This is a genomic window from Roseomonas sp. CCTCC AB2023176 (genome assembly GCF_042259275.1).
GTDB lineage: Bacteria > Pseudomonadota > Alphaproteobacteria > Acetobacterales > Acetobacteraceae > Roseomonas.
The window spans coordinates 3483851-3538535 of the sequence record NZ_CP170086.1 but is presented as its reverse complement, the minus strand read 5'-3'; the positions used below and the strand labels follow the sequence as shown (position 1 = coordinate 3538535).

Below are 54685 nucleotides of genomic sequence, written 5' to 3'. Positions count from 1 at the left end.
CCCGGGGCTCCCCAAGAAGGCCGAGGTCCCGCCCCTCCGTGTGGGTCGAGAGCAGGTCGCGGACGCGCGCTTCCGGCAGGTTCCGCGCCGCGGCGACGCGCGCGACCTGCCGCGCGGCGTTGGCTGGAGAGACGTGCGGATCGAGCCCGGAGCCGGACGCGGTCGCGGCATCGGCCGGGACGTTCCGCGCCTCGCCGATCCGCCCCTTCACCGCCTCGAGTAGCGCCGCGCTCGTCGGGCCGAGCTGTGACGCGGCGGAGGCGGCGGCATTGTAGGGCCGGTCCCGCGTCTTGCCCTCGTTGCCTGGGTCGGGCTCCGAGGTGGCGGAGGGGCGGCCGTGGAAGTACCGGTCCGAGGTGAAGTTCTGCCCAATGAGGGCGGAGCCGATCACGCGCCCGTCGCGCTCCACCAGCGACCCGCCGGCCTGGCGCGGCAAGGCCACGCCCGCCGCGCCGGTGAAGGCGAGCGGCACCGCAACGCCGAGGAGGAGAGTGAACAGGCCGACGACCGCGAAGGCCGGGCGGAGGAAGGCGAGCATCTCAGGCGATCCAGAGGAAGCTGAGGAGGACGTCGATGATCTTGATCCCGACGAAGGGTGCGACGATGCCGCCCAGGCCGTAGATCAGGAGGTTGCGCCGCAACAGCGCCGCCGCGCCGACCGGCACGTAGCGGACGCCACGCAGCGCGAGCGGCACGAGCGCCGCGATGATCAGCGCGTTGAAGATGACGGCCGAGAGGATCGCGCTTTGCGGCGAAGCGAGGCGCATGACGTTGAGCACATTGAGTTCCGGATAGGTCGCGACGAAGATCGCCGGCAGGATCGCGAAGTACTTCGCAACGTCGTTCGCGATGGAGAAGGTCGTCAGCGCCCCGCGGGTGATGAGGAGCTGCTTGCCGATCTCCACCACCTCGATGAGCTTCGTCGGGTCGCTGTCGAGGTCCACCATGTTGCCAGCCTCACGCGCAGCCTGCGTCCCGGTCTGCATCGCCAGCCCCACATCGGCCTGCGCGAGGGCCGGCGCGTCGTTCGTGCCGTCGCCGGCCATGGCAACGAGGCGCCCCTCGGCCTGGGCGGCACGGATGTAGGCCAGCTTGTCCTCCGGCGTGGCCTCGGCGAGGAAGTCGTCGACCCCGGCCTCGGCAGCGATGGCGGCCGCGGTCAGCCGGTTGTCGCCGGTCACCATGACGGTGCGGATGCCCATGCGACGGAGTTCGAGGAACCGCTCGCGGATGCCGGGCTTGACGATGTCCTTCAGTTCGATGGCACCGAGCAGGCGGCCGTCCTTCGCGACGGCGAGCGGCGTCGCACCGGCGCGCGCGATGCGGTCGATGCTCTCAGCCAGCGCGGGCGGGACGGGCACGCCCATGCCCCTGGCAAGGCTGTCCACCGCGCCCTTGCGATAGCGGCCCGAGGGCAAGTCGAGGCCGGAGATCCGGGTCTGCGCCGTGAAGGGAATCACCGTCGCGCCCTCCGGCAACAGCGGGACCGTGATGCCCTGGCGATCGCGCGCGAAGGTGAGGATGGACCGGCCCTCCGGCGTCTCGTCGGCCAGCGAAGCGAGGACGGCGGCCTCCGCCAGTTCCGCCTCCGACACGCCGGGCGCCGGGACGAAGCCGGCGGCCTGGCGGTTGCCGAAGGTGATCGTCCCCGTCTTGTCGAGCAGCAGCACGTCGACGTCGCCCGCCGCCTCCACGGCGCGGCCCGAGGTCGCGAGCACGTTGAAGCGGACGAGCCGGTCCATGCCGGCGATGCCGATCGCCGAGAGCAGCCCACCGATCGTCGTCGGGATGAGCGTGACGAGAAGGGCGGCGAGGACCGGCACGGTCGGCGGCTCCCCCGAGTAGGACGCGAGGCCGACGAGGGTCGCGACGGCGACGAGGAAGATGATCGTCATGCCAGCGAGGAGGATGTCGAGCGCGATCTCGTTCGGCGTCTTCTGCCGCGCCGCACCCTCGACGAGGGCGATCATGCGGTCGAGGAAGGTGGACCCCGGCGCCGCCGTGATCCGTACGACGAGCCAGTCCGAGACGACCGTCGTGCCGCCCGTGACGGCGGATCGATCGCCGCCGCTCTCCCGGATCACGGGGGCGGACTCACCGGTGATCGCGGCCTCGTTCACAGAGGCGATGCCCTGCACGATCTCGCCGTCGGAGGGCACGAGATCCCCCGCCTCGACCAGGACGTGGTCGCCGACGCGGAGTTCGGCGGCGAAACGGATGGCGTAGTCGGCGCGGTCCGTCGGCCGCGCCAAGACCTTCGCCGTCGCGGTGCCGCGCGTCGCGCGGAGGCTCGCCGCCTGCGCGCGACCGCGGCCTTCCGCCACCGCCTCCGCGAAGGTCGCGAAGAGGACCGTGAGCCAGAGCCAGCCGGCGATCCCGGCCTGGAAGGCCCAGGGTTGCCCCGCAAGCGCCGCGCGGACCGCGAGCACCGTGACGAGGATGGAGACGATCTCCGTCACGAAGATCACGGGGTTCCGGACCAGGTGGACCGGGTTGAGCTTGCGGATCGCATCGCCCGCCGCTCGCGAGAGGATCGCCGGATCCGCGTGCGTCGCGGCACGCGCGGCACGCTTCGCCGGCACCGGCGCGGTCATCATGTTCATGGCGATGCGCCTCAGAATGTCTTGCCGGTGAGGAGGACGACGTGCTCGGCGATCGGCCCGAGCGCGAGGGAGGGGAGGAACTGCAACCCGCCGAGGATGAGGATCACGCCCGCCAGCAGCCCGGCGAAGAGGGGTCCGTGGGTCGGGAAGGTGCCCGCGCCCTCAGGCGCCTTCACCTTCGCCGCGATCGACCCGGCGATCGCCATGACCGGCACGATGTAGGCGAAGCGTCCCAGCAGCATCGCGATGCCGAGGGTGACGTTCATCCACGGCGTATCGGCGGTAAGCCCGCCGAAAGCCGAGCCGTTGTTCCCCGCGGCCGAGGTGTAGGCGTAGAGCATCTCCGTCAGCCCGTGCGGACCGCCATCCTGGATGGAGGCAGCCGCGACGGGCAGCACGACCGCCACCGACGCGAAGCCGAGGATCGCGACGGGCAGGACGAGGACGGCGAGCATCGCCAGTTTCACCTCCCGCGGTCCGACCTTCTTGCCGAGGTATTCCGGGGTACGGCCGACCATCAGCCCTGCCACGAACACCGCGAGCAGCGCGAAGACGAGGATGCCGTAGAGTCCGGAGCCGACGCCGCCCGGCAGGACCTCGCCCAACTGGATCAGGAAGAGCGGGACGAGGCCGCCGAGCGGGGTGAAGCTGTCGAACATCGCGTTCACCGCACCGCAGGAGGCACCGGTGGTCGTCGCGGTGAACAGCGCGACGAGTGCCTGGCCGAATCGGACGTCCTTGCCCTCCATGTTGCCGAGCGCGGGATCGAGTCCGGCCGCGAGGTGGAGCGGGTTGCCCCCGGCCTCCGCCGCATAGACCGCCGCCGTCGCGAAGACGACGAAGCCGACCATCACGGCCAGCAGCGCGCGCCCCTGCCGAGGATCGCGCACGAGATGTCCGAAGACCAGCGCGAGGGCGAAGGGAATGACCTGGTGCGCCCAGATCTGGAGCGAGGTGACGAGCGCCGACGGCCCCTCGAACGGATGCAGCGAGTTCACGCCGAAGAAGCCGCCGCCATTGGTACCGAGGTGCTTGATCGCGACCTGGAAGGCGACCGGGCCGAGGGGGATGGTCTGCTCCGCGCCCTCCAGCGTCGTCGCCGTGACGTACGGCGACAGCGTCTGCGGCATTCCGAGCGCCAGGAAGGCAACGCCGACGAGGAGCGCGAGCGGAAGCAGGATGTAGAGCGTGACGCGGACGAAGTCGGCCCAGAAGTTGCCAAGGTCCTTCAGCCCGCCTGCCGCGAAGGCGCGCGAGACCGCAAGGGCCAGCGCGATGCCGGTGCTGGCGGAGAGGAAGTTCTGCACCGTCAGCCCCGCCATCTGCGAGAAGTAGGACAGCGCGCTCTCCCCGCTATAGGCCTGCCAGTTCGTGTTCGTGACGAAGGACACGGCGGTGTTGAAGGCGAGCCAGGGCGACATCCCGCCAAAGCCCTGCGGGTTCATCGGCAGCACGCCCTGCAGCCGCAGGATCGCGAAGAGCAGGAGGAAGCCGGCCGCGTTCGTCGCGAGCATCGACAGGGTGTAGGGCTTCCAGCCCTGCCCCCGCTGCGGATCCACGCCGCCCGCGGCGTAGAGCAGCCGTTCCACCGGTGCGAGGAAGGTCACGCGGCCCGCCGCCACCGCGACGATGGCGCGGGCGATCGGGAAGGCCGCGGCGACTGCGCAGCCAAGCACGGCCGCGATCTGCAGCCAGCCGAGAAGGGTCATGTCACAGGCTCTCCGGCCGCAGCAGGGCCCAGACGAGGTAGAGCAGCAGGCCGAACGCGACCGCGCCGCCGAGGAGCAGTTCGAGCATCGCAGTCAGACCCGGTCGCAGGCGGCGACGTAGGCGGAGAGCAGCAGGAAGCTGCCGAGGCCGATGAGGAGGACGAGGACGTCGAGCACGCGGTGGCGCTCCCTTCAGGGTGTTCCGGACCGTGGAGGGTTAGGCGCCCCGCGCGTAAAGGAGCGATGCCGAAGGCGGCCGCGTCGCGTAAAGGTTGCGCAAAGACCTTGCCCGGAGGCGCCGTGCTGCGCCGGTCCTGCCGCGCCTGGCATCGGGTCCGGGCCCCTGGCGCCGGCCCGCCGGGCGACGAAAGCAGGGCTTGGCGCCCGTGGATCGAGGAGACAGGATCGGGCGACCCAGCCGGAGCCGCCCATGCGAACCCTCCTCCTCGCCTTCCTGTCGGTCCTGGCGGCGGGGGCGGCCCGCGCACAGCAGGCTCCGGTCACGCTCCTGTCCTACGCCGGCATCTTCCGCGACAACTACACGGACGTCGTGCTGCGTCCCTTCTCCGCCACGGGCGGACCGGTCCAGTACGCGGAGGGCGGGACCTCCGCGCAGATGCTCGGCACGCTCCGCGCGCAGCGGGCGGACCCGCAGACGGACGTCGTCATCATGGACGTGACGACGGCCGCCCTCGCCTGCGCGGAAGGGCTGGTGGAACGGATGGACCCCGCGCAGTTCCCGGTCCTCGCCGAGCTGGACCCTATGGCGCGGGAAGCGGGCGGCGGCTGCGGCCCGGCCGTGACCTACGACCACCTCGTCATGGTCTACGACACGCGGGCAGTGCCGCAGCGCCCGGCCGGCTTCGCGGCGATGTGGGATCCGGCGCAGCGCGGACGCGTCTCCGTCTCGGCGCCACCGAACATCCAGGGGCTCGCCCTGACGGCGATCCTCGCGCACTCCATGGCCGGGGACTGGCGCAGCATCGGCCCGGCCATCGCGCGCCTGCGGGACCTGGCGCCGTCGGTGCAGACCTTCGACCCGCAGCCGGACGGCTACACCCTCATCCTGAATGACCAGGTCCGCTTCGCGACGGGCTGGAACGCGCGGGCGCAGCTCTACGCGGACCAGTCGGGCGGCCGCATCGGCGTCGTGCTGCCCAACGAGGGGACGGTGTTCCAGATCAACACGATCAACATCGTGGCGGGATCGAAGAACCGGGCGCGGGCGGCTGCGCTGTTCAACCACGCGCTCTCGCCCGCGGCCCAGGCCGCCTTCACCGAACGGATGTTCTACGGCCCCACCAACCCGCGCGCGTCCGTCACCCCGGCGGCGCTGGCGCGGACGGCGCTCGCCCCGGATTTCCGGCAGCGGGTGATCCCGCTGGACTGGAACGAGATGCTGCGCCTGCGCGACGGCTGGAATCAGCGCTGGCGGCGCGAGGTGATCGCGGCGTCGTCGCGTTGAGCGACGCCTTGGCGAACGTCGCGTTGACCGACGCCTTCGCGAACGTCGCGTTGAGCGACGCCTTGGAGAATGTCGCGCTGGGCGGCACCATGGACGACGTTGCGGCTGGCGACTCCTGGAGGGTCGTCGCGTCGGGCGGCATCGGACATGGCACTGCGTGGCGCGACGACCGCGGGCCGGAAGCGCGTTGAGCGGCGCCGGGCACCTCTTGGCGTCCGGCACGGCCCCGGTGTCCGCAAGTGCAGCCAGAGGGCACCTCTCGCTCGAAGGCCTCACGCGGCGCTTCGGACCCGGCCCCGCGGCGGTGGATGCGCTGTCGCTCGCCGTGCCGCGGGGCGTGCTGCTGGCGCTGCTCGGACCGTCGGGCTGCGGCAAGACGACCACGTTGCGTCTGATCGCCGGCCTGGAACGCGCCGATGCGGGGTGCGTCCTCGTGGCCGGGCGCAACGTCACGGCGCTGCCGCCGGAGGCGCGCAACATGGGCGTCGTGTTCCAGTCCTACGCCCTTTTCCCCCACCTGACCGCGGCGGGGAACGTCGCCTTCGGTCTCGAGGCCCGCCGGCTGCCGCGGGCGGAGCGAGACCGGCGCGTGGCCGAGTCGCTCGCCCTCGTCGGGCTGGCCGACCTCGCCGGCCGAAAGCCGCGTGCGCTGTCGGGCGGGCAGCAGCAGCGCGTCGCCCTCGCCCGCGCGCTGGCCATCCGCCCCGACGTCCTGCTGCTGGACGAACCGCTATCGGCCCTCGACGCACAGCTTCGGGACGAGGTGCGGGAGGAAATCCGCGCCCTGCAGAAGCGTCTGTCCATGACTGCGGTCTTCGTGACGCACGATCAGGCCGAAGCCCTGGCGATGGCCGACCTCGTCGCCGTCATGCATCGCGGCCGACTGGAACAGATCGGGCCGCCGGACGCCCTCTTCGAGCGGCCCGAGACCCCCTTCGTCGCGGGCTTCGTCGGTCGCTCCTCGCGCCTCGTCGGTGTTGTCACGGCCCCGGGCCAGGTCCGGGTGGCCGGGGAGATCCTGCGTGCGGCGGAGACGCCGGCCGGTGGAGCCGCGCAGGTCTTCGTGCGACCCCACCGCGTGCTCGTCGGCGAGGCGGGCGACCTGCCCGCGCGCGTGACGACGCGGACCTATGAAGGTGCGACGGCGCTCCTGACGCTCGAGACGCCGGTCGGCCCGCTGCTGGCCGAGGTCCCGGCCGGCGCCCGATTCGCGGCAGGCGATGCGGTGCGGGCGACGCTGCCCCCGGACGCGTTGCGGATCTTCGCGGCGTGAGGCAGTACCGGCGCCGGCCCGCCACGCGCGGGGCGACGGCATGACCGGATGGCTGCTGGCCGCGCCCGCCATGGCGGTCATTGCGCTGGGCTTCCTCTGGCCCCTGGCTATCCTGTTCCGCATCTCGCTCAACCGCACGGATGACATGGGCGCGATGCAGGCCGGCCTGGGCCTGGAGAGCTATACTAAGATCCTCGGCGACGACCTGACCGTCGGCCTGGCCTGGGACACGCTGGTCCTGTCGGGCGGCTGCGCTGCCGCCGCGGTCGCGCTCGCCCTCCCCGTCGCCCTCGCCGTCCGCGCGGCGCCACCGCGCTGGCGGGGGCCGCTCGCGCTCGTCGCCGTCGCGCCGCTGCTCGTCTCCGGCACGGCGCGGGTGATCGGCTGGATGGCGATCCTCGGCGATGCCGGGACGATGAACGCGCTGCTCGGCCTCCTCGGGCTCGGGCCGTTCAGGCTCATCAACAACTGGACGGGCGTGCGCATCGGGCTGACGGAGAGCCTCATGCCCTACGCCGTGCTCGTGCTGCTGGCAGGGCTCGGGCGCCTCGACCCGCGGCTGGAGGAAGCGGCGGCGACGCTCGGCGCGGGACGGGCGCGCACCTTCCTGCGCGTGACCCTGCCGCTCGCGGCGCCGGCCCTGGCGGCCGCCTTCGTGCTGACGCTCGTCCTGGGGGCCTCGGCCTTCATCACGCCGCGGCTGATGGGCGGTGGGCGGGTCTTCGTGGTGGCGACGGAGATCTACGACCTCGCCTTGCAGACGGTGGACTGGCCGGGTGCGGCGGCGATGGCGATGCTCCTCCTCGGCGCCATCCTGGCCCTCGCCGCGCTGCGCGCCGCGATCGGGAGGCGGCCGGCATGAGCCGCGCGGGGCCGCGGCGCGCAGGGCCCGTGCTCCGGGCGGCGGCTGCCTGCGGCTTCCTGCTGCTGCTCGCGCCGCTGGTGGTCGTGGTCGTCGTTTCCTTCTCGGCGGGGGCCTTCCTCGCCTTCCCGCCACCAGGACTATCGCTGCGCTGGTATGCGGCGCTGCTGGCGAACGGGGACATGCTCGCGGCGCTCGGGACCTCGGCGGTGCTCGCCGCAATGGTGGCGGCGCTGTCGCTCGCACTCGGCTTCCCCGCGGCCTACGCCATCGTGCGGCTGAACTTCCCCGGGCGCCGGCTCCTCGCCGGGCTGCTCGTCGCGCCGCTGCTGCTGCCGACGCTCGTCCTCGGGCTGGCGGTGCTGCTCGCGTTGCAGCCGCTGGGCCTCACGGCGACCTGGCCGGGCCTGCTGATCGCGCACCTGACGCTCGCCGTGCCCTTCGCGGTCCGGATCCTCGCGACGGCGATCGGGGCCGTGCCGGCGGAACTGGAGGCGGCGGCACGGACGCTCGGCGCCTCGCCGCTGCGGGTTGCACTGCGGATCACGGTGCCGCTGGCCGCGCCGGGCGCGCTGGCCGCGGCGGCGCTGGCCTTCCTCGTGTCCTTCGACGAGACGGTGCTTTCACTGTTCCTCGTCGGCCCGCGGCTGACGACGCTGCCGGTGGAACTCTTCCGCTACGCCGAGCGGCGGACGGACCCCCTCGTGGCCGCGCTGTCCGTCTTGCTCGTGCTGATCGCCCTCGCCGTCGTACTCCTCGTCGAGCGTGCGGCTGGCCTGACGAAGACGCTGTCAAGGGAGTGAACGCGTGTCGAAGTATGTCGTGGCGGCGATGCCGCCCAGGATCAGCGGCGAGGTGGTCGCGCTGCTCGAACAGGCAGAGACCGCCACGATCGGCCACTGGCGCCACTGGGGCTTCGTGGACCGGGGCGTGCACGCCCTGCTGCGCGGCCGGCGGGTGGCGGGCACGGCGGTGACGGTGCAGATCCCCGGGCCCGACTCCACGCTCCTGCACCACGCGCTGGGCCTGCTGCGCCCCGGCGACGTCCTCGTCGTGGACCGGCTGGGCGATGTGCGGCACGCCTGCTGGGGCGGCGGCGTCACCGTGGCGGCCAAGGCGGCAGGCGCCCGGGCCGGTGTCGTGGACGGCCCCTGCACGGACCTGGAGGAGGTGGAGGCCTCGGAGTTCCCGCTCTGGGGCCGCGGCCTCGCGCCCATCACCACGCGGATCTACGACCTCGGCGGGCGGATGAACGTCCCGGTCTCGATCGGCGGTGCGGTGGTGATGCCCGGCGACGCCGTCCTCTGCGACGAATCCGGCGTCCTGATCCTGCCGCCGGCCGAGGCCGAGGCCGAGGCACGCGCGGCGATCGCCCGGCAGGAGAGGGGCCTGGCGACGCAGGCCCGCTGCGCGGCGGGCGAGAAGCTCGGCGCGATCAGCGGCGCCACCGCCAAGGTGGAGGCGGGGCTGTGACGGTGCAGCGGATCGCGATGCTGCAGCCCGTCGGGGAGGAACAGCTGGGCATCATCCGGTCGCTCCTGCCGGACGGCTTCGTGGTCCATGCCGTCGCCGGCCGGTCGCAGGCCGACCTCGAGGCGGCGGCGACAGAGGCGGACTACGCCGTCTGGTGGGACCTGCCCGTGCCAGAGGCGGTCATGGCGGCGGGACCGCGCCTGAGGCTGCTCCACAAATGGGGCGTCGGCATCGACAACGTCGACCTCGAGGCCGCGCGGCGCCGGGGCATCCTCGTCGCGCGCACGACGGGCAGCAACGCCATCCCGGTCGCGGAATTCACCGTCGGCGCCCTGATCGCGCTGGCCCGTCGCATCCCGTGGGCCCATGCCTCCACCGCTAACGGCGGCTGGGAGAAGAACGCGGTCTGGCGACGGAGCATCATGGTCTCCGGCAAGACCGTCGGCATCGTCGGCATGGGCAGCATCGGGAAGGGCGTCGCGAAGCGGCTGGCGGCCTTCGACTGCCGCATCCTCTACCACAACCGAAGCCGCCTGCCGGCGGCCGAGGAGAGCGCGCTCGGGGCGGAATACGGCACGCTCGATGACCTGCTGCGCGAGAGCGACGTCGTCTCGCTGCACTGTCCGCTGACGCCGGAGACACGGGGCATGCTGGACGCGCGCGCCTTCGGGCTGATGAAGCCCGGCGCGCTCCTCGTCAACGTCGCGCGGGGCGGGGTGGTGGTGGAGGATGCGCTCGTGGACGCGTTGCGCTCGGGGCACTTGGCCGGGGCCGCGGTGGACGTGTTCGAGGCGGAGCCGCCCCCGCCGGACCACCCCCTCCTGCGGATGGACAACGTTCTGGTCACGCCGCACATCGCGTCCACCGCCTACGAGAACTCGCGCCGCAGCATCGGCCACTGGCTCGGCAACATCCTCCGTGTCTCGCGCGGGGAGCCGATCCCCGAGGCGGACCGGGTCGCGTAGCCCCCAGCTGGCTGTTCCTGCGATCGCCGGCGCCGTCCGGTTTCCGCCGGGCGCCGTGGCAGGCTGCGGGCGGGCGGACGAGCGAAGCGGACGCCCTCGGCACCGCGCCGACCGCCTCCGGCAGGGTGGTGCCCCGGCTACCGGTGCCAGGAGCCGTGCGTCGCCGGCCGGCGCGCCTGGACGAGCCACGCGCTCCTCGCCGCCGGACGGAACGACGACAGGCTTACCTCCAGGGCTTCGAAGGCATCCGAACGTCTCCCGCGCTGACGCGGATCCGTGACCGGGTCACCTCGCCGCGCGGGGTTCGAAGCCCTGCCGCCCCCGCGAGGTACGGGCGGGCATCGTCAGGCCATCACCCCCGGAACCGTGCGGCTTCTGTCACGAGCGGCCCCGTGGCCATCGCGCCGCGGAAATCGAAGCCGTAGTCGAAATCGGCACGGCGCGCCCAGACCTGGCGGGTTTCGATCAACGGCACGGCGCAGTCCGCGGCCACGATCCGGCGCTGCGCCTCCGCCCACAGATCCATCTGGCGTTCCGCGTCGGGCTCGCCCCGCGCCGCGTCGATCGCCGCATCGGCCACGTCGCAATGGGAGAAGTTGGTGACAGCGCCCGGACGGCCCGTGGCGCTGCGCGAGTGAAAGAACTGAGTCAGCATCGCGTCGGCGGTCGGGAAGCGCGCCGCGGCGTAGTGGACCATGGGGCTGAGATCCTGCCGGATCATCTGGTGATAGGTCAGGTGGTCCACGACCTCCACCTCCAGCACGATCCCGGCGCGGCGGAGCTGGGCCTGGACCACCTGGATCGCCCCGAGCATCGCCGGGTTCTGCGTGTGGATCGTCCGCAGCCTGATCCCGCCGGGGTAGCCCGCCGCGGCCAGCAGCCGCCTCGCTCCGTCCGGATCGGGGCCGGGGAGCGACAGGTCCGGCGCGAAGCCGCGGTAGGACGCGGGGATGACGCTGCGGCCGGCCCGGGCGAGGTCGGCGCCGCGCCAGGCGACCAGGTCCGGGCGGTTCACGGCCAGCGCGACGGCCCGGCGCACGCGGGGATCGTCGAGCGGCCGCTGCGTCACGTTCAGGTGCAGCCAGGACAGTTCCGCGGGATCCACCACGTCCACCACGGCCCCGTTGCGGCGCTGGCGCGCGATCCATGCCTAGTCCTGAGGACCTTCGACGACGTCCGCCTCGCCGGCCTGGAACGCCAGATCCGCCGTCGGAAGCGAGGCGACGAAGCGGTAGTCGATGCCGCGAAGGGCCGGGCTGCCGCGGAAGTACGCATCATGGGCCGCGAAGCGCGCGGACTGGCCCGGGACACCGCCATCCAGACGAAAGGGGCCCGCGCCGATCGCCGAGGCGGGCGTCCCCGCCGGCGGCGCGTCATGCGCCCGGCGGGACAGGACGAAGCCGCCGGCGTAGTTGGCCAGCAGGCCGAGGAGCGCGGGCGCAGGGTCGCGCAGCGCCAGCCGCACGGTCCACTGGTCGAGCGCCCGTACGGCCTCGAGGCCGGCATAGTCGGCGGCATAGCCGGACGTCCTCGGGTCCGCCGCCTTGCCGAGGCTGAAGACGACGTCCTCCGCCGATACCTCTCCGAACCCGCCGTGGAACACGACGCCGCGCCGGAGCCGGAAGGTCCAGACGCGCCGGTCGGGCGAGGCGTCCCAGTCCTCCGCCAGGTCCGGCTCGATGCCCGCCGGGTCGATGGAGCCTGGCCGAAAGCGCACGAGCGCGGCGTGTATCCAGGACACGGCCATGCGGTCGTGATGCGCGGTCGCCATGTGCGGATCGAGTGTGCCGATCCCGCGCGGCGCGAGGACGACGATCCGAACCACGTCACGGGCCTGGGCGCGGGCTGACCGGGGCCGCGAGGCGAGAAGGGCAGCGCCGCCGAGAAGGAGCCCGCGGCGCCCCGGCCGCACGCCGTCGGCGACGCCGCGCATCAAGGCTTCGCGGCGGTCATCGGCGGCAGGCCGCCGGAGCGCAGGATGAAGTCGGCGATCTCGGCAACCCCCCGGTTCTCCTTCAGGTTGGTGAAGAGGAATTGGCGCGCGCCGCGCATCTTCCGTGCGTCGCGGTCCATGACGCCGAGGTCCGCCCCGACCAGCGGCGCGAGATCAATCTTGTTGATGACGAGGAGGTCGGACCGGGTGATGCCCGGGCCACCCTTGCGCGGGATCTTGTCGCCCGCCGACACGTCGATCACGTAGATCGTGAGGTCCGCGAGCTCCGGCGAGAAAGTCGCCGCGAGGTTGTCGCCGCCGCTCTCGATGAAGAGGACCTCGAGGTCCGGGAAGCGCGCGACCATGTCGGCGGCGGCCGCGAGGTTGATCGAGGCGTCCTCCCGGATCGCCGTATGGGGACAGCCGCCCGTCTCCACGCCCACGATCCGGTCGGGTGTCAGCGCCCCGGAGCGGGTGAGGAACTCCGCATCCTCCCGCGTATAGATGTCGTTCGTGATGACCGCGAGGCGGTGCGTGTCGCGCAGGTGCTTGCAGAGGCGGTCGGTGAGCGCCGTCTTGCCAGAGCCGACGGGTCCGCCGATGCCGACCCGGAGCGGCCCGTTCGGCGTGGCCCGACGCTCCGCCGCGGGCCCGACGGCTTCGGTGCTGGTCATGAGCGGAATAGCCTCGTGTACTGCGTCTCGTGACGCATCGAGAGAAGGTCGAGGACGGGAACGGCGGTTCCGAGCGAATCGAGGTCGGACAGAAGCGCGGTGTCGGCGGCGGCGCTGACATGGGGGAGGAGGGCGGCAATCGCGATCTGGCCATCGGTCTGGCCGAGCGGCACCAACCTCACGCCGGCGGAGACGAGGTTGGCGGCAAACGCCGAGAGGAAGCCGACGAGCGTGGGACGCAGCAGGATGCCGCCGAAGCCCGCGGCGGCGCCGACGGCCGCCGCATGCGGGAGGGCGCGGCCGTGGCGGCGGGCATAGGCGGCGAAGCCCGGATCAGGCCACGCGGCGTCCGTGACGGCGGCGAACGCCGCGCCCTGAGCCGTGGATTCCAACGCGGTCTCCGCCGTGCCACGAAAGGCCAGCGCCAACTCCGTCGCGGCGTCCAGAGCGGTGTCGTCACTGGCCGCAGCCGCGCGATGGCAGGCCGCGAGCACCGCGCCGTCCACGGTGCCGGCTCCCTGAGCCAGCGCTGCCGCAGCATAGCCGACGAGGTCATCGCGGGTGCGGACGAGCCCCTCCTCCACCGCCGTCTCCAGGCCGTGGGAGTAGGTGTAGGCGCCCACCGGATAGGCCGGCGACAGCCAGGCCAGGAGGCGGAGGAGATCGCCGTCAGCCGTGATGGTGGTCATGGCCGTGCGCGTGGTGATGGCCATCATCGTAGGGATGCGGGTGGGCGTGCCGGTGATGCGGGTCGCGGTTGTGCTCGCCGTAGGCCCCGCCTTCCGGGTCGAAGGGCGCATCCACGCGCCGCACCGTCGCGCCAAGGCCTTCGAGCATGTGGACGATCACGTGGTCGTAACGAATCAGGATGCGGTCCGCCGCGATCTGTGCGGGCAGGTGACGGTTGCCCAGATGCCAGGCGAGGCGGAGAAGGTCGTGACCGCTGGCGGCCCGTACCTCCACGAGCGGTTCCGGCGCGGCGCGGACTGCGACGATACCACCGTCCTCGAGCGCGAGGCCGTCGCCGTCCCGCAGGACGGCCGCTTCCGGCAGGTCGAGCAGGAAGTCGAGGCCGCCGATGCCCGTATACCGCCGGCGCCGGCGATGCCGGTCGTCGAAATCCACGGTCACCGCGTCCGTCGCGCGGGCCGCATCCCAGGATCCCGAGGGCAGGACGCGCGTGGCGCGCGGAGGGGTTGTGCTGGTCATGTGGCCGATCCTACTCGTCTCATGGCCATGTCCTCTCAGAACAGGAAGTAGCGCTGCGCCATCGGCAGCGCCTTCGCGGGTTCGCAGACCAGGAGTTCGCCATCGGCGCGCACCTCGTAGGTTTCCGGGTCCACCTCCATGACGGGCAATGCGTCGTTCAGCACCATGTCCCGCTTGGTGATCCCGCCGCGGGTATTGCGCACGGCCACGAGGGGGCGCGTGAGGCCGAGGCGCCCCGCAATCCCATCCGCAACCGCCGCGGCGCTGGTGAAGGTGACGGCCGAATGGACCCGTGCCCCGGCGAAGGCGCCAAACATCGGGCGGTAATGCACGGGCTGCGGGGTCGGAATGGAGGCGTTGGGATCGCCCATCGGCGCCATGGCGATGGTCCCGCATTTCAGGATCATGTCAGGCTTCACGCCGAAGAATGCTGGCGACCAGAGGACGAGGTCGGCGAGCTTGCCGACCTCCACGCTGCCCACGTGCTCCGCGACACCCTGCGCGATCGCGGGGTTGATCGTGTACTTCGCGACGTAGCGCCGGGCGCGGAGGTTGTCGTTCTCGCCCGTCTCCCCAGGAAGCTGGCCGCGCTGCACCTTCATCTTGTGGGCGGTCTGCCAGGTCCGGATGATCACCTCCCCGACCCGGCCCATCGCCTGGCTGTCGGAGGACATCATGCTGATCGCGCCGATGTCGTGCAGGATATCCTCCGCCGCGATCGTCTCCCGGCGGATGCGGCTCTCGGCGAAGGCCACGTCCTCCGCGATGCGGGGGTCGAGGTGGTGGCAGACCATCAGCATGTCGAGATGCTCGTCCACCGTGTTCACGGTGTAGGGCATCGTCGGGTTGGTCGAGGAGGGCAGGACGTTCGGCAGCCCGACGACGCGCAGGATGTCCGGCGCGTGGCCGCCGCCGGCGCCTTCGGTGTGGAAGGCCTGGATGGTACGGCCACCGATCGCGGCGATCGTGCTCTCGACGAAGCCGCTCTCGTTCAGCGTGTCGGTATGGATGGCGACCTGCACGTCCATCGCGTCGGCGACGCGGAGGCAAGTGTCGATGGCCTTCGGGGTCGTGCCCCAGTCCTCATGCAGCTTCATGCCGCAGGCGCCCGCGCGGATCATCTCCTCCAGCGCCCCGGGCAGCGCGGCATTGCCCTTGCCGAGTAAGCCGAGGTTCATCGGGAAGCCCTCGGCGGCCTGCAGCATGCGGGCGAGGTGGAAGGCACCGGGCGTCGCGGTCGTGGCGAGCGTGCCATGCGCCGGCCCCGTGCCCCCGCCGAACATGGTGGTGATGCCGGAGGCCAGCGCCTCCTCGATCTGCTGCGGGCAGATGAAGTGGATGTGCGGGTCGATGCCGCCGGCGGTGAGGATCCTCCCCTCCCCCGCGATGATCTCCGTGCCCGGGCCGATCAGGACGGTGACGGCCGGCTGCGTGTCGGGGTTGCCGGCCTTGCCGATCGCGGCGATCTGGCCGTCCCGCAGCCCGACATCGGCCTTGTAGATCCCGGTGTGGTCGAGGATCAGCGCATTGGTGATGACGGTGTCCATCGCGCCGTCCGCGCGCGTGGCCTGGGACTGCCCCATTCCGTCGCGGATCACCTTGCCGCCGCCGAACTTCACCTCCTCGCCATAGACCGTCTCGTCGCGCTCGACCTCGATGAACAACTCGGTGTCGGCAAGGCGGACGCGATCCCCGGTGGTCGGGCCGTACATGCCTGCATAGGCGGCGCGGGAGAGGCGCGCGGGCATCAGGCCGGTCCCTCCACCTCGCCGCGGAAACCGTGCACGGTCCGCGCCCCGCTGAAGGGGATCAGGCGGACGGTGCGGGTCTGCCCCGGCTCGAACCGCACGGCGGTGCCGGCCGCGACGTCGAGGCGCATCCCGCGCGCGACGGCACGGTCGAATCGCAGGGCCGGGTTCGTCTCGGCGAAGTGGTAGTGGCTGCCGACCTGCACCGGGCGGTCGCCGGTGTTCGCAACCTCCATCTCCGTCGCCTCGCGGCCCGCGTTGATCTCGATCTCGCCGGGGGCGAGCAGGAATTCGCCAGGGATCATCGGGCGCTCCTCAGCGGATCGGTTCGTGGACGGTGACGAGCTTCGTGCCGTCGGGGAAGGTGGCCTCGACCTGGATGTCGTGGATCATCTCCGGCACGCCTTCCATCACCTGGTCGCGCGACAGTACGGCCGCCCCGTCGCGCATGAGGTCGGCGACGCTGCGGCCATCGCGTGCGCCCTCCACCACGAAGTCGGTAATGAGGGCGACGGCCTCGGGGTGGTTGAGACGTACCCCGCGCTCGAGGCGACGGCGCGCGACATGGGCGGCCATCGCGACGAGCAGCTTGTCCTTCTCGCGAGGGGTCAGGTTCATGCGGTCATCCCCGTCCCGATGGGTTCACGTCGCCCACAGCCGCGGCAGGCGGGGCGGAAGGCCGAGCGCCGCGGAACGCAGGCAGAGCAGGCCCGCCGCGAGCGAACGACGGACTGCGGTCGCGCCGCCCAGGAAGCGGGCAAGGAGCAGCCCGGGGCGCGGCACGGTGGTCCCCCCGGCGCGCCGTCGAGCGCGGCGCGGAGCGCCGGCAGGTGCACTTCGGCACCGGGAGCGGCGAGGAGGAGTGTGGCGTAGGCCTCGGCACCGGCGAAGCCGAACCGGCCGCGGAGCGGCGCGAGGTCGCCATCGAGACGCAGCCCGTCGGCCCAGAGCAAACGCCCACCGCGGCGAAGGCGCCAGGCATCACCGACACTGCCCGAGGCGAAGCGCTCGCCCATGGCGGCCCGCCCGAGGACAAGGCTGTCCGTGAGTACAAGCCTCGCGTCGGGCGCGAGCGATATGTCGGCGCGGCGGCGAAGCCGGGCCCCGCTGAACAGGATGGTCTCCTGCGGAATCCATTCGAGAACGGCACCCGGGCCGACATCGAGCCGCAGCGCGATCTCCGCTGATGCGTCGAGGGCGCGATACACCTTCTCCGCCGCCGGCGTGCTGACGGTGACGCAGGCCCCGGGCTGCAGACGCAGATCCACCGAAAGCCTGTCGCCGCCGGCTACCCCGCCTGCCGTGTTGACGACCGCGACGACGGGGTTCTCCCCGGGCTCCGGCGTGGGAAACAGGGCGCGAAGCGGCGAGACCTGGCGCAGGTCCCGCAGCGCAGCGCCGCGCGGCCCGGGTCCGAATGACAGCGCCAGGCTGCCATCGGCCCGCTGGTGCCTGGTCCGGAGCGTAGCACCGCCGTCCAACCCCATCACGCCCCGCCGAGCGCCCGGACCGCGAGCGCGGTCGCAGAGGCGCGGTCCTCGATTCCGAGCTTCACGGAGATGCCCTCCATGTGCCTGTTCACTGTGCGCGGGGAGAGGACGAGGATACCGGCAATGTCGCGGTTCGCCTTGCCGCGCGGGAGCCAGAGCAGGACCTTCGCGTCCCGTACCGTCAGGCCGAGGCGGTCGGGCAGCAGCGTCTCCCCACCGGCCAGGTCGGACAGGCTGACGCGAAGCAGGATCTCGTCCGGCCCGATGCCGCCGACCTGCCGGAACTCGGTGACGCGCCCGTCAGTCATCACGACGGGCGGGGCGCCCGGCTCGGCGGGACCGCCGATCCGGCACGCGCAACCCGTCTTCCTCCGCGGGCATGGCAGCGCGCAGAAGCGCGGTGGCGCAGATCATTCGGAACCGCCTCCAGTCCGGCATCCGATCCTCGACGAAGTCGTAGGCCCGGGCGTGGTTCGCCCGCTCCAGGCGCAGCGTTACCCAGGGGCTGTTGACGAGCGACAACCTGCCGCGTTTCGGCTGCCGCCGCGGCACCTTCAGCCCCTCGCTGCGCCAGATTCGCTCCACCTTCCTGCGGTTCACCGTTCAGCCCGCATCCCGCAGCAACGCCGTGATACCGCGGTGGCCGTGGCGTCCATACTGCCGTGCCGGCCCGACGATGTCAGCCTTCAGCCCGGCCGCTTAAGGAGCCCCTGCGGGTCGAGGGCTGGACGGCCGCCCATGCCGACGCCTTCCCGTCCCTGGAACTGGCCGGGATGGCCTCGCGCAAGCGCCTGCAGCGCCCGGCGACCCTCTGGTGCGCACCCAACATCGCGGAATGGCCGCGGGCCGGCTCCTTCGGCCGGATGCTCGCCGACAACGACGCTGCGCGGTTCTACCTGCGCGACGCGCTCGCCGCCTCCGGCGCGCCACCCTTGCGGGAGTGACGGCGCGGCTGAACCGCCCGCCGGCCGGAGCCGGGACGGACGGCGCTTATCGGCCGCCCCGGCCGCGACCCGCACGCCGTCCCGACGCTCGCGCGCTATGCTGCCCGTCGGCGCCCCGACCGGCTCGCGCGGTCGTACCGGAACCGTCCCGGCCCGCCTTGTCAGCAACCGCCCGAAGGCGTCATGTCACTTGCCATTGAGGGGGAGGGGCCCGGCGCGATGACGCTGCCCGAGGAACTGCGCAGTCTCCGGCGGAGCATCGACAACATCGATGCCGCCCTGGTGCACGTGCTCGCCGAGCGGTTCCGCGTCACGCGCGAGGTCGGCGTCCTGAAAGCCCGGCACGGCCTTCCCGCCATGGACCCCGCGCGTGAGGAAGCCCAGGTGACCCGGCTGCGCCGCCTCGCATCGGAAGCCGGGCTCGACCCCGACTTCGCCGAGACCTTCGTGCGCGGTGTGATGGCCGAAGTCGTGCTGCAGCACGAACGCATCGCCCAGGACCACCGCGCCGAAACCTGACGCACCCATCACCAGTGTCGTAACCGGGCCGGATCCCTGACGGCACCTGGATTGACGCCGCTACGTGAATGCCTGGAATCGGTTGCCGTTCGTCCCGTGGATGGGACCATGGCCGAGGCGCACGTCATTCCGGGCGGCTTCGGTGTAGCCATTGCGTCGCCGGAACGGCAGGCCGACCCCGAGCGTCACCGCCTCTCTCGTCAGCTGATCCCTGCCAGCCGCAGCAGTAGACGAAGTGCAGATCTTCAAGGTCAAGCTGTGAGGTCGCGTCGTGGAGATGGTCTTGTTCGAGGCGACGGAGGCACGATGCAGACCCGTTCCCGGCGGGCACGGGCTTCAGCGATCGCAAGCAGCCGCCCATTCAGACGTGGAATGACTCCCCGCAGCCGCAACGCCCCTTTTCGTTCGGGTTGGTGAAGGTGAAGCCAGCCGACATCGCCTTCCGCTCGTAGTCCATCACCGTCCCGATGAGGAACAGCGTGGCCTTACGGTCCACCAGCACCGTCACGCCCTTGTCCGTCACGACCTCGTCGCCAGGCCCGCGCTCGTCCACCCAGTCCAGCTTGTAGGACATGCCGGAACAGCCCTTGGTCGAGACGGAGACGCGCAACAACCGCCCCTCCTGCGCCTTCGCGTAGAGGTCCCGAAGCCGCTCCGCCGCGCCCTCGGACAGCAACATCAGCGGCGGCAGCGCCCGGCGGGGCTTCGCGGGGGCATCGGTGGTTGTGCTCATGGCCTCACTCATCTCGTCACGCGCCAGTTCTCGTTCAATCAGTACATGTTCAACGCGAGCTTCGCGTCCTCGCTCATCCGCGAGGGATCCCAGGGCGGGTCCCACACGATCTCGACCTTCGCCTCCGTCACGTTCGCGACCCCGCGGACCGCCTCCTCCACCGCGCTCGGCAGCTCCTGTGCCGAGGGGCAGGACGGCGTCGTCAACGTCATCTCGACCTTCACCGCCCCGTCATCTCCGATCTCCACCGCATAGACGAGACCGAGTTCGTAGATATCCACGGGGATCTCCGGATCGTAGACCGTCTTGATGGCATCCAGCACCGCCGCCTCGTCCACCCGGGGCGGCGGAGCCACGGGCCCCTCCGGCGTCCAGCTCTCATGACGGGGGGCGTCGTGCGTCACCGGCGTCTCACTCACTCGAAGCCTCCTCCGCCCCGTCCAGCGCCGCGTTCAGCGTGTGCCACGCCAAGGTCGCGCACTTCACGCGGGATGGGAACTCGTGCACGCCCGACAGCGCCTGCAACCGCTCCAGGTCTTCATCCCCCTCGCAATCCGGGCACGCTCCGGTCATCGCCAGGTCGCGGAAGCGAACGCCCAACGTCCGCGCCTGCTCCACCGTCTTGCCCTTGACCGTCTCGGTCATCAGCGATGCCGAGGCCATTGAGATGGCGCAGCCCTTTCCCTGGAAGCCGACGTCGGCGATCCGTCCGGCATCGTCCAGGTCCAGCCACAACTGCATCCGGTCCCCGCACATCGGGTTGTCGCCGCGGGCCTCACGATCCGCGTCCTCCAACCGCCGGAAGTTCCGGGGCTTCCGCCCGTGGTCCAGGATGACCTCCTGATAGAGGTCGCGCAGGTCGTCGAACATCAAGAACTCCTGGACGCGCGATTCACGCGTCCGGATATCGCGGCACCCTGGCGCGCCCCGCGACGGCGCGTCATGCGAAGAACTTCCGTGCATGCCCCAGCGCGTCCGCGAGGAAGTCAACTTCCTCCCGGGTCGTGTACATCCCGAAGGACGCGCGGCAGGTGCTGTCCATCTTGAGGAAGACGTGCAGCGGCTCCGCGCAATGCCGCCCCGACCGCACCGCGATCCCCGCCCGGTCCAGCAGCGTCGCCAGGTCGTGCGAATGCGCGTTGTCCAGCGCGAAGGAGAAGACGCCGCCCCGGTCCTGCGCCCGCCCCAGCACCGTCAGCCCCTCGACCGCCGACAGCCGCGCCATCGCGTGGTCCACCAGCCCGCGCTCATGCGCCTCGATCGCGTCCATTCCGACCGCGGTGACATAATCCACCGCCGCATGCAGACCGATCGCCTCGATGATCGGCGGCGTCCCCGCCTCGAACTTCGCCGGCACCGGCGCGGGCAGATACCCGTCCCGCGTCACCTCCGCGATCATGTCCCCGCCGCCGAGGAAGGGCGGCATCCGCTCAAGCAACTCCCGCTTGGCGTAGAGAACCCCGATCCCCGTTGGCCCATAGAGCTTGTGCCCGGTGAAAAGGTAGAAGTCGGCGTCCAGCGCCTGCACGTCCACGCGCCGGTGCACCGCGGCCTGCGAGCCGTCGAACAGGACCTTCGCCCCGGCCTCGTGCGCCATCCGCGCGATCGCCGCCGCCGGCGTCACCGTGCCCAGCACGTTCGACATGTGGGTCACCGCGACGAGCCCGACCTTGCCGTCCGCCAGCAGCTCCGACAGGTGCTGCAGGTCCAGCTCACCCGCCTCGGTAATCCGGCAGATGCGCAGGTCGATCCCATTTGCGTCCCGCAGCATCTGCCAGGGCACAAAGTTCGCGTGATGCTCCATCTCCGACACCACGACGGCCTGCCCCGGCTCCATCACCCCGCGCCCGTAGGAATGCGCGACGAGGTTGATGCCGTGCGTCGTGGACCAGGTGAAGACGATTTCCCGCTCATCGCCCGCGTTCAGGAAGCGCGCCATCGCCGCCCGCGCCGCCTCGTACGCCGCCGTGGAGGCCTCGGAGAGGTGGTAGGCCCCCCGATGCACGTTGGCGTAGGAAGTCTCCATCATCCGCACCATCGCGTCGATCACCGGCCGCGGCTTCTGGGCGGAGGCGCCGGAATCGAGGAACACGAGCGGCTTTCCGCGCACCGTCTGGGACAGGATCGGGAAGTCCTGCCGGATGCGCTGGACGTCGAGCGCCGGGCGAAAGGAACCGTCCATCAGGCACGCCCTCCGTTGACGTCCCACCAGCCCGCGACGGCCTCTTCCAGCACCTCGCGCGCGACCTCGTCAGTGACGACTTCCACCGCCTCCTGCAGGAAGGCGCGAACGAGCATCGCCCGCGCCGCATCCACCGGAATGCCACGGGAGCGGAGATAGAACAGCCCCTCTTCCTCCAGCGCGCCGACGGTCGCACCGTGCGAGCACTTCACGTCGTCCGCGTAGATCTCCAGCTGTGGCTTGCTGTCCATCTCCGCATCCGGGGACAACAGCAGCGCCTGGTTCATCTGGTAGCCATCGGTCTTCTGCGCCTCGCGTCGGACCAGGATCTTGCCCTGGAATACGCCGCGCGACTTGCCGGCCAGAACGGTCTTCACCGTCTGCCGCGACGGGCAGTTCGGCGCCGCGTGGTCCAGCGACGTGGTCGTATCGGCCAGCCCGCCATCGGCCACCAGCTGCGCGCCGTTCAGGTGCGCCTCGGCCCGCGGCCCGTCGAGCAGCACATGCGTCTCCGACCGCGCGATCCGTCCGCCCGCGTTCAGCACGAACCCGTCATAGGCCCCGCCCGCCGCCACGCGTACACCGAGATGCGCCAGGTGGAAGGCATGCGCCGCCTCCCGCTGCACACGGACATGCGCAAGCCGCGCGTCCTCCGCGACCTCGATCTCGAAGACCGGGTTGTGCAGGTGCGCCGCCTCGTCCTCGCCGACCGAGGTCTCGATGAGCGTCAACCGCGCCCCACGCGCCAGCCGGATCAGGTGCCGCGGGTGGAAGGACGTCGCCGCCTCGCCGGACGCGACCGACAGCAGTTCGACCCGCCCCGCATCGGCGCCTTCCGGCACGTCGAGAACCAGCCCGTCCTCGAACAGCAGCGTGTTCAGCGTGACCATCGGCTGCGACGCAGACGCAACCTTGTTCAGCCGCTCCGCCGCGTCCGGCAGCGCCGAGGCCAGCGGCCGCGCGTCCAGCCCATCCAGACTCGACAGATCGGCACGGAACCGCCCATCGAGGAACACGGCCCGCCGCTCCGCCCGCGGCGTGGGAAGGTCGGGCGTGTCCCCCGACGCCGTCGTCAACGCCTCCCGGAATTCCGCCCGTAGGACCGGTGCGAGATCGGTGTAGCGCCAGGCCTCCACGCGCCGGGACGGCAGCCCGCCCGCGCGCAGCGTCTCCGCCGCGGCCTCGCGCAGCGCCGCGACGTGCGGCAGCGCATGCCCGGCCAGCCGCCCGCGCAGCCCCGCATAGCGGTGCAGGAACGGTGCCGCGTTGCCAAGCGACCCAGATGCGATCGCGTTCACGCCGCCTCCCCCAGCACGCCGGCATAGCCCTCGGCCTCCAGCCGATGCGCCAGCTCAGGTCCGCCCGAGGTCACGATGCGCCCCTGCGCCAGCACGTGCACCCGGTTCGGCACGATATGGTTCAGCAGCCGCTGGTAGTGCGTGATTACCAACGCCGAAAAGTTCGGTCCGCGCTGCGCGTTCACGCCATCCGCCACGATCTTCAGCGCGTCGATGTCGAGCCCGCTGTCCGTCTCATCCAGGATCGCGATCTTCGGCTGCAGCAGCGCCATCTGCAGCACCTCGTTCCGCTTCTTCTCACCGCCGGAGAAGCCGACATTCACGCCGCGCTTCAGCATGTCCTCCGGCATGGACAGCGCTCGCATCCGCTCCCGCGCCATGCGCAGGAACTGCATAGCGTCCAGTTCCGGTTCGCCGCGCGTGCGCCGCACCGCGTTCAGCGCGGTGCGCAGGAAGTTCGCATTGCCCACGCCCGGGATCTCGACCGGATACTGGAAGGCCAGGAACAGCCCGGCCGCCGCCCGCTCCTCCGGCTCCATTGCCAGCAGGTCCACGCCGTCGAAGGTCACGGAGCCCTCCGTGATCTCGTACCCCTCGCGCCCCGCGATCGCGTAGGACAGCGTAGACTTGCCGGACCCGTTCGGCCCCATCACCGCGTGCACCTCGCCCGAGGGCACCTCCAGCGAGATGCCCTTCAGGATCGGCTTGCCGTCGACCTCGGCGTGCAGGTTCTCAATGCGCAACATGACTAGCCGACCGATCCTTCGAGCGAGATTTGCAACAACTTCTGTGCCTCCACCGCGAACTCCATCGGCAGTTCCTTCAGGACCTCGCGGCAGAAGCCGTTGACGATCAGCCCCACCGCGTCCTCCTGGGATAGCCCGCGCTGGCGGCAGTAGAACAGCTGGTCCTCGGCGATCCGCGACGTCGTCGCCTCGTGCTCGACCTTGGCCGACTGGCAGCGGTTCTCGATGTAGGGCACGGTATGCGCGCCGCAGCGGTCGCCGATCAGCAGGCTGTCGCACTGCGTGAAGTTGCGCGCACCCTTGGCCTTCGGGTTGATCCGCACCAGCCCGCGATAGGTGTTCTGCCCCTTCCCCGCCGAGATCCCCTTCGACACGATCGTGGACCGCGTCCCCGGCGCTAGGTGGATCATCTTCGTGCCGGTATCGGCCTGCTGGTGGTTGTTCGTGATCGCGACGGAGTAGAACTCGCCCACGGAATCCTCGCCCTGCAGGATGCAGGACGGGTACTTCCAGGTGATCGCCGAACCTGTCTCCACCTGCGTCCAGGATACCTTGGACCGCTTGCCGCGACAGGCCGCGCGCTTCGTCACGAAGTTGTAGATGCCGCCCTTCCCGTTCTCGTCACCCGGGTACCAGTTCTGCACCGTGCTGTACTTGATGGAAGCGTCGTCCAGAGCGACCAGCTCCACCACCGCCGCGTGCAGCTGGTTCTCATCCCGCTGCGGCGCCGTGCAGCCCTCGAGGTACGAAACGGTGGAGCCCTCATCCGCGATGATGAGCGTTCGCTCGAACTGCCCCGTGCTCTTCGCGTTGATGCGGAAGTAGGTGGACAGCTCCATCGGGCAGCGAACGCCCTTCGGAATGTAGACGAAAGACCCGTCCGTGAAGACTGCCGAGTTCAGCGCCGCGAAGAAGTTGTCGCCCTGAGGCACGACCGTACCGAGGTACTTTCGCACCAGCTCCGGATGCTCCTGCACCGCCTCGGAGATGGCGCAGAAGATGATCCCTTCCTTCGCCAGCCGCTCCTTGTAGGACGTCGCGACGGAAACGCTGTCGAACACCGCGTCCACCGCGATCGGCATGCGCCCGCCATCCGCCGGGGTGTCGCCCGCGCCATCGACGCCTGCGAGGATCGCCTGCTCCTTCAGCGGGATGCCCAGCTTGGCGTAGGTGCGCAGCAGTTCCGGGTCCACCTCGTCGAGCGACTTCGGCTTCACCTTGTTCACGGGCGCCGCGTAGTAATACGCGTCCTGGTAGTCGATCGGCGGGTAGGTCACCGCGGGCCAGCGCGGCTCCTCCATCGTCTTCCAAAGCGCGAAGGCCTGCAGGCGCCATTCCAGCAGCCAGGCCGGCTCATTCTTCTTCGCAGAGATGAAGCGAACGATGTCCTCGTTCAGCCCCTTCGGCGCGAACTCCATCTCGATGTCAGTCTCGAACCCCCACTTGTAGCCGCCCTCGGTGGCGGCCTGTACGGTGTCGAGCGTCTCGGCAACGGCAGGCATCAGGCTGTCCTATTCGGCCGCGACGTACGCGGCAGGGGCTACGACGTGGGCGCGGTGGACCGCGCAGGAGGGGCGGGCGAGGTCGGCGATCGTGACGGCCGACAGCGCCGCGCGAACCGCCGCGTTGACCGGATCCCAGCGACCGCGGACGGGGCAGGAGCCCTCGGCTTCGCAGCCGCCGGTCGCGCCATCCACGCAGGCGGTCAGCGCGATTGGGCCATCCACCGCAACGACGACTTCCGCGAGGTTGATCGCGGCCATAGACCGGGTCAGGCGGTGTCCGCCGCGGGCGCCGCGCTGCGCCTCGACCAGCCCCGCCTGGGAGAGAATGCGGAGCACCTTCGCCACCGTCGGCTCCGCGACGCCCGTGGCGGCGGAGAGGGCGGGAGCGGTATGCAGCCCGTCCTCCTGTCCCATGCGGACGAGGAGGGCGACGGCATAGTCCGCGAGTTTCGACAGTCGGAGCACGGGGCCGTTCCGATCACCATTCCGGACCCCTGCGGTCCGGTATGCGGGAGATGCGGTCCCCACCGCCTCGCGTCAAGGCGAGCCGGCCTGGAAAACAACGCCTTGCACGGGCCCCGCTTCCAATCCGTGGTGGAGGGATCCGCGCCACCTCCGCTACCGTAAGGGCGGGGGGCGCCGGGCCCCGACAGGAGACGGATCCGCATGACGCGACGCCGCATGATGGGATTGCTGGCCGGGGCCCTCGCCGCCCTGGCGGCAACCCCCGCCCTCGCCGAACCCAGCCCCGACCAGGTGGTCGATGCTTTCGAAGCGGTGCTGGGCCCGCTCCGCGCCCGCCCGAGCCACACCAAGGGCACCTGTGCTGCCGGATATTTCGTCGCGACGCCGGAGGGCGCGCGGTACTCGGTTTCCCCGGTCTTCAACGGGCAGCGGGTGAATACGCTGATCCGCTTCGGCGTCGGCGTTACCTCCCCGACCGGCCCGGACACTGGCCGCACCACCCGCGGCCTGTCCATCCGGTTCGAGACCTCGGGCGGCGACATCTGGGAGATGGCGAACATCTCCGCCCCGATCTTCGGCTCGCCCACGCCGCAGGTCCTGGTGGACGGGCTGCTGGCGCGCCGTCCGGACCCCGCCACGGGGCAGCCGAACCCGCAGGCCGTCGCGGCCTTTGTCGCGGCCAATCCCGCCACGACGAACCAGGGCCGCTGGCTCGCCGCGAACAACCCGCCGGCGAGCTGGGCGACGACGCCGTACTGGGGCGTGAACGCCTTCCGTTTCCGCGGCGCCGACGGCGAGGTCCGACACGCCCGCTGGGTCTTCGAGCCGCGCGCCGGCGTGCTGCGCCTGACCGAGGAGCAGATGCGCACGACGCCTGCCGACTTCCTGGCCGACGAGCTGCGGCGCCGCGTTGCGTCGGGGCCGGTCGAGTTCGACATGGTCCTGCAGTTTGCTGCAGCCGGCGACGACGTGACGAACCCGACCGTCGCCTGGCCGGATGACCGTCCCCGCGCGACGGTCGGACGCCTGACCGTGACGGAAGTCTCGGCGGGGCCGGGCGGGCCTTGTGACCCGATTTCCTTCATGATCCTCGACCAGGCGCCGGGGGTCGAGATGAGCGACGACCCGACGCTCCAGGCGCGCGCGGCCGCCTACGCCGTTTCGCTGACCCGGCGGTCGCAGCCGCGCTGAGGGTCCGCGCTCGGCCCGCGCGACGTTGTTCCGCGCGGGCGTTGCATCCCGGACCGCACGTCGCGATGCGGCGTGATCGCCGCCCGTATCTGCTGGCGGCGGAGATGGCGTGCCTCGGCGTGTTCTGTTCATTCGACCGTGTCGGGGCGGCCACGGAGCGGGGCCTACGGCGCCGGCAGGGCGGGGGTCGGCCTGCCGTAGCGCGCTCTCCGTGGCCATGCTGGCGCCTCCCCTTCCACGCCGGTGGCCGGTCCCCCTACAAGGGCAGCCGTCACGGGGGCGAGGCAGGGCGGGCGCATGATGCTGGAGGGGAAGGTCGCGATCGTGACCGGGGCCGGCGGCGGCATCGGGCGAGAGATCGCGGTGGCGATGGCGCTCGCGGGTGCCAGGGTCGTCGTGAACGACATCGGGGCGTCGCTCACCGGGATCGGCGAGACCTCGGCGACGCCGGGGCAGCAGACCGTCGCGATCATCGAGCAGCGCGGCGGGACGGCGGTTGCGGACACGAATTCGGTGGCAGACTGGGACAGCGCGCGGCGGATCGTCGCGACGGCGATGGCAGCCTTCGGGCGGCTCGACATCGTCGTGAACAACGCGGGCATCCTGCGGGACCAGATCTTCCACAAGATGTCGGCGGAGGAATGGCGCGCCGTCGTCGACGTGCACCTGAACGGCAGCTTCTTCGTGTCCCGGGCCGCGGCGGAGCCGTTCCGGGCTCAGGGGTCCGGGGCATATGTCCACATGACCTCGACCTCCGGGCTCATCGGCAACACGGGGCAGTCGAACTATTCCGCGGCGAAGCTGGGCATCGTGGGGCTGAGCAAGTCCATCGCGCTGGACATGCAGCGCTTCGGGGTACGGTCGAACTGCATCGCGCCCTTCGCGTGGAGCCGGATGACGTCGTCCATTCCCGCCGAGACGCCGGAGCAGAAGGCGCGGGTGGCGAAGCTGCAGGCAATGGGGCCGGAGAAGAACGCGCCGCTCGCGGTGTTCCTGGCGAGCGATGCGGCGGGGGACGTGAACGGGCAAGTGTTCTCGCCGCGGATGAACGAGATCTTCCTGTTCTCGCAGCACCGGCCCGTGCGGTCGGTGCATCGGTCCGAGGGGTGGACGCCGGAGCTGATCGCGGAGCACGCGCTGCCGGCGCTGCGGGCGGGGTTCGTGGCGCTGGATCGCTCGCCCGACGTCTTCGCCTGGGATCCGGTCTGACGTGGGCGACGACCGGCCGATCCGGCAGACCGACTTCACCGCGGACGGGGAGCCGCGGCCGGAGACGACGGCGCGGCCGCGGGACGCGGCGACAATCATCCTCTGGCGCGAGGGGGACCGCGGAATCGAGGTGCTGATGGGGGTGCGCTCCGCGCGGCACCGGTTCATGCCGCAGCGGCTCGTGTTCCCCGGCGGGCGGGTGGACCCGATGGACCGGCGGTTGCCGATCGCCTCGGAGCTGGAGGACGGGACGCGGCGGGCGCTGGAACTGCGGGCCAACCCGAAGCTGGCGCAGGGCCTGGCAGTCGCCGCGGTGCGGGAGCTGCACGAGGAGACCGGGCTGATCATGGGGCGATACGAGAAGGGGCGGCTGCTGCCGGACCTCGCGCCGCTGCGGTATCTCTGCCGGGCGCTGACGCCGCCGCAGAGCCCGGTCCGGTTCAACGCGCGGTTCCTGATGGCGCCGGCGCGGGCGGCGGTGGGGAGCCTCGGCGGCAGCGGGGAGTTGGAGCACCTCGGGTGGTACCCGATCGGGGAGACGCCGCCCCATGAGCTCGCGCTGATCACGGCGCGGGTGCTGGAAGAGTTTCGCGCCGTCCTGGCCATGCCTGAGGCGGAGCGGGAGCGGCGGCCGCTCGTGTGGTTTCAGGGGCGGGACACGCGGAAGCTGGAGCGCACGTCGCCGCGGGAGGCGTGATGCTGGCCTTCCGTCGGCTCGTTCGCGTGGTCCGTCACAGCCATCCCGCGCGGCGGAAGCGCCAGTAGAGGGTGGCGCATATCGCGACGATGGCGGCGAGGACGGCGAAGTAGGCGCCGTCCCATTTCAGTTCGGGCATGTATTCGAAGTTCATGCCGTAGATCCCGGCGATGGCGGTGGGGACGGCGAGGATGGCGGCCCAGGCGGCGAGGCGGCGGGAGACTTCGGTCTGCTGCGACTGGCCGGTGAGGAGGCTGGCTTCGAAGGCGAAGGCGAGGACTTCGCGGAGCGTTTCGATTTCCTCCTGGCACTGGCGGACGTGGTCGTCCACGTCGCGGAGGAAGGGGAGCATCGCGGGGTCGCGGCTGAAGATCGGGGCGTGTTCGAGGCGGCGGACGACGGCGCCCAAGGGACCGACGGCGTTCTTGAGGCGGAGGAGGTCGCGGCGGAGGGTGTAGAGGCGCTCGACGTCGGTCTGCGTGAGGCTGCCGGCGAGGACGCGGTCCTCGATCGCTTCCGCTTCCTCGGCAATGGATTCGAGGACGGGGGTGTAGTTGTCCACGATGAAGTCGAGGATGGCGTAGAGGATGTAGTCCTGGCCGTGGCTGAGCGTCGCGGGGCAGGACTCGCAGCGCGCGCGGACCGCGGCGTAGGACGACGAGGGGCCATGGCGGACCGTCACGACGTAGCCGTCGCCGACGAAGAGGTGGGTCTCGCCGAAGGCGATCTTGCCGCCCATCATCTGCGCGGTGCGGGCGACGATGAAGAGGCTGTCGCCGTAGGTTTCCACCTTGGGGCGCTGGTGGGGTTTGGCCGCGTCCTCGACGGCGAGGTCGTGGAGGTTGAACTGGTGCTGGACCTCGGCGAGCAAGGGCCCGGCGGGTTCGAAGAGGCCGACCCAGACCATGTGGTCGGGGCGTCGGGACCAGTCGCCGGCCTGCTCGATCGGGATCTGGGCGACGGCGCGGCCGTGGGAATAGGCCTGGCAGGCGATGACGCCGCGGTGCGAGGCGGCGTCGTGCGCCTCGGCGCCCGGGGGCTTCCCGGGGGAATGGGGTGGTCCATGGGTCGCTCCGCCGGTTGCGGGCGAGGGTAGCGGGGGCGCGGGGCGCGAGGGGAGTCGCTTCGCGGGGTGCGGGCGGGTTTCGGACAAAAGGCTCACGCGGGTGACCGCCGTGGGCACGGCCGGCGTGCCGAGGTGGTGGGCGTCGTCGTGCCGGCCCGGGGGCGTCAGGTGGCGAGCCGCATTCTTCGGTTTCTGGACGCGAGGTGCAGCGTGCACGGGCGCCGCGGTGGGGCAAGGCCGGGTGCTACGCGCCGAGGGGATCGGCCTCGGGCATCTCGAGCGCGCGTTCGAGGGTGCGGGCGCCGCGGAGGGCGAGGTCGTCGCGGCCCTGCGCGGCGACGACCTGGACGGCGCGGGGCATGCGGTCCTCGTCCAGGCCGACGGTGAGGGCGATGGCGGGCTGGCGGGAGAGGTTCTGGGCGAAGGTCCAGGGGGCCCAGTCGCGCCAGAGGGCTTCGGTGGGCTTGATGGTCGGGGCGTCGGCGGCGAAGGCAGCGGTGGGGGTGGCGGCGGTCAGGATCAGGTCGTAGCGCTGGTGGAAGAGCGACATGCGATGCGCGGTTTCGACGCGCATCGCATCGGCGCCGAGGAAGTCGGTGGCGAGCATGGAGCCCTCGTGCCGCGCGACGTCGAGGAGGCCGGGGTCGAGGTCCCCGCGGCGGTCTTCCGGCGTGCTGGCGACGAGGCGGGCGAGGGCGACGCCCCAGACGCGGCCGAAGATGGCGCGGGTGTCCGGGAGGTCGGGGTCCACGTCTTCCACGCTGGCGCCTTCGGCGCGGAGGGCGTCGGCGGCACGTTGCAGGGCGGTTTCGCCGTCCTCGTCGAGGGGCGGCGAGAAGCCCCAGCGGCGGACGAGGGCGATGCGCATGCCCTGGACGCCGGACTCGATGCCCTGGCGCCAGTCGCGGGGGTCGTCGGGCAGGCAGAGCGGGTCGCGCGCATCGGCGCGGGCCATGGCGGAGAACATCAGCGCGGCGTCGCGGACGGTGCGCGTCATGGGGCCGGCGACGGCGACCGCCGCGCTGAACGCGCCGTGGGGCCATTGGGGGATGCGGCCGTAGGTCGGCTTGAAGCCGACGATGCCGCAATACGCAGCGGGAATGCGGATGGAGCCGCCGGCGTCGGTGCCAACGTGCAGGGGGCCGAAGCCGGCCGATGCCGCTGCGGCGGCGCCGGAGGAGGAGCCGCCCGGCGTGCGTTGTGTGTTCCAGGGGTTGCGGGTGATGCCGTGCAGCGGGCAGTCGCCGGGAGTCTTCCAGCCGAACTCGGTCGTCGTGGTCTTGCCGAGGATGACGGCGCCGGCGGCCTTCAGGCCGAGGACGGCTGGGGCGTCTTCCTTCTGCGGGGCGGGGTCGGTGGTGCGGCTGCCGCGGCGGGTGGGGAAGCCCGACAGGTTCAGCAGGTCCTTCACCGTGCAGGGGATGCCGTCGAGCGGGCCGAGGGCCGGCCGGCGGCCCAGCGTTGCGCCGACTCGCCGGCAGCTTGCAGGGCGCGAGGGTTCATGACGGCGAAGGCGTTGATGGCGGGGTTGTGGCGGGCGATGCGCTCGAGGATGGCCTGCAGGGCCTCGACGGGGGAGAGGGCGCGGCGGGCGTAGAGGGCGAGCAGCGTTTCCGCGGACATGCGCGCGGGGTCGGTTTCGGTCATCTCGGGTCCGCGGTGAGGGCCGGCGCAGGATGGCGCGGGGTGGGCGGGGGCGGAAGTCAGCGCGGGGGTGCCTCCGCGCGGGCGAAGGTGGCGCGGAGATGGGTGATCATCGCGCGGACCTTCTCCGGCAGGTAGGCGCGGGACGGGTAGACCAGCCAGGCCGCGGTGGAGAAGGTCGTCGCGGTGACGTCGTGCTCGGGGAAGACGTCGAGGAGCGTGCCCTCGGCGAGCGGCGCGTCCACGAGCCAGTCGGCGAGCAGGGCGGGGCCGAGGCCGGCGATGGCGGCGTCGCGCAGGGCCATCGCGGACGAGATGGTGATGTCCCCTTCGACGGGGATTCCCTCGGTGCGGCCCGTCGCGTCGCGGAAGGTCCAGCGGGTGCGGAACTCGCGGATGGGGAAGAGCAGGCAGCGGTGGGCGGCGAGGTCGTGCGGAGTCGCGGGCTTGCCCTGGCGGTGCAGGTAGGCCGCGCTGGCGACGACGCGGTAGCGGGTGTCCGCGAGTTTCGCGGCGACGTGGTCGCCTTCGACGGCAGGGGCGAGGCGGATGGCGAGGTCCACGCGCTCGGCGACGAGGTCGAGGTTGGCGTCGGTGAGCAGGAGGTCCAGGCGCAGGTCGGGGTAGCGGGCACGGAAGGCCGGGAGCGTCGGGAGGATGCGGACCTGGCCGAAGGAGACGGAGGACGTCAGGCGCAGCGTGCCGGTGGGACCGGCCGTGGCGGTGCGGGCCTCGGCGTTGGCGCGGTCGAGTTCCTCGACGAGGGGTTCGATGCGACGGAGGTAGCGGTCGCCGGCCTCCGTGGGCGCCATGCGGCGCGTCGTGCGCTGGAAGAGACGGAGGCCGAGCTCGGCTTCCAGGGCGGCGACGGCGCGGGAGACGGAAGACGGGTCAGTGCCGCGGTCCTTCGCGACGGCGGCGAAGGAGCCGCGGCGGGCGACGTCGAAGAGGAGACGGAGGGAGGGCAGGTCCATTCGTGCGAGTTTCGCACGGGACTGCGGTCCGGTTCCGCGTTTTTTTGGACCCGGCAGCACGGATAGGGGTTCGGCAGCGCCGATCGGTGGCGTGGCATGAGGGAGAGCAGGGCGATGGCGCAGGTCGGATTCCTGGGGCTGGGGGCGATGGGGGCGCGCATGGCGGCGCGGCTCGTCTCGGCGGGGCATGACGTGGCGGTGTGGAACCGCGACGCGGGGAAGGCGGAGGCGCTGGGGCAGGCGGGGGCGCGGATCGCGGGGACGCCACGGGCCGCCGCCGCGGGCGCCGGGGTGGTGATCGCGATGGTGCGCGACGATCCGGCATCGCGGCGGGTGTGGCTGGATGCCGCGGACGGGGCGCTGGCGGGCATGACGCCGGGGGCGGTCGCGGTGGAATGCTCCACGCTGACGGTGGCGGCGGTGCGCGCGCTGGCGGCGGAAGCGGCGGCGCGCGGCGTGCGCTTCGTGGACGCACCGGTCGTGGGCTCGCGGCCACAGGCGGAGGCGGGTGCGTTGATCCACCTTGCGGGCGGCGCGGCGCGCGACGTGGAGGCCGTCCGGCCGGTTCTGGCGGCCACGGGCGGGGCGCTTCACCACCTCGGCGATGTGGGCGCCGGGGCGGCGGTGAAACTGGCGGTGAACGCGATGCTGGCGGTGCAGGTGGCGGGGCTGGCGGAGCAGATCGGGGTGCTGGGGCGCGCCGGCGTGGACGTGGCGGCGGCGCTGGACGCGATCGGGACGACGCCTGTCGCGAGTCCGGCGGCGCGGGCCGCGGGTCTGGCGATGCTGGGTGAGCGTTTTCCGCCGCTGTTCCCGGTGGAACTGGTCGAGAAGGACATGGGCTATGCCGCGGCGGAGGGGATGGCGCCGATGGCGGCGGCAACGCGCGGCGTTCTGCGCGATGCGATGGCGCGGGGATGGGGCGCGGAGAACCTGACGGGGATCGTGCGGCTGTATCGTCCGGCGGAGATGGCGCCGACGGCGTGAGGCGATGGCGTGAGGCGATGGCGATGCGCGCGGGCCGCGGCTTGCTCCGGCCAGGCCGGCACCGCGGCGCGTCGCGACAGGCGCGACACGAGGTTGCGTGACCACGGGTTGCACGGGTCTGTAACGATGTCCCCGCAACGACGGTGGAAACGAGACGATGGGACTGGAGCTGGATGGCGCGACGCGCGCCTTCACCTTCCTGCGGCAGGGCGACGTGCTGCCGGCGGTGACGACGGGGCAGGTCCTGATGCGGCGGCACGGGCGCGGGGCGACGATCACCTGCGACGGGCAGTTCGGGCCGCGCACGAGGGCGGCGGTCGCGGGGTACCAGGGCGGACGCGGGCTCGTCGCGGACGGGGTCATCGGGCCGAAGACCTGGAACAGCCTGATGGCGGTGAGCGGGTTCCAGACGATCGACCTGGTGGATGGGACCGACCCGTCGCTCATCACCTACGAGGCGAAGGACATCCGCGACGCCGGCGGCGACCCGATCATCGTCTACGGGCAGTCGAACGGGCTGCTGTTCGCGATGTCGCAGATCGCCTCGCGCGCGCAGACGGGCAAGGTGATGCTGCTGCGCATCCACGGGCATGGCGGCAAGGGCGTGCAGAACGTCACGGGCGGCGAGATCAACGGGGCGCCGCACATGGCCTCCATCTCCCTCGACAGGTTCGAGGAGAGCGCGATGGCGCTGCTGATGATCCGGCGCATCTTCGTTGGCTTCGGCTGCGTGCAGCTGCTGGGCTGCAACGTCGGCGGCGGACCGAAGGGAAAGGAGCTGGTGGGCAAGCTTGCCCGGACCTGGGGCGTGCCGGTGACGGCGGGCATCCAGACGCAGTTCGCGGGCGGGAGCCAAACCTTCCGCTTCGAGGGGCCGACGGTCAGCGGATTCCCGAACGGGATGGACCTGGCGTCGTGGTCGGCCTCGGCCGAGACGATGTTCGGCAACGTTTCGATGGCGGCGTGACGCGTTCGGGCCGACGATCCCGGCGCGAATCGAGGAGAGACCGATGACGGCAATGACCCTGGTGACGGATGTCGGCGGGCGGATCTATCGGACCTGCGCGCAGAAGAACCCGGTCACCTGCGGGCCTGCGGCTTGCCTCATCATGTGGGCGAACGCGAACGGGGCGGACCCGCTGGCCGACGAGGGCGGGGTGATCGAGCTCTCCAAGCGTTTTCCAGAGCCGTGGACGCCGCAGGCCGGCGCGAACATCAACAACCTGTCGCGGGTCATGGCGCAGATGGGCATGCCGAACGCGGTGCAGCGGTATCCCGGGGACATGGCGGGCTTCAAGGGCGCGCTGGCGAAGCACGTAGGCGAGCGGAAGCCGGTTCTGGCCTTCCTGGCCTGGGATGGCACGTCGGCGCTGACGGGGCACTTCGTCGTGATCGGGCGGGCAAATCCGACCACGGGGCAGATCACGGTCCTCGACCCGCTGTTCGGGATGCAGGAGCTCTACGGGAACTCGCTGCCGTATTACTATCCTACCGACAGCGACAGCCTGACCTTCTCGGGGGCGATCGCCGTCTTGACGTAGGAGGTCGCGTGAGCGGACAGGCGAAGAGCGAGTCGAAGCCCTGGGAATGGCCTGAGGCGCATTGGCGCGGGCTGGTAGAGGCGGCGCGGGCCGGGCGGTCGCTCGCGCCGCGGGCCTGGCCGGAGGGGGCGCGGTGCTGCGTGGCGCTGTCCTTCGATGCGGACCACGAGACGATCCCGCTGCGGGACGCCGATGCGTCGCCGATGCGGATCAGCCAGGGGCAGTACGGCAACCGGAAGGGGGTGCCCCGCATCCGGGCGCTGCTGGAGCGGCATTCGATCCCCGCGTCCTTCTACTATCCCGCGGTGTCCGCGCTGCTGCATCCGGAGGAGGTGCGGGCGGTCGTGGCGGACGGGCACGAGATCGGGATCCATTCGTGGATCCACGAGGCGAACACGGCGCTGCCGCCAGGCGTCGAGCGTGAGCTGACGATGCGGGCGGCGGATACGCTGGAGAAGGTGTCGGGGAAGCGGCCCCTGGGCATCCGCACCGCGTCGTGGGACTTCTCCCCGGATACGCTTGGGATTATCCGGGAGATGGGGCTGCTGTATGATTCGTCGCTGATGGCGGATGACGAGCCCTACGAGCTGATGATGCATGGCGAGGCAACGGGAGTCGTCGAGCTGCCGCCGGAGTGGATCCGGGACGATGCGCCGTACATGAACATGCTGCGGTTCTCGGCGATCCGGCCCTACACGCCGCCGTCTGGCGTCGAGGAGATCTTCCGCGCCGAGTTCGACATGGCCTACGACGAGGGCGGGCTGTTCCTGCTCACGATGCATCCGCACGTCATCGGGCACCGGTCGCGGATCGCGCTGCTGGAGCGTCTGGTGCAGCACATCAAGGCGCGCGGGAAGGTCTGGTTCGCGACGCATGAGCAGGTTGCGCGGTACTGCCTGGACAACGCGGGGTAGCGGGGCGGAGGGGGACGACCCCCTCGATCGCCGCGGCTTCTTCCCGGATGATGCCGCGGAGCCAGGTGATGCCGGGATCGGCGTCGAGGACGTCGGGCCAGATCGTCGTCGTGGTGAAGGCGGGGCGGCGGATGGGCGGCTCCGCGGTAGCGAGGCCGAGCGACGCGGCGTGGCGGAGGGCGATGGTCCGGGGGAGCGTGACCACGAGGTCGGTGCGCGCGACGACCTCCATCGCCGCGGCGAAATGGGGCAGGCGCAGCGCGACGCGGCGGGAGAGGCCGCGGCGGGCCAGTTCCTCGTCATAGGCGCCGCGTCCCACGCCGAGGACGGTGACCAGGACGTGGGGAAGCGCGGCGAAGCGCTCGACGGTCCAGTCGGCCAGCGCGGGATGGCCGGCGCGGAGGAGCGTGACAAAGGTGTCGCGGTAGAGGGGTTCCTGGCGCAGGCCGGGGGGCACGGCGTTCTCCTCGATGCCGAAGGTCAGGTGCAGGCGGCCGTCGCGGAGTTCGTCGAGCATCGGGGCGACGAAGGGAAGGACGGTGACGTCCAGGCCCGGGGCGTCCTGCGCGATGCGGCGCATGAGGTGGGGGAGGAGGAGCGTCGTCTGGTGGTCGGTCGCGGCGATGCGGACGGCGCCGCGCCATTCGGCCGGGGTGAACGGGCGGCGGGAGACGAGGTCCTGTACCTCGGACAGGATGCGCTTCAGGGCGGGGTGGAGCGCCTGCGCCGCGGGGGTGGGAACGAGGCCGTCGCGGCCGCGTGCGAGGAGCGGGTCGCGGAGCGTCGCGCGCAGGCGGCCGAGGGCGCGGGACATGGCGGGCTGGCTCATGTTCGCGGCGCGGGCGGCGGCTGTGACGCTGCGATGGTCCAGCAGCAGGTCGAGCGGGACGAGGAGGTTCAGGTCGAGGGCGCGTAAATTCACCTGACGCATGGGATGGATATCAAGGATGCAGTGGGCGGATGGCAAGCCCGGGTCCAGTTTCCCATCGAACGGCGCGTGGGCGCCGGTGCGGAAAAGGGTGCAGTGCGATGTTCGCGGTGATCGGGATCACGGGGAATACGGGTGCGGCGGTGGCGGAGACGCTGCTGCGCGCCGGCAAGGGCGTGCGGGCGCTGGTGCGCGACGCGGGACGTGCGTCGCGCTGGACGGCGCGGGGCGTGGAGTTGGTCGAAGGCGACGCGGAGGATGCGGGGGCACTGCGGCGCCTCTTCGACGGGGCGGAGGGGGCCTACGTGATGGTGCCGCCTTCCGTGACGCATCCTGATCCGCTCGCACACTACGAGGCGGTGGGGCGCGCGGCGGCGGCGGCGGCGCGGGCGACGGGGATCGGGCGGGTGGTGCTGCTGTCGTCGGAAGGGGCGCACCTGCCGGACGGGACGGGGCCGATCGTCGGGCTGCATCGGGCCGAGGCGGCGCTGCGCGGGGCGGCGCGGCACGTGACCTTCCTGCGGGCGACGTACTTCCAGGAGAACTGGGCCGGGCTGCTGCCGCTTGCGGAGGCGCAGGGCGTGCTGCCGACGATGCTGGCATCGGTGGACGGGAAGCGGGCGATGGTCGCCGCGGCCGATATCGGGCACGTGGCGGCGGAGTTGCTGCTGGAGGCCTCGCCGCCGGAGGTCGTGGAGCTGTCCGGGCCGGAGCCGACGTCGCCGCGCGACGTCGCCGAGGCGATGGGGGCGGCGCTGGGCCGTGCCGTCGCGCCGGTGCAGCCGCCGCACGAGGCCTGGGAGGGCATCCTGACCGGCGCGGGCGTCGGGCCGGCTTACTCGCGGCTGCTCGTCGAGATGTATGACGGGATCAACGCGGGACACGTCCGCTTCTCCGGCGACGCCGACGCGCGCCGCGGCCGCATTGGCATCGCGGAGAACGTCGCGGGCTGGGTGCGGGCCAAGGTGGCGGCCTGACGCGGCTCGATGCTCACGGCATTCGGGGTGCGCCGGTGACTCCGGGAGGAGGGCGTTGCCCTCCTACCGCACCCTCCACCCACCAGGAGGCTAGCCTCCTGGACCTAAATCTATTGGAGACCACCCCTCAGCCGGGGGCGTTCAATAGCCGGGGTCCAGGGGACGATTCCCCTGGCGGATGGAGGTCCGGAGGAAGGCAGAGCCTTCCTCCGGGGCCACCCCGTGCAACCTCCGGACGCCGCGAGCATCAAGCCGGGCCGCGTCAGGGCGAGGCGCCGTAGGCGGTCATGGCGGCGTAGAGGTCGCGGGTCGCGGCGGAGAGGGAGCGGCCCATTTCCTCGAGGCTCGCGACGGCCGCGATGCGGGCGGTGGCGGCGGTGCGTTCGTCGTCGGAGAGGATGAGGGTGACAAGGCCGGTGGCCTGGCAGAGTCCGATGGTCAGGGCGTCGCGCGGGTCGGGGATTTCGCCGGAGAGGAGCACGGCGCGGAGGCGGGCGCGCACCTCCTGCATCTGCGTGCCGTCGAGGACGGGGTAGCGGCGCTCGTTCAGGAACCAGAGGACGCGGCCCTGCACGCGGCGGAGCACGCCGCGGACGACGAGCCGGTCGAGGAAGGCGCTGCGGAAGGCCGCGGCGTCCTTCGAAAGGCGTTCCATCCACCAGCGGGAGTCGCGGTCGCGGTCCGAGGCGATGCGGGCGAGGACGTCGTCGAGGAGCGGGTCTCCGGTGGGCGTGCGGGAGGCGAGGTAGAGGCGGTCGGGGTCGGAATCGACGCGGCCGTGGAGGGCAAGTTCCATCAGCACGGCGCCGGCGACGGCGAGGTCGAGCGCGGGGGCCGGCACCCCGACGGGGCGGCCTTCGTCGTCGAGGGTGAGGAGGAGGATTTCCTCCGGCATGGTGAGGGGCATGGGGCGGTCTAGCAGGCTCGCCGTGACGTCGCGCGCTTGGCGTCAGGGTGCGTCGGCGCAGCGGTTGTTGATCGTACGGGATCGTTCGCGGCCGCGGGGGTCCTGCGTGACGGTCGTCGTGGCGCAGCGGTGGCGGCGGTAGGCCGTGCCGTCGTAGCGCCAGGTTGTCAGCGTGTGCGTCGCGGCGCCGGATCGCGCCTGGATCGTCAGGTCGTAGAGGCCGCGGTTGGTCGTGCGTGCGGGACGGAGGGTGTGGCCGGAATCCTCCAGGATGATCCGGGGGCGGCGGTTCTCCATGACGACGAGGAGGAGTTCGCAGTTCGCGTTGCCGCAGAGGCCGCGGACCTCCCAGCCCTCGGCCTGCGGGCCGAGGCGGAAGGGCGTGACCTTCGGGTCGCCGTCGTCGTCGGTGGCGTCGGCGTTCAGTCGGGCGAGGCGACGGCGCATCCAGTGGGCGGCGCGGTCGGGCGGGAGGCTCGCCTGCGGGGTGCCGGGCGCGAGGAGGCCGAGGATGTCGTCGCGGTCGAGGACGGCGGCGATGCCGGCGGCTGCGTCGCCCTCGACGGACGCGTCGGGGCGGGCGCCGCGGGCGAGGAGGAGGCGGAGGGCTTCGGGCTGGGCGGGGGTAGCGTCCTCGAGGCCGGGGAGGCAGGCCACGAAGGCGGCGAACATGGCGTCGGCGAGGTCGGGGGCCTGCGCTGCAGCGGCGATTCGGGCGGGGTCGGCGGCGCAGGCGGCGTCGAGGGCGGCTTCCCGGGCTTCGTCGGTGAGGGTCGGCGCTGCGGCTTCGGCGGGTGCCGGTGTGGGCGTGGTGGGGTCTCCGGCCGACCCAGGCGGGGTGGCCCGGGCCGTCGCGTCGGCGGGTGAGGCAGGCGGTGCTGCGGGGGCGTCGCCGGGTGACGATGGTGGCGCGCCGGTCGCGTCGGCGGGCGCGGGGTCGGGCGCGGGGTCGGGCGCGTGGTCGGGCGCGTGGTCGGGCGCCCCCGCGACGGGGCCGTCGTTCGTGGGGAGGGGTGGTCCAGGCACGGGGTCGGTTGTCCTGGAAGCGGCCGTGCCCGGCTCGGGGTCCGTCGCCCTCCGAGCGGGGTCCGCGGCCGGTGAGTTCGGGCCTTCCATGGCGTCGGGGGCCGCCATGGGCGGGGCGGGGACCAAGGCGGCGAGTGGCCGGTCCTGCGCGCCCGCGGCAAGGGGGGCGAGCAGGGCGAGGAGGAGGAGAGCGCTGCGCAGCGTCATCCCGCGGCGATCGCGGCGGACCAGGGGGACATGGCGTCGGTGATGCCGGTGCAGGCGTCACCGTCGCGGCGGATGAGGTTGGGGCAGGCGAAGTTCACGGGGAGCGTGGCGTGTTCCACGACCTCGACGGGGCCGTCGGCGGCGAGGGCGGCAATGACGGCTTCGCCGAGGTTGCGGTCAGCGGTGGCGCCGTCGGGGCCGGAGACGTCGAGGCGCGGGGTGTGGGCGGCGGTCTCCGGGTCCATGCCGAAGTCGAGGACGTAGGCGAGCATCTGGTAGACGGAGGCGAGGATGCGGCGGCCGCCAGAGGCGCCGGTGGCGATGAGCGGGGTGTCGTCGCCGGCGCGCGTCACGATGACCGGGGACATGTTGCAGAGGGGGCGGGCGCCGGGGCGGATGGCGTTGGCCGAACCCGGCGTGGGGTCGAACCAGTGGATGCCGTTGTTCATCAGCACGCCGGTCTTCGGGAGGACGACGCGGGAGCCCATGGAGGAGAGCAGCGTCGTGGTGACGGTGACGGCCAGGCCGTCCTTGTCCATCACCGTGAGGTGGGTGGTGCAGGTTTCCGCGGTTTCCTTGGCCGCACCCTCCCCTGCCCCGAGGCCGGAGAGGCGGTCAGCGTAGGCCGCGCGCATGATCCGGGCGAGCGCGCGGTACCAAGCGGCGTCGGGCGCGGCGCCGGGGGTGATCTGCGCCATGTCGCGCAGGACGGCGGCCATGGTCGGGGCGGCGGTCAGACCGCCGGCGGTGTGCGCAGTGTGGGTGCCGCGCCAGTCGAGCGGCGTCGTGTCGCGGATGGTGGCGCGGCAGGCCGCAAGGTCCCCCGCGCTGACTTTCGCGCCCATGGCAGCGAAGTCGGCGGCGAGGTCGGCGGCGATCCCGCCCTCGTAGAAGTCGCGCAGGCCGTGCTGGCGCAGGCGGTCCAGCGTGTCGGGCAGGTTGCCCTGGCGGAAGAAGCCGGGATTGCCCTGGTAGGGCGGGACGGGCGGCAGGCCGTTGGGGAGGTAGATCCGGGCGCTTTCCGGGTAGTTCCGCAGGATGGCGGCGGAGTTCGCGACCTTGATGAGGGTGAACCAGTCCTGCGCCAAGCCGCGGCGCGCGAGGGCGGCGGCGGGGGCGAGGAGGTCGCGCACCGGGATGCCGGTACCGAAGCGTTCCCGCAGCGCGTCGTAGCCGGCGACGGAGGAAGGGATGCAGAAGGAGAGCGGGCCGTGGACGTTGCGGTCGCCCTCGACCTCCGGCCAGGCGAAGAGGTCGGTCTTGGTCCGGCCGGTGAGCGGGTAGTCGGCGGGGTCGGTGGCGGCGGGGGAGACGGGGCCGAAATCGACGACCTGCGGTTTCTCGCCGGGCTTTTGGACGATGGCGAAGCCGATGCCGCCGAGGCCGGAGTTCCAGGGCTCGACGGTGGCCAGCGCGAAGCAGGCGGCGACGGCGGCGTCGGCAGCATTGCCGCCGGCTTCCAGGACCGCCGCGCCGGCTTCCGCCGCGGCGCGGGACTGGGAGCAAACGACGCCCCGGCCGCGGGCGGCGGGCTTGCGGACCTGCCAATGTCCCGTGACGTGCGGCGGGGGGGTGTAGGTCGCGAGGGTGTTGCCGCGGTCGGGGACGGGGGCGTCGGTCATGTGGGTAGGGTCGCGCCGGCGGAGGGGCTAGGCAAGGCGGGGGGCTGGGTCAGGGGCGTCGGGCGTCCTGCGCGAGGCAGGCCCGTGTCAGGCCGCCGGCGACGGGAGCGCCGAGGCGGGCGGGCGGCGGCGGCCGGCTAGCCGCGTGGGAGGCCGGTCCCGCCGTTCCCATGGCGAGCGTGCGGGCGCAGCACGGCGCGGAGGGCGAGCCCGGCCGCGAAGGCCACGCCGCAGACGAGCAGCCAGGGCAGTGCGGCCACGGAGGAGATGAGCATGAAGCCGAGGAGGGCGTTGCGGGCCGCATTCGGCTCCGGCGGGCGCGTCGCGATCTCCCAGCCGATCACGCCGAGGTAGGCAAGGACGGGCAGGAGCAGAACGGCGATCATCGTCGCGGGCAGCCACGGGCGGGGAACGGCGACCATCAGGACGGCCGCGAGGGCGGCGGCCCCGGCGATCGCGGTCGCCGGATCGACGGGGAACGGGGCCATGTCCGTCCGGTCAGCGGGCCGGGGGAGCCGCGACGGGGATCGCCGCGGTGTAGGGCTCGATCCGCAGGGTGTCGCTGCGGAGGATCGCGACCTGGCGCGTGGCGGCGTGGCGAGTGCTGCCGTCGGGCGCGCGGCCCACGACGTATTGCCAGGCGGTGAGCTGGCCGTCGGCGACGAGCTTGCGGGCGAGGCGGGCGGCGTCGGGGGCGTCGCCCATGGCATCGAGGTCGGCGGCGGTGAGGCCGATCGTGACCTCGTCGCGGGCGCCCACGACGCGGAAAAGGCGCACCGGGGCTTCCTGAGCAGAGGCGGTGCGGGAGAGGGTCGCGGCGAGGCCGGCGGAGAGCCCCGTGGTCAGACTGGCGGCGAGCACGACGCGGCGGGTGGGCTGGGGCATGGCGGGGTCCTCCGGGTGGCGCGCCGGCCCGGGGCGGGACGCGGCGTCGTGGGGTCCAGGTAGCGGGGCGACGTCGCGGAACCGTGTCGCGGCGGGGCGGGATCGGTCACGCGTGTCGCTACCGGTGCGCCGACGGGGTCTCGGCGAGACCTGGGCGGGATTGGTTCTCCGCGTCGGCGCGGGCCGTCGGATGCGGCCTTCGCGGGGCAAGGTGGCTCCTGAGCTGCCGACGGTGTCCTGCGGTGGGTGGGGCGGCCCTCGCAGGCGAGGACGGAGGGGGCCTGGCCTCTGCTCATATCATGTGGGGCATCCCGCCCGCGGCGGTCGCGGCGCGGCGGGCGGGCCGCCGTGGCTGGGGCCGCATCCCTTGGCGCTCCCGGGCCGGCAGATTATGGGGGCGCGCCGCTGCAACGCCGCCGAACCACGCACCCAAGCACACGGGGAAACGACGAATGACCGAAGGCCTGACCGTCGCGCCGAGCCTGCGCCGCTTCGTGGAGGAGGAGGCGATCCCCGGGACGGGGGTGGAGGCGGCAGCCTTCTGGGCGGCGATGGAAAAGACGCTGCGGACGCTCGGGCCGGTGAATGCGGACCTGCTGGGGGAGCGGGATTCCCTGCAGGGGCGGCTGGACCAGTGGCACCGGGCGAATCCGGCGCGGCCGGTGGATGCGGAGGCCTATGAGGCCTTCCTGCGGGGGATCGGGTACCTGCTGGATCCGCCGCCGGCGTTCTCCGTCGAGACGGCGAATGTGGACGCCGAGATCGCGCGGATGGCGGGGCCGCAACTGGTCGTGCCGGTGAACAACGCGCGCTACGCGCTGAACGCGGCGAATGCGCGGTGGGGCTCGCTCTACGACGCGCTGTACGGCACCGATGCGATCCCCGGGGAGCGCGGGGCTAAGGGCTACGATCAGGCGCGTGGGGCGCTGGTGATCGCGCGGGCGCGGCAGGTGCTCGATGAGGCGGCGCCGCTGGACCATGGCAGCCACGCGCAGGCGGCGCGGTACGGCGTGGTGGACGGCAAGCTGGTGGTGCGGCTGCAGGACGGGACGGATGCGCGGCTGGCCGATCCTGCGGCGTTCCAGGGATATTCCGGGACGCCGGAGGAGCCGACGGCGATCCTGCTGGTGCGGAACGGGCTGCACCTCGAGATCAAGGTTGACCGGTCGCACCAGATCGGGGCGAGCGATCCGGCGGGCGTGTCGGACGTCGTGCTGGAATCCGCGCTGACGACGATCATGGACTGCGAGGATTCGGTCGCGGCGGTGGATGCCGAGGACAAGGTGCTGGTCTACCGGAACTGGCTCGGGCTGATGCGCGGGGACCTGGAGGCGTCGTTCGAGAAGGGCGGGCGCACGATGACGCGCCGGATGAGCGAGGACCGTTCCTGGGTGTCGCCGGGCGGGGGGCGCGTGGTGCTGCCGGGTCGGTCGCTGATGCTCGTGCGCAATGTCGGGCACCACATGATGACGGACGCTGTGCTGCTGGACGGGCATGAGACGGCGGAGACGGTCCTGGATGCCTACGTCACCGCGTTGATCGCGCTGCACGATATCGGGGCGCAGGGGCGGCGCGCCAATTCGCGCGCGGGGTCCATGTACGTCGTCAAGCCGAAGATGCAAGGGCCGGCGGAAGTGGCGTGGGCGGTGCGTCTCTTCGGAGAGGTCGAGGACGCGCTGGGCATGGCGCGCAACACGATGAAGATGGGGATCATGGACGAGGAGCGGCGGACTTCCGTCAACCTCGCCAACTGCATCTACGTGGCACGGCAGCGCGTGGTGTTCATCAACACCGGCTTCCTCGACCGCACGGGGGACGAGATCCACACGTCCATGGAAGCCGGGGCGATGGTCCGCAAGAACGACATGCGGAAGGCAGCGTGGATCGGGTCCTACGAGGACAACAACGTGGATGTGGGGCTTGCTTGCGGCCTCCGTGGAAAGGCGCAGATCGGCAAGGGCATGTGGGCGGCGCCGGACAACATGGCGGCGATGCTGGAGCAGAAGGTCGGGCATCCACGGGCCGGGGCGAACACGGCCTGGGTCCCCTCCCCCACCGCGGCGACGCTGCACGCGCTGCATTATCTTCAGGTCGATGTCGCCAAGCGGCAGGAGGAGCTGGTGGCAGGCGGGCGTCGGGCCAAGCTGGGCGACCTGCTGACGATCCCGCTGGCGGAGGACACCAACTGGTCGCCGGACGACGTGCAGGCGGAGCTGGACAACAACGCGCAGGGCATCCTGGGCTACGTCGTGCGGTGGATCGACCAGGGCGTCGGGTGTTCCAAGGTGCCGGACATCCACGATGTCGGGCTGATGGAGGACCGGGCGACGCTGCGGATTTCCGCGCAGCACATCGCGAACTGGCTGCGGCATTCCATCGTTTCGGAGGAACAGGTGATGGAGACGATGCGGCGCATGGCCGCCGTCGTGGACAAGCAGAATGCGGGGGACCCGGCCTACGCGCCGATGGCGCCGTCGTATGACGGCGTGGCGTTCAAGGCGGCTTGCGACCTGGTGCTAAAGGGGACGACGCAGCCGAACGGGTACACAGAGTTTATCCTCCACGCGCGGCGGCGGGAGGCGAAGGCGGCCTGACGGGCTCTCCTGGCAGGGCTGATCGGACGTGAGCGTCGCGGCCTCGGCCGGTGTGGTGCTTGGCCTGCTCGCCGCGGCCAATCTCGGCAGCCTGGCGCTGGCGGGGTGGCGGCTGCGGCGGCGCGTGCGGCTGCCGGTGCTGCACCGGGAACCCGTGTCGATCGTGCGGCCGGTCTGCGGCGTCGAAGAATTCTCGGAGGAGACACTCGGCAGCGCGTTCCGGCTGGAACACCCGGATTACGAGATCCTGTTCTGCGTGCAGCGCGAGGATGATCCGGTCATCCCGCTGGTCCGGCGGCTCATCGCGGAGAACCCGGGCGTCGAGGCGAGGCTGCTGGTCGGGGATGACCGGATCAGCGGGAACCCGAAACTCAACAACTGCGTCAAGGGGTGGGAGGCCGCGCGGCACGAATGGGTCGTGCTGGCGGATTCCAACGTGCTGATGGCGCCGGATTACCTCGAGCATCTGCTGTCGGCATGGCGGGCGGATACAGGGCTGATCTGTTCGACGCCCCTTGGATCGCGGGCCGTCGGGTTTCCGGCGGAGGTCGAGTGCGCGTTCCTGAACACGCTGCAGGCGCGGTGGCAGTATGCGGGCGAGGCGATGGGGCTGGGCTTCGCGCAGGGAAAGAGCATGCTGTGGCAGCGGTCGTTCCTGAACGCGCATGGCGGGATCCGGGCGCTTGGGGCGGAGATCGCGGAGGATGCGGCGGCCACCAAACTCGTTCGTGCGGCGGGGCGGCACGTGCACCTCGTGGCTTCACCCTTCGAGCAGCCTCTCGGGGGCCGGACGCTGCGGCAGGTCTGGGACCGCCAGGTGCGCTGGGCGCGGCTGCGGCGCGTAACCTTCCCGCTGTTCTTCGCGCCGGAACTGTTCATCGGGGCGGCGGTGCCGATGCTGCTGGGGATGCTCGCCGCGCCGCATCCGCTGGCCGGTGCGTTGGCGGTGGCGGTGCTGTGGTACGGGCCGGAGTTCTGGTTGGCGCGGGCGAAGGGGTGGCCGCTGACGCTGGCGTCGCTCCCGGCGATGGTGGTGCGGGACGCGATGGTGCCGCTGGTCTGGGCGGCAGGGTGGACGACGGGGCGGACGGTGTGGCGAGGGAACACCGTGGCCTTCGACGGCGACGTATCACGTCCCGTCACGGAGCCCTGAGGCGACGACGGGCGCGGCCCGTGCCGTGATCATGGGTGTGCCCGGGCGGATACGCGGTCCGGGTGTAGCCCGCCGGGGTCCGTCAGGTCAGCAGGCGGCCGCCGATCGCGGCGGTGATGCGGCTGGCGGCGGCGGCGGCTGCCGGGCGTGCGGCTTCCGGCGCCGCGCCCCGCGGCGTTCGAGGAAGGGAACCACGAGCGCCGCGACAGCCACGCCTTCCGCGTTCAGGACGGGGCAGCAGAGATCGGTGACGCCGGCGATGGTGGCGCTGGCCGCGGCGAGGCCGGCTTCGGTGCGGATCGCATCGAGGGTTCGCGTCAGGGCGGCTCCGGCGCGGGGTTTCGCGCCGTCGAGGAGCAATACGCGCGCTTCCTCGTCGCCGAAGGCGGCGATGACGAGGGCGCTGCTGCGGTCCGGCGCGAAGGGGTAGGTGCTGCCGAGGCGGACGGAGAAGCCCATGTCGGCGAAGCCCTCGGCGACGGCGAGGACGAGCAGGCGGTCGCCGGTGCGGATGGAGAGGTGCGCCGACTGGCCCAGCACGTCCGCGAGTCGGCCCAGTTCGGGCACGGCGGCGTCGAGCAGGCGTCGCGTGGGCGGGTGGCGGTGTGCCAGTTCGAACAGGCGGGTCGAGAGGGTGTGGCGGCCCGTGTCGGGGTCGCGGATTACCCAGCCGCGGCGGCGAAGGACTTCGACCATGCGGAAGATCTCGCCGACGCTGCGGTCCAGCGCCTGGGCGAGTTCGTTCTGGGTGAGGCCGGGGGCGGAGGCGGCGAGGGCTTCGAGGATGTCGAGGCCTTTTTCCAGCGCGGGGGCGGCGTAGGGGGTTTCGGTTGACATGGCGGGGTGAAGGCTATCAGGTTTGAAAACGGCTTTCATTTGTGAAAACCGCTGGGGGATGCGATGGGCACGGCACTGACGGAGGCGGAGGTCTCCGCCTACCGGGAACGGGGCTACCTGAGCCCGCTGCGGGCGCTATCCGAGGGCGAGGTCGCGGGGGCGCGGGCCGCCATGGCGGCGACCGAGGCGCGGGTCGGCGAGCCGATCGCCGGGCGGCTGAACCAGAAGCCGCACCTGATCCTTCCGTGGGTGGCCGACCTGATCCGGCATCCGCGCGTGCTGGATGCGGTGGAGGACGTGCTGGGGCCCGACCTGTTCTGCTGGGGCGCGCAGTTCTTCGCCAAGCCCGCCGGCGATCCGGCCTTCGTATCGTGGCACCAGGACGGGACCTATTGGGGGCTGTCGTCGCAGGACGTGGTGACCGCCTGGATCGCCCTGACGCCGAGTGTGCCGGAGAGCGGGTGCATGCGCGTGGTGCCGGGGACGCACCTGTCGCAGGTACCGCATACCGACACCTTCGCGGAGACGAACATGCTCTCTCGCGGGCAGGAGATCGCGGTGGAGGTGCGGGATGCGGATGCCGTGGACGTCGTGCTGCAGCCCGGCGAGATGTCGCTGCACCACGTGCTGATCTTCCACGGCAGCGAGCGGAACCGGGCGGCGTGGCCGCGGGTGGGGTTCGCGGTGCGCTACGTGCCGACGCATGTGCGGCAGTTGAGCGGGGAGAAGGATTCCGCAACGCTCGTGCGCGGCACGGACCGGTACGGGCATTTCGAGCACGAGCGGGCGCCAAGGGAGGAGATGGGCGCGGCGGAGATGGCGCACCACGCGGAGGTTCTGGATCGGCAGTTGGCGATCCTCTATCGCGGGGCGGAGAAGGCGGGGAAGTTGGGGACGACACCAGGCTTCCGGTGATCGAGCAGGCTGGTGAGGGCGGATGCATGACACGCCGGTCCCGGGGGGCCGCGCATCGGGGAGCTATCGCGTCGTCTCGCCCGCTACGGCTGTCCGCCGGTCGATGCTGAGTTCGCGCGGCTGACTCACATCCGGCGGAACGGCGCATCGCTGGCGGGCTAATCACCGATAACCGGCGCATCGCCCTCACCGTCGCGGCGGGTCGGACGATCCCGTCGCGCCTCGACGAACGCTCCACCTCCGTGCAGCACTTCAGCGAGGCAATCCAGGCCTCGTGGGACAGCCGCGCCCTAAGCGCGCGCGTTCCGCGCCCGGGCGGCGGGGTGGGGCGGCGCAAGGCGGTCCTGCCCGAAGAGCTTCCGCCGCAGCGTCCCCGGCGCATAGCCCGCCTTGTAGCGCCTGCGCCGCTGAAGTTCGGGGACGAGGTGATCGACGATCCCGGCGAAGGTCTCCGGCATGACGACGGAGGAGAGGTTCAGCCCGTCCACGCCGGTCGCCGCGACCCAGGCCTCCACGCCGTCGGCGACTCGCGCCGCATCGCCGACGAGGACCGGGCCGATGCCGCCGAGGGTCGTGAAGTCCGCAACCTCCCGCACCGTCCAGCGGCGGGTGGGGTCGGCCCGCGTGATGGTGTCGAGGGCGGTGCGCATGGCATCGGTGTCGACATGTTCCACGGCGGCATCAGGGTCGAGCGCACCGAAGTCGAGCCCGGTCCAGCCGGACATGAGGGCGAGCGCGCCCTCCGTGCTGCCATGTCGCCGGTATTCGGCGTAGCGGTCCTCCGCCTCCGCCTGCGTCGGCGCGACGATGGCCGTCAGCGCCGAGAAGACGAGGAGATCGTCGGGCGCCCGCCCCGCGGCCACCGCGGCCTCGCGCAGTGCCCGGACCCGCGGGCCGATGACGGCCGGCGTCGGCCCGGACGAAGACGCATTCGGCGTGGCGGCCGGCGAAGGCCCGGCCGGCGCTGGATGTGCCGGCCTGGTAGAGCACGGGCGTGCGCTGCGGCGAGGGTTCGCAGAGGTGGATCGCGTCCACGTCGAAATGCGTGCCCTTGTGACGGATCCGGTGCACGCGCGCTGGGTCGGCGAAAATCCCGCGTCCGCGGTCGCGCAGGACGGCGTCGTCCTCCCAGCTCGCCTCCCAGAGTGCGTACACGACCGCCATGTACTCCTCGGCGAGGTCGTAGCGCGCGTCGTGCTCGCGCAGTCGCGGTGCCCCCATCGCGCGCGCCGCGCTGTCGAGGTAGCCGGTGACGATGTTCCAGCCGACGCGCCCCTCCGTCAGGTGATCGAGCGTCGAGAGGCGGCGCGCGAGGAGGTAGGGTGCTTCCCAGGACAGGTTCGTCGTGATGCCGAAGCCGAGGTCCCGCGTGACCGCGGCCATCGCGGGGACGAGCACCGCGGGGTCGTTGATCGGCACCTGCGTCGCGAGGCGGAGCGCGGTTTCCGGCCCGCCGCGGTGGACGTCGTAGAGGCCGAGCACGTCGGCGATGAAGATGCCGTCGAACAGCCCGCGCTCGCAGAGCCGCGCGAGATCTGTCCAGTAGCGGAGCGTCCGGTATTCCGGCGACCGGTCGCGCGGATGCGTCCAGAGGCCGGGCGAGACGTGCCCGACGGTGTTCATCGTGAAGGCGTTGAGGAGGATCTCTCGCCGGGATGTCGTGGGCTGGGTCACAAGCTGGCCAGGGATGGAGTGAAACGGCAGACGCGCGCGCGCGCGCCCTGTCCCGCCCGGTACCCGGCAGGTCGGCAGGCGCGCCCTGGCGGGTATGGGACGCGATGGGGGATAGGCCTCACGGGCCGCCCGGGCATCCGTGACCCGATGCGATCATGGGGACGCGCTTGGGCGAGACGCCGTGATTCGTCCGGGTCACCTTGCAATCGCCGCGCGTCGCGAACCGTCATCCCGCAACCTTGCCCTGTCCGTGTTGCGATGACGAGCGAGCCGATCCGAAGGACCGCTTCGAGGCCCGCCCGCAGGGAAGGCCGGACCGTCCGATGCGCACGCGATGAAGCCGTGCGCATGAGCCTTCCCTGGCGCCTTAGCGACGTTCAGGGGGCGGCGTCACCCGTGGCGAGGCCCCGGGCACCCAGTTCGCGGAGCAGGAGCTCGAGCTCGGCGCGCGTCGCCCCGTCTCCGAGCAGCTGCCGCTGCGCCTCCGTCTCCCCTGCCGCCGCGCGGGCCAGCAGGAGGTTCGTCGCGACCCGCGGCGGCGCGCCGGGTCGGCGGGACAGGGGCATGAGGATGGCCCGCGCCTCCTCGGCCCGGCCTGACAGCAGGAGGGACAGGCCGAGGTTGTTCGCGGGTGCGATGGCAGCCGGGGATGCGGCGAGCGCGGCGCGGTAGCTGTCCTGCGCCTCCGCGTGGCGGCCCAGCATGTCCAGGGCGACGCCCCGGCCGTCAAGCGCTCCGGCATGGCTCGGGGATGCCGCGAGGACTTGGTCGAACGGTGCGAGGGCGGCTTCCGGCGCCCCGGCGCGGAGACGCAGGCGTCCGAGCAGTTCCAACAGCGTGGCGTTGTCGGGAGCGCGGCGCCGCGCCCGGTCGAGCACGGCTTCCGCCTCGGCGAGGTTGCCTGCGCGCATGAGCGCGCGGGTGAAGCGTGCCTGCGCCTCCGGATTCGCCGGCTCAGCGCTGGCAGCCGCCGCGTAGAGCGACAGGGCGATATCGGACTGTCCCGTGGCCTCCGCGGCGGCGGCCACCCGCAGCCGGGAGGCCGCATCAGGGTCGCGCGGACCCTCGGCGGCGTCCTGCCGGGTGCCGCAGGCGGTCAGCAGGCCAACGCAAACCAGAACCGGAAGGGCCGGTCTTGCGAGCCGCCTCATCCACCGAAGGACCTCGACATATGCAGGACGCTAGGTCCGACCAACGCGATGAACAAGGCCGGCAGGATGAAAAGGATCAGCGGCATGATGAGGAGGGACGGCAGCCGGACCGCCTTCTCCTCCAGCTTCAGCATGCGCTCATCCCGCATCTCCGCCGCGAGGACGCGCAGCGCCTGGGCCAGGGGCGTCCCGTACCGCAGCGTCTGCGACAGGGTCGCGCCGAGGCGACGGAAGCCTTCGAGCCCCGTCCGCTGGCCGAAACGTTCCAGCGCGACGCGCCGGTCCGTTGCGATGCGCATCTCCTGAACCAGGACGTTCAGCTCCAGGGCGATGGCGCGGTTCGATCCCTCCATTTCCCGCGCGACGCGCTCCAGGCCGGACTCAAGGGCGAGCCCGGCTTCGGCCGCGACGACGAGAAGGTCGAGCGCGTCGGGCAGCCCGCGGCGCAGCCGTTCGGTAAAGGGGCGGCGCAGCCATCGGACGACGAGGTTCGGCGCGAAGACGGCCGCGACGACACCTCCGAAGACGGCAAGCCCCGTCTCGGTTCCCTCGAGCTCGAGCGGCCAGGAGGACAGGAAGCCGAGAAGCGGCAGCGTGACGACGAGAAGGACCTTCGCGCCGAGGAGGACCGGTACGGCCTGGCGCGCGTCCAGCCCGGCCGCTGCGACGGCGCGCTGGAACTCGGCGAGCTCCTTTTCCGAGACGAAGGTGCTGTCGCGAAGGGTCTCCCCGAGGCGGATGAGCGGACGGAGCAGGCCGAGCCGCCACGGCGTCCGCACGGTTTCCGGAAGGGCGTCGCCTGTGCGCGTCGCGCTCCGCAGCCGGGCCGCGAGGTCCCGCTCCTCGGCCAGCTTGGCCAGGAGGGCGGCCGCCCCCGTGGCGAGGCCCGTTGCCACCATCGCCGCCCCGATCGCGAGGGTCCAGTTCCCCGGCAGCATCAGTCGGAGCGCGCCTGCCGGATGAGGCGCCGGATGACGACCAGGCCGAAGCCCATGAGGCCAAGGCCGGCGAGGCCGAGCTGCTGCCCTGTCGGGTCATGCAGGAACGTATCGACGTAATAGGGCTGGAACATCGACATGGCCGCCCCCGCCACGAAGGGGAGCACGACGAGGAGGCCGGCCTGGACCTTGGCCTCTGCCGAGAGGGCTTTCACCCGCTTGCCCATCGCCACCCGCTTCCGGACCATTTCGGCGAGCGTGTCGAGCGTTTCCGAAAGCGAGCCGCCGGTCTGGGACTGCAGGCCGAGCGTCACGGCGAGGAAGGAGAACTCCGTCAGGCCGGTCCGCTCGTGCAGACGCATGATCGCGACGTCCACCGGGCGCCCGATCGCCATGTCGCCGACCACCCTGGCGAACTCCTCGCGAAGTGGCGAGGGCCCCTCCCGCCCGATGCCGCGCAAGGCTTCGGCGAGGGGCAGGCCGGCACGGATCGCGCGCACCATCAGCCCCAGGGCATCCGGGATCTGGATGAAGATCGCATCCTGGTACCGCCGGATCTGCCAGCCGAAGAGCCCTCGGGCGATCATTACGCAGGAACAGCAGCCGAACAGCGGCGCGAGGAGCGGATCGGCCCAGGTCGCCGCACGGGTGCCGGAAACGAGGCCGCCGGCCGCGGCGATGAGGGCCACCACCGGCCAGGGAATGACGTGCGCCTGCGGCAGGTCCGGGACGAAGCGGATCAGCTGAAACAGGCGCGTCTGCCATCCGGCCCGGCGCGCCTCCGCCACCCGGATGCTCGGCAGGGCTGCCCGGCCCGGCGCGACCGGCCCGCCGCGAACGGCGAGGACGCGGTCGCGGAGCTTGCGGGCGCGCCGTACCTCCACGAGGGCGACGATGCTCGTCACGACGCCGAGGAGGCAGATGCCGGCCAGCAGGAGGAGCTGCGGGTGCCGCACCGGTCAGGCGTCCCGCACCGCGCGCATCCATGCCTCGCCGAGGCCGAAATACTCAAGCCGCTCGAAGAAGCCGGGCCGCATGGCCGGGCTGACCCAGCGGCCCTGGATGCGGCCGTTCGGTCCCTCCCCTTCCATCTCGAAGGTGAAGACCTCGTTCATCGTGATGACCTCGCCCTCGAGGCCGCAGACCTCCGAGATCTGGGTGACGCGGCGGCCGCCATCGCGCATCCGCTGCACCTGGACGATCAGGTCCACCGCGCTCGCGATCTGGGTGCGGATGGCGCGGCTCGGCAGGCTGGTCTGGCCCATCTGGACCATGTTCTCGATGCGGATGAGCGCGTCCCGCGTCGTGTTGGCGTGGACGGTGCAGTAGGACCCGTCATGGCCGGTGTTCATTGCCTGCAGCATGTCGAAGGCCTCCGCACCGCGGACCTCACCCACGATGATGCGGTCCGGCCGCATGCGCAGGGCGTTCTTCACGAGGTCGCGCTGGTTGATCTCGCCCCTTCCTTCGAGGTTCGGCGGGCGCGTCTCCAGCCGAACGACGTGCGGCTGCTGCAGCTGAAGCTCCGCCGCGTCCTCGATCGTGACGATCCGCTCGCCCGCGTCGATCATGCGGGACAGCGCATTCATCATCGTCGTCTTGCCCGATCCCGTGCCGCCGGAGATCACGATGTTCAGCCGGCAGCGGGCCGCGATCTCGAGAACCCGCGCGGCGGCGGGAGACATGCTCCCGCCCGCCGCAAGCTCCTGCAGGTCGGCCTTCCGCTTCGCGAACTTGCGAATGGAAATGGAGGCGCCGTCGATCGCAAGCGGCGGGAAGACCACGTTGACGCGGCTGCCGTCCGGCAGGCGGCAGTCCACGAGGGGGCTCGACTCATCCACGCGGCGCCCGACGACGGCCGCCATCTTCTGGGCCACCGCGTTGAGCTGGGCGGCGCTGCGGAATCGCACCTCCGTCAGGTGAACCCTGCCGCGGACCTCGACGAAGACGCGGTCGGGACCGTTGACCATGATGTCGCTGATGGAATCGTCGGCCAGCAGTGGTTCGAGCGGTCCGAACCCGACCATGTCGTGGGCGAGTTCCTCGGCGATCTGTTCCTCCTCCCTCGCGGAGATCTCGACCCGTTCGCGGTCCGCCACCTCGTGGACCAACTCCGCGAGTTGCGCGCGCAGCGCCGCGCCGCCGAGGTCGCCGGCGACCACAGGGTCCACGCGCTCGATGACGCGATGGCGGAGCCGCTCCACCGCGTCGGCCGAGGGACCGGCCCGGAGCGCGGCAACAGGTGTCGGCGCCTCGGGACGCGCGGTGACGCCCGCTTCGGCTTCCACGGAGCGTCGGCCAAAGGTCCGCATCACGGCTTGCGACCGAGGAGCCGCCCGAGGAGGGATCGACCCGCGGCCGGACGGGATGCCCCGGCCCGTTCGAGCAGCGGCACGAGCGAGCGCCGGAGTGCCGCGCTGTCCCGCACCGCAGGTCGGCCGAGATGCGCGGCCCGGGGCAGGTGGCGGGGCAGGTCGGGAATGACGAAGTCCGGCGCGCTTCCGAGCCCCTCCTCCAGCAGCCTGGGCTTGATGCCGCCAGGCAGGCCGACGCGATTGAGTACGGTCGCGACGTCCCCGCTCCCGATGGTCGCGAGGGCGCGACGCAGGGAGAGGGTGTCGCGCACGCTGACGAGGTCCGGGCCGAGCACGACCAGCCGCTGCTGCGCAGCCTCCAGCACGATCCGCTCCGCGAGGCCCGGCGGGTGCGGCACATCGACCACGACGTAGTTGAAGCGCGCCGTCAGCATCGAAAGGATGCGCTTGACGCCGAGCTCGGTGGGCCGCGGATCGGCGTCCATCGGCTCCTCCGCACCGACGAGGGTGACGCGATCGGTGACGGACACGGACGAG

General features: G+C 71.9%; 56 protein-coding genes and 3 pseudogenes (2 of these 59 cut by a window edge). 20 read left to right on the top strand and 39 right to left on the bottom strand.

Annotated elements, in window-relative coordinates; translation table 11 throughout:
- The 4 genes in view from kdpC to kdpF are tightly spaced (at most 20 nt apart) and all read right to left on the bottom strand, a layout consistent with a single transcriptional unit that may run on beyond the window.
- Positions 1–538, bottom strand: partial view of a potassium-transporting ATPase subunit KdpC gene (gene kdpC / locus ACE7GA_RS17725; protein ID WP_376089312.1) — the 5' portion only. It extends 44 nt beyond the left edge of the window; 538 of the gene's 582 nt are visible here — the first part of the coding sequence; the start codon lies at positions 536–538; its stop codon lies beyond the left edge, outside the window.
- 1 nt (position 539) lies between these two features.
- A complete protein-coding gene (gene kdpB / locus ACE7GA_RS17720) occupies positions 540–2594 on the bottom strand; it encodes a potassium-transporting ATPase subunit KdpB (RefSeq protein WP_376100338.1) in 2055 nt (684 codons plus the stop codon).
- Positions 2595–2614: 20 nt separating this feature from the next.
- Entirely contained in the window at positions 2615–4312 is a 1698-nt protein-coding gene (kdpA, locus tag ACE7GA_RS17715; protein WP_376089309.1) for a potassium-transporting ATPase subunit KdpA, read from the bottom strand.
- A 1-nt stretch (position 4313) separates the two neighbouring features.
- Positions 4314–4400, bottom strand: coding sequence for a K(+)-transporting ATPase subunit F (kdpF, locus tag ACE7GA_RS17710; RefSeq protein WP_376100335.1), 87 nt, complete (start codon positions 4398–4400; stop codon positions 4314–4316).
- A 342-nt stretch (positions 4401–4742) separates the two neighbouring features.
- Between kdpF and ACE7GA_RS17705 the strand changes: the two genes are divergently transcribed.
- The 7 genes from ACE7GA_RS17705 to ACE7GA_RS17675 are packed head-to-tail and all read left to right on the top strand — an operon-like array spanning position 4743 to position 10350.
- Positions 4743–5777 (top strand): extracellular solute-binding protein, encoded by a 1035-nt coding sequence (locus ACE7GA_RS17705; RefSeq protein WP_376089306.1) that lies wholly within the window; start codon positions 4743–4745, stop codon positions 5775–5777.
- On the top strand, positions 5774–5968 hold the full coding sequence (locus ACE7GA_RS17700; RefSeq protein WP_376089303.1) for a hypothetical protein: 195 nt from the start codon (positions 5774–5776) through the stop codon (positions 5966–5968). Before ACE7GA_RS17705 ends, ACE7GA_RS17700 begins: the two co-directional genes overlap by 4 nt.
- A 38-nt stretch (positions 5969–6006) precedes the next feature.
- On the top strand, positions 6007–7050 hold the full coding sequence (locus ACE7GA_RS17695) for an ABC transporter ATP-binding protein (RefSeq protein ID WP_376089300.1): 1044 nt from the start codon (positions 6007–6009) through the stop codon (positions 7048–7050).
- Between the two features lie 40 nt (positions 7051–7090).
- Complete coding sequence (locus tag ACE7GA_RS17690; protein ID WP_376089297.1) at positions 7091–7912, top strand: ABC transporter permease; 822 nt, start codon at positions 7091–7093, stop codon at positions 7910–7912.
- Positions 7909–8715 carry an ABC transporter permease gene (locus ACE7GA_RS17685; RefSeq protein WP_376089294.1) on the top strand — a complete coding sequence of 269 codons (807 nt, stop codon included), beginning with the start codon at positions 7909–7911 and terminating at the stop codon, positions 8713–8715. The genes ACE7GA_RS17690 and ACE7GA_RS17685 overlap by 4 nt, the downstream gene beginning before the upstream one ends.
- 28 nt (positions 8716–8743) lie before the next feature.
- The gene (locus ACE7GA_RS17680) at positions 8744–9385 is read left to right on the top strand and encodes an RraA family protein (protein ID WP_376089291.1); all 642 of its coding nucleotides are present in this window, start codon (positions 8744–8746) and stop codon (positions 9383–9385) included.
- Positions 9382–10350 (top strand): 2-hydroxyacid dehydrogenase, encoded by a 969-nt coding sequence (locus tag ACE7GA_RS17675; RefSeq protein WP_376089288.1) that lies wholly within the window; start codon positions 9382–9384, stop codon positions 10348–10350. Before ACE7GA_RS17680 ends, ACE7GA_RS17675 begins: the two co-directional genes overlap by 4 nt.
- A 352-nt stretch (positions 10351–10702) precedes the next feature.
- On the opposite strand, the pseudogene ACE7GA_RS17670 reads toward ACE7GA_RS17675, so the two are convergent.
- The 10 genes and pseudogenes from ACE7GA_RS17670 to ACE7GA_RS17625 form a co-directional block, all read right to left on the bottom strand.
- Positions 10703–12097, bottom strand: a pseudogene (locus ACE7GA_RS17670) (ABC transporter substrate-binding protein).
- 185 nt (positions 12098–12282) lie between these two features.
- Positions 12283–12957 (bottom strand): urease accessory protein UreG, encoded by a 675-nt coding sequence (ureG, locus tag ACE7GA_RS17665; RefSeq protein WP_376089285.1) that lies wholly within the window; start codon positions 12955–12957, stop codon positions 12283–12285.
- The gene (locus ACE7GA_RS17660) at positions 12954–13646 is read right to left on the bottom strand and encodes an urease accessory protein UreF (protein WP_376089282.1); all 693 of its coding nucleotides are present in this window, start codon (positions 13644–13646) and stop codon (positions 12954–12956) included. The genes ureG and ACE7GA_RS17660 overlap by 4 nt, the downstream gene beginning before the upstream one ends.
- Positions 13627–14166 (bottom strand): urease accessory protein UreE, encoded by a 540-nt coding sequence (locus ACE7GA_RS17655; protein ID WP_376089279.1) that lies wholly within the window; start codon positions 14164–14166, stop codon positions 13627–13629. The genes ACE7GA_RS17660 and ACE7GA_RS17655 overlap by 20 nt, the downstream gene beginning before the upstream one ends.
- Positions 14167–14201: 35 nt before the next feature.
- Positions 14202–15914 (bottom strand): urease subunit alpha, encoded by a 1713-nt coding sequence (ureC, locus tag ACE7GA_RS17650; protein ID WP_376089276.1) that lies wholly within the window; start codon positions 15912–15914, stop codon positions 14202–14204.
- On the bottom strand, positions 15914–16219 hold the full coding sequence (locus tag ACE7GA_RS17645) for an urease subunit beta (RefSeq protein ID WP_376089273.1): 306 nt from the start codon (positions 16217–16219) through the stop codon (positions 15914–15916). The genes ureC and ACE7GA_RS17645 overlap by 1 nt, the downstream gene beginning before the upstream one ends.
- A 10-nt stretch (positions 16220–16229) precedes the next feature.
- Positions 16230–16532: an urease subunit gamma gene (locus ACE7GA_RS17640; protein ID WP_376089270.1), complete on the bottom strand. Its 303-nt coding sequence runs from the start codon at positions 16530–16532 to the stop codon at positions 16230–16232.
- Positions 16529–17401 (bottom strand): urease accessory protein UreD, encoded by an 873-nt coding sequence (locus ACE7GA_RS17635; RefSeq protein WP_376089267.1) that lies wholly within the window; start codon positions 17399–17401, stop codon positions 16529–16531. The genes ACE7GA_RS17640 and ACE7GA_RS17635 overlap by 4 nt, the downstream gene beginning before the upstream one ends.
- Positions 17401–17712 (bottom strand): response regulator transcription factor, encoded by a 312-nt coding sequence (locus ACE7GA_RS17630; RefSeq protein ID WP_376089264.1) that lies wholly within the window; start codon positions 17710–17712, stop codon positions 17401–17403. The genes ACE7GA_RS17635 and ACE7GA_RS17630 overlap by 1 nt, the downstream gene beginning before the upstream one ends.
- A gap of 100 nt (positions 17713–17812) precedes the next feature.
- Positions 17813–18094 (bottom strand): annotated as a pseudogene (locus ACE7GA_RS17625) (IS3 family transposase); the annotation flags it as partial.
- Here ACE7GA_RS17625 and ACE7GA_RS17620 point away from each other — a divergent pair.
- Together ACE7GA_RS17620 and ACE7GA_RS17615 are read left to right on the top strand one after the other, a co-directional pair.
- Positions 18067–18348 carry a hypothetical protein gene (locus ACE7GA_RS17620; RefSeq protein WP_376089261.1) on the top strand — a complete coding sequence of 94 codons (282 nt, stop codon included), beginning with the start codon at positions 18067–18069 and terminating at the stop codon, positions 18346–18348. The pseudogene ACE7GA_RS17625 and the gene ACE7GA_RS17620 overlap by 28 nt on opposite strands.
- A gap of 219 nt (positions 18349–18567) precedes the next feature.
- The gene (locus tag ACE7GA_RS17615) at positions 18568–18867 is read left to right on the top strand and encodes a chorismate mutase (RefSeq protein WP_376089258.1); all 300 of its coding nucleotides are present in this window, start codon (positions 18568–18570) and stop codon (positions 18865–18867) included.
- Between the two features lie 361 nt (positions 18868–19228).
- Here the strand turns inward: ACE7GA_RS17615 and ACE7GA_RS17610 are convergent, their stop codons facing one another.
- From ACE7GA_RS17610 to ACE7GA_RS17575, 8 genes are all read right to left on the bottom strand, one after another.
- Positions 19229–19600, bottom strand: coding sequence for a HesB/IscA family protein (locus ACE7GA_RS17610; RefSeq protein WP_376089255.1), 372 nt, complete (start codon positions 19598–19600; stop codon positions 19229–19231).
- Positions 19601–19638: 38 nt separating this feature from the next.
- Complete coding sequence (locus tag ACE7GA_RS17605) at positions 19639–20019, bottom strand: SUF system Fe-S cluster assembly protein (protein ID WP_376089252.1); 381 nt, start codon at positions 20017–20019, stop codon at positions 19639–19641.
- A complete protein-coding gene (gene sufU, locus ACE7GA_RS17600) occupies positions 20012–20470 on the bottom strand; it encodes a Fe-S cluster assembly sulfur transfer protein SufU (protein ID WP_376089249.1) in 459 nt (152 codons plus the stop codon). The genes ACE7GA_RS17605 and sufU overlap by 8 nt, the downstream gene beginning before the upstream one ends.
- Before the next feature lie 70 nt (positions 20471–20540).
- On the bottom strand, positions 20541–21782 hold the full coding sequence (locus ACE7GA_RS17595) for an aminotransferase class V-fold PLP-dependent enzyme (RefSeq protein ID WP_376089246.1): 1242 nt from the start codon (positions 21780–21782) through the stop codon (positions 20541–20543).
- Positions 21782–23080: a Fe-S cluster assembly protein SufD gene (gene sufD / locus ACE7GA_RS17590; RefSeq protein WP_376089243.1), complete on the bottom strand. Its 1299-nt coding sequence runs from the start codon at positions 23078–23080 to the stop codon at positions 21782–21784. Before sufD ends, ACE7GA_RS17595 begins: the two co-directional genes overlap by 1 nt.
- Entirely contained in the window at positions 23077–23826 is a 750-nt protein-coding gene (gene sufC, locus ACE7GA_RS17585; protein WP_376089240.1) for a Fe-S cluster assembly ATPase SufC, read from the bottom strand. The genes sufD and sufC overlap by 4 nt, the downstream gene beginning before the upstream one ends.
- A gap of 2 nt (positions 23827–23828) precedes the next feature.
- Complete coding sequence (sufB, locus tag ACE7GA_RS17580) at positions 23829–25328, bottom strand: Fe-S cluster assembly protein SufB (protein WP_376089237.1); 1500 nt, start codon at positions 25326–25328, stop codon at positions 23829–23831.
- Between the two features lie 9 nt (positions 25329–25337).
- Positions 25338–25796, bottom strand: a complete 459-nt coding sequence (locus tag ACE7GA_RS17575) for an SUF system Fe-S cluster assembly regulator (RefSeq protein WP_376089233.1) — start codon at positions 25794–25796, stop codon at positions 25338–25340.
- A gap of 201 nt (positions 25797–25997) precedes the next feature.
- Between ACE7GA_RS17575 and ACE7GA_RS17570 the strand changes: the two genes are divergently transcribed.
- The 3 genes from ACE7GA_RS17570 (at position 25998) to ACE7GA_RS17560 (ending at position 28893) form a co-directional block, all read left to right on the top strand.
- Positions 25998–26987 carry a catalase family peroxidase gene (locus tag ACE7GA_RS17570; protein ID WP_376089230.1) on the top strand — a complete coding sequence of 330 codons (990 nt, stop codon included), beginning with the start codon at positions 25998–26000 and terminating at the stop codon, positions 26985–26987.
- A 297-nt stretch (positions 26988–27284) separates the two neighbouring features.
- The gene (locus ACE7GA_RS17565; protein ID WP_376089227.1) at positions 27285–28196 is read left to right on the top strand and encodes an SDR family NAD(P)-dependent oxidoreductase; all 912 of its coding nucleotides are present in this window, start codon (positions 27285–27287) and stop codon (positions 28194–28196) included.
- Position 28197: 1 nt separating this feature from the next.
- Positions 28198–28893: an NUDIX domain-containing protein gene (locus tag ACE7GA_RS17560; RefSeq protein ID WP_376089222.1), complete on the top strand. Its 696-nt coding sequence runs from the start codon at positions 28198–28200 to the stop codon at positions 28891–28893.
- Positions 28894–28927: 34 nt separating this feature from the next.
- On the opposite strand, the gene ACE7GA_RS17555 is transcribed toward ACE7GA_RS17560, so the two are convergent.
- The 4 genes from ACE7GA_RS17555 to ACE7GA_RS17540 all read right to left on the bottom strand — a co-directional run bounded on the left by ACE7GA_RS17555 (position 28928) and on the right by ACE7GA_RS17540 (position 32577).
- Positions 28928–30055, bottom strand: a complete 1128-nt coding sequence (locus ACE7GA_RS17555) for a magnesium and cobalt transport protein CorA (protein ID WP_376089219.1) — start codon at positions 30053–30055, stop codon at positions 28928–28930.
- 148 nt (positions 30056–30203) lie between these two features.
- Positions 30204–31370, bottom strand: coding sequence for an amidase family protein (locus ACE7GA_RS17550; RefSeq protein ID WP_376089216.1), 1167 nt, complete (start codon positions 31368–31370; stop codon positions 30204–30206).
- Positions 31367–31582, bottom strand: coding sequence for a hypothetical protein (locus ACE7GA_RS17545; protein WP_376089213.1), 216 nt, complete (start codon positions 31580–31582; stop codon positions 31367–31369). Before ACE7GA_RS17545 ends, ACE7GA_RS17550 begins: the two co-directional genes overlap by 4 nt.
- Positions 31583–31662: 80 nt before the next feature.
- Positions 31663–32577 (bottom strand): LysR family transcriptional regulator, encoded by a 915-nt coding sequence (locus ACE7GA_RS17540; RefSeq protein WP_376089210.1) that lies wholly within the window; start codon positions 32575–32577, stop codon positions 31663–31665.
- A 114-nt stretch (positions 32578–32691) separates the two neighbouring features.
- On the opposite strand from ACE7GA_RS17540, the gene ACE7GA_RS17535 reads away from it, so the two are divergent.
- From ACE7GA_RS17535 to ACE7GA_RS17520, 4 genes are all read left to right on the top strand, one after another.
- Positions 32692–33564 carry an NAD(P)-dependent oxidoreductase gene (locus ACE7GA_RS17535; protein WP_376089207.1) on the top strand — a complete coding sequence of 291 codons (873 nt, stop codon included), beginning with the start codon at positions 32692–32694 and terminating at the stop codon, positions 33562–33564.
- A gap of 157 nt (positions 33565–33721) precedes the next feature.
- Entirely contained in the window at positions 33722–34531 is an 810-nt protein-coding gene (locus ACE7GA_RS17530) for a peptidoglycan-binding protein (RefSeq protein ID WP_376089204.1), read from the top strand.
- Positions 34532–34574: 43 nt separating this feature from the next.
- On the top strand, positions 34575–35105 hold the full coding sequence (locus ACE7GA_RS17525; RefSeq protein ID WP_376089201.1) for a hypothetical protein: 531 nt from the start codon (positions 34575–34577) through the stop codon (positions 35103–35105).
- Positions 35106–35113: 8 nt separating this feature from the next.
- Positions 35114–36019, top strand: coding sequence for a polysaccharide deacetylase (locus ACE7GA_RS17520; protein WP_376089198.1), 906 nt, complete (start codon positions 35114–35116; stop codon positions 36017–36019).
- Here ACE7GA_RS17520 and ACE7GA_RS17515 read toward each other — a convergent pair.
- Positions 35946–36950, bottom strand: coding sequence for a LysR family transcriptional regulator (locus tag ACE7GA_RS17515; protein ID WP_376089195.1), 1005 nt, complete (start codon positions 36948–36950; stop codon positions 35946–35948). The genes ACE7GA_RS17520 and ACE7GA_RS17515 overlap by 74 nt on opposite strands.
- Before the next feature lie 98 nt (positions 36951–37048).
- Between ACE7GA_RS17515 and ACE7GA_RS17510 the strand changes: the two genes are divergently transcribed.
- Complete coding sequence (locus ACE7GA_RS17510; RefSeq protein ID WP_376089192.1) at positions 37049–37924, top strand: NmrA family NAD(P)-binding protein; 876 nt, start codon at positions 37049–37051, stop codon at positions 37922–37924.
- A 262-nt stretch (positions 37925–38186) separates the two neighbouring features.
- Here ACE7GA_RS17510 and ACE7GA_RS17505 read toward each other — a convergent pair whose 3' ends face one another.
- The 5 genes from ACE7GA_RS17505 to ACE7GA_RS17485 form a co-directional block, all read right to left on the bottom strand.
- Positions 38187–38831 (bottom strand): GPP34 family phosphoprotein, encoded by a 645-nt coding sequence (locus ACE7GA_RS17505; protein ID WP_376089189.1) that lies wholly within the window; start codon positions 38829–38831, stop codon positions 38187–38189.
- Between the two features lie 42 nt (positions 38832–38873).
- On the bottom strand, positions 38874–40064 hold the full coding sequence (locus tag ACE7GA_RS17500; protein ID WP_376089186.1) for a hypothetical protein: 1191 nt from the start codon (positions 40062–40064) through the stop codon (positions 38874–38876).
- Positions 40061–41686 carry a gamma-glutamyltransferase gene (locus ACE7GA_RS17495; RefSeq protein WP_376089183.1) on the bottom strand — a complete coding sequence of 542 codons (1626 nt, stop codon included), beginning with the start codon at positions 41684–41686 and terminating at the stop codon, positions 40061–40063. Before ACE7GA_RS17495 ends, ACE7GA_RS17500 begins: the two co-directional genes overlap by 4 nt.
- 137 nt (positions 41687–41823) lie before the next feature.
- Positions 41824–42174 carry a hypothetical protein gene (locus tag ACE7GA_RS17490; RefSeq protein ID WP_376089180.1) on the bottom strand — a complete coding sequence of 117 codons (351 nt, stop codon included), beginning with the start codon at positions 42172–42174 and terminating at the stop codon, positions 41824–41826.
- A 10-nt stretch (positions 42175–42184) separates the two neighbouring features.
- Positions 42185–42571, bottom strand: a complete 387-nt coding sequence (locus tag ACE7GA_RS17485; RefSeq protein WP_376089177.1) for a hypothetical protein — start codon at positions 42569–42571, stop codon at positions 42185–42187.
- 452 nt (positions 42572–43023) lie between these two features.
- Between ACE7GA_RS17485 and ACE7GA_RS17480 the strand changes: the two genes are divergently transcribed.
- Both ACE7GA_RS17480 and ACE7GA_RS17475 read left to right on the top strand, forming a co-directional pair.
- Entirely contained in the window at positions 43024–45165 is a 2142-nt protein-coding gene (locus ACE7GA_RS17480; protein WP_376089173.1) for a malate synthase G, read from the top strand.
- A 28-nt stretch (positions 45166–45193) separates the two neighbouring features.
- On the top strand, positions 45194–46318 hold the full coding sequence (locus ACE7GA_RS17475) for a ceramide glucosyltransferase (protein WP_376089170.1): 1125 nt from the start codon (positions 45194–45196) through the stop codon (positions 46316–46318).
- Between the two features lie 87 nt (positions 46319–46405).
- On the opposite strand, the gene ACE7GA_RS17470 is transcribed toward ACE7GA_RS17475, so the two are convergent.
- Positions 46406–47155: an IclR family transcriptional regulator gene (locus ACE7GA_RS17470; RefSeq protein WP_376089167.1), complete on the bottom strand. Its 750-nt coding sequence runs from the start codon at positions 47153–47155 to the stop codon at positions 46406–46408.
- A gap of 63 nt (positions 47156–47218) precedes the next feature.
- Here ACE7GA_RS17470 and ACE7GA_RS17465 point away from each other — a divergent pair, with 63 nt between their 5' ends.
- Complete coding sequence (locus ACE7GA_RS17465; protein WP_376089164.1) at positions 47219–48070, top strand: phytanoyl-CoA dioxygenase family protein; 852 nt, start codon at positions 47219–47221, stop codon at positions 48068–48070.
- A gap of 290 nt (positions 48071–48360) precedes the next feature.
- On the opposite strand, the pseudogene ACE7GA_RS17460 reads toward ACE7GA_RS17465, so the two are convergent.
- The 6 genes and pseudogenes from ACE7GA_RS17460 to ACE7GA_RS17435 all read right to left on the bottom strand — a co-directional run.
- Positions 48361–49693, bottom strand: a pseudogene (locus tag ACE7GA_RS17460) (LLM class flavin-dependent oxidoreductase).
- A gap of 428 nt (positions 49694–50121) precedes the next feature.
- A complete protein-coding gene (locus ACE7GA_RS17455; protein ID WP_376089161.1) occupies positions 50122–50895 on the bottom strand; it encodes a tetratricopeptide repeat protein in 774 nt (257 codons plus the stop codon).
- A complete protein-coding gene (locus ACE7GA_RS17450; protein ID WP_376089158.1) occupies positions 50892–51833 on the bottom strand; it encodes a type II secretion system F family protein in 942 nt (313 codons plus the stop codon). The genes ACE7GA_RS17455 and ACE7GA_RS17450 overlap by 4 nt, the downstream gene beginning before the upstream one ends.
- Positions 51833–52789: a type II secretion system F family protein gene (locus ACE7GA_RS17445; protein WP_376089155.1), complete on the bottom strand. Its 957-nt coding sequence runs from the start codon at positions 52787–52789 to the stop codon at positions 51833–51835. The genes ACE7GA_RS17450 and ACE7GA_RS17445 overlap by 1 nt, the downstream gene beginning before the upstream one ends.
- Before the next feature lie 3 nt (positions 52790–52792).
- Positions 52793–54121 (bottom strand): CpaF family protein, encoded by a 1329-nt coding sequence (locus ACE7GA_RS17440; RefSeq protein WP_376089152.1) that lies wholly within the window; start codon positions 54119–54121, stop codon positions 52793–52795.
- Positions 54122–54144: 23 nt separating this feature from the next.
- Positions 54145–54685, bottom strand: partial view of a CpaE family protein gene (locus ACE7GA_RS17435; RefSeq protein ID WP_376089149.1) — the 3' portion only. It continues 257 nt past the right edge of the window; the window shows 541 of its 798 coding nt (coding positions 258–798); its start codon lies beyond the right edge, outside the window; the stop codon is at positions 54145–54147.

Coding starts and splice junctions, on each gene's coding strand:
- ACE7GA_RS17685 (WP_376089294.1), top strand. CDS start 7,909: ATGAGCCGCGCGGGGCCGCGGCGCGCAGGGCCCGTGCTCCGGGCGGCG.
- ACE7GA_RS17540 (WP_376089210.1), bottom strand. CDS start 32,577: ATGGACCTGCCCTCCCTCCGTCTCCTCTTCGACGTCGCCCGCCGCGGC.
- kdpF (WP_376100335.1), bottom strand. CDS start 4,400: ATGCTCGAACTGCTCCTCGGCGGCGCGGTCGCGTTCGGCCTGCTGCTC.
- ACE7GA_RS17565 (WP_376089227.1), top strand. CDS start 27,285: ATGATGCTGGAGGGGAAGGTCGCGATCGTGACCGGGGCCGGCGGCGGC.
- ACE7GA_RS17505 (WP_376089189.1), bottom strand. CDS start 38,831: ATGCCCCTCACCATGCCGGAGGAAATCCTCCTCCTCACCCTCGACGAC.
- sufU (WP_376089249.1), bottom strand. CDS start 20,470: ATGTTCGACGACCTGCGCGACCTCTATCAGGAGGTCATCCTGGACCAC.
- sufC (WP_376089240.1), bottom strand. CDS start 23,826: ATGTTGCGCATTGAGAACCTGCACGCCGAGGTCGACGGCAAGCCGATC.
- ACE7GA_RS17610 (WP_376089255.1), bottom strand. CDS start 19,600: ATGAGCACAACCACCGATGCCCCCGCGAAGCCCCGCCGGGCGCTGCCG.
- ACE7GA_RS17660 (WP_376089282.1), bottom strand. CDS start 13,646: ATGACCACCATCACGGCTGACGGCGATCTCCTCCGCCTCCTGGCCTGG.
- kdpB (WP_376100338.1), bottom strand. CDS start 2,594: ATGACCGCGCCGGTGCCGGCGAAGCGTGCCGCGCGTGCCGCGACGCAC.
- ACE7GA_RS17640 (WP_376089270.1), bottom strand. CDS start 16,532: ATGAACCTGACCCCTCGCGAGAAGGACAAGCTGCTCGTCGCGATGGCC.
- ACE7GA_RS17545 (WP_376089213.1), bottom strand. CDS start 31,582: ATGTCCGCGGAAACGCTGCTCGCCCTCTACGCCCGCCGCGCCCTCTCC.
- ACE7GA_RS17615 (WP_376089258.1), top strand. CDS start 18,568: ATGACGCTGCCCGAGGAACTGCGCAGTCTCCGGCGGAGCATCGACAAC.
- ACE7GA_RS17455 (WP_376089161.1), bottom strand. CDS start 50,895: ATGAGGCGGCTCGCAAGACCGGCCCTTCCGGTTCTGGTTTGCGTTGGC.
- ACE7GA_RS17485 (WP_376089177.1), bottom strand. CDS start 42,571: ATGCCCCAGCCCACCCGCCGCGTCGTGCTCGCCGCCAGTCTGACCACG.
- ACE7GA_RS17680 (WP_376089291.1), top strand. CDS start 8,744: ATGCCGCCCAGGATCAGCGGCGAGGTGGTCGCGCTGCTCGAACAGGCA.
- ureC (WP_376089276.1), bottom strand. CDS start 15,914: ATGCCCGCGCGCCTCTCCCGCGCCGCCTATGCAGGCATGTACGGCCCG.
- ACE7GA_RS17515 (WP_376089195.1), bottom strand. CDS start 36,950: ATGCGTCAGGTGAATTTACGCGCCCTCGACCTGAACCTCCTCGTCCCG.
- ACE7GA_RS17535 (WP_376089207.1), top strand. CDS start 32,692: ATGGCGCAGGTCGGATTCCTGGGGCTGGGGGCGATGGGGGCGCGCATG.
- ACE7GA_RS17525 (WP_376089201.1), top strand. CDS start 34,575: ATGACGGCAATGACCCTGGTGACGGATGTCGGCGGGCGGATCTATCGG.
- ACE7GA_RS17570 (WP_376089230.1), top strand. CDS start 25,998: ATGACGCGACGCCGCATGATGGGATTGCTGGCCGGGGCCCTCGCCGCC.
- sufB (WP_376089237.1), bottom strand. CDS start 25,328: ATGCCTGCCGTTGCCGAGACGCTCGACACCGTACAGGCCGCCACCGAG.
- ACE7GA_RS17705 (WP_376089306.1), top strand. CDS start 4,743: ATGCGAACCCTCCTCCTCGCCTTCCTGTCGGTCCTGGCGGCGGGGGCG.
- ACE7GA_RS17500 (WP_376089186.1), bottom strand. CDS start 40,064: ATGACGCTGCGCAGCGCTCTCCTCCTCCTCGCCCTGCTCGCCCCCCTT.
- ureG (WP_376089285.1), bottom strand. CDS start 12,957: ATGACCAGCACCGAAGCCGTCGGGCCCGCGGCGGAGCGTCGGGCCACG.
- ACE7GA_RS17490 (WP_376089180.1), bottom strand. CDS start 42,174: ATGGCCCCGTTCCCCGTCGATCCGGCGACCGCGATCGCCGGGGCCGCC.
- ACE7GA_RS17655 (WP_376089279.1), bottom strand. CDS start 14,166: ATGACCAGCACAACCCCTCCGCGCGCCACGCGCGTCCTGCCCTCGGGA.
- ACE7GA_RS17465 (WP_376089164.1), top strand. CDS start 47,219: ATGGGCACGGCACTGACGGAGGCGGAGGTCTCCGCCTACCGGGAACGG.
- ACE7GA_RS17510 (WP_376089192.1), top strand. CDS start 37,049: ATGTTCGCGGTGATCGGGATCACGGGGAATACGGGTGCGGCGGTGGCG.
- ACE7GA_RS17480 (WP_376089173.1), top strand. CDS start 43,024: ATGACCGAAGGCCTGACCGTCGCGCCGAGCCTGCGCCGCTTCGTGGAG.
- ACE7GA_RS17595 (WP_376089246.1), bottom strand. CDS start 21,782: ATGGACGGTTCCTTTCGCCCGGCGCTCGACGTCCAGCGCATCCGGCAG.
- ACE7GA_RS17645 (WP_376089273.1), bottom strand. CDS start 16,219: ATGATCCCTGGCGAATTCCTGCTCGCCCCCGGCGAGATCGAGATCAAC.
- ACE7GA_RS17630 (WP_376089264.1), bottom strand. CDS start 17,712: ATGACTGACGGGCGCGTCACCGAGTTCCGGCAGGTCGGCGGCATCGGG.
- ACE7GA_RS17470 (WP_376089167.1), bottom strand. CDS start 47,155: ATGTCAACCGAAACCCCCTACGCCGCCCCCGCGCTGGAAAAAGGCCTC.
- ACE7GA_RS17450 (WP_376089158.1), bottom strand. CDS start 51,833: ATGCTGCCGGGGAACTGGACCCTCGCGATCGGGGCGGCGATGGTGGCA.
- ACE7GA_RS17635 (WP_376089267.1), bottom strand. CDS start 17,401: ATGGGGTTGGACGGCGGTGCTACGCTCCGGACCAGGCACCAGCGGGCC.
- kdpA (WP_376089309.1), bottom strand. CDS start 4,312: ATGACCCTTCTCGGCTGGCTGCAGATCGCGGCCGTGCTTGGCTGCGCA.
- ACE7GA_RS17495 (WP_376089183.1), bottom strand. CDS start 41,686: ATGACCGACGCCCCCGTCCCCGACCGCGGCAACACCCTCGCGACCTAC.
- ACE7GA_RS17530 (WP_376089204.1), top strand. CDS start 33,722: ATGGGACTGGAGCTGGATGGCGCGACGCGCGCCTTCACCTTCCTGCGG.
- ACE7GA_RS17690 (WP_376089297.1), top strand. CDS start 7,091: ATGACCGGATGGCTGCTGGCCGCGCCCGCCATGGCGGTCATTGCGCTG.